Origin of the sequence: Streptomyces sp. NPDC091287 (assembly GCF_044768525.1) — a bacterium.
Classification (GTDB): Bacteria; Actinomycetota; Actinomycetes; order Streptomycetales; family Streptomycetaceae; genus Streptomyces.
This window is the reverse complement of the sequence record NZ_JBIVUV010000014.1, coordinates 115344-169772: the sequence shown is the minus strand read 5'-3', so window position 1 is coordinate 169772 and position 54429 is coordinate 115344. Positions and strand designations below refer to the sequence as shown.

Genomic DNA, 54429 nt, shown 5'->3' with positions numbered 1-54429 from the left:
ACCCACAGGAGCCGTCCGTGGGCGTCGCAGACGGCCAGCAGGTGTTCCCCGTCCGTCGCGTACGCACCCATCAGCTCACGGATCACGGGCATCGCACGGGCCAGGGGATGCGCCGCCCGGTAGGGGCCCAGCTCGTCCGGGCCGAGCTCCACCGCGGGGGCGTCGTCCGGGCAGACCCGGGCCCGCGCCGAGCGTCGCCAGGACGCGCCGACCACCGCACGGACCGGCCGCTCCAGGCGTCCCGCCGAGGTGAACACGTCATGGGCGCGGCGCAGTGCGCCGCTCCGTTCGCCGGGATCGGCGTCCGCCGCCAGGGCCACCCAGGGATCCGTCAACTCACCCTCCCGTCCAAGGGCCTTCGTGCCCTCCCATCGTCGTCGCCGCCGGACTCCGCGACAAGCTCGGTGCGGAGAGTCATCACCACGGGGGCCGGGGGAGGTCGCTCAGGCGGTGTCGACGACGAGCCGGAGATAGCGTTCCCAGTCCCAGTGGACGCCCGGGTCGGTGTGGTCGCTGCCCGGCACCTCGTGATGGCCGACGATGTGCTCCCGGTCCTTGGGGATGCCGTGGCGATCGCAGATGTCCGCGGTGAGCCTGGCGGACCGGAGATACATGACCTCCGTGAAGAACTCCGGGCGGTCCACCCACCCTTCGTGCTCGATGCCGATGCTCCGGGTGTTCCAGCTCCAGTTGCCCGCGTGCCAGGCGATGTCCTTCTCGCGTACGCACTGGGCGACATGGCCGTCGCCGGAGCGCACCACGTAGTGGGCCGACACCTGCTTGGAGGGGTTGCGGAAGATGCCCGCGGTCGGCGTGAACAGCTGTTGGGCGACATGGATGACGACGCGGTCGATCCAGCGCTCCGAAGGGCGGGAGGGGACGGTGTAGTTGGCGGCGGCTGCCGGAGCCCAGAGTGCCGTCGCGTAGTCGGTGGGGCCCTCCGGTGCCGCCACGGCCCTCGCGGAGGCGGGCAGGACGGCCGCCGCCATCGTCGCGGCGGCGCACTGAATGATCCTTCTGCGGTGCAACGGCACTCCTGAGGCCGGGGCCAGGGGCCGAGGCATGGGCGGAACGGGGCGGGACAGGGCGGCAGGGACAGGGGCAGGGACAAGGCAAGGGCAAGGGCAGAGACGGGCGCAGGGCAAGGACGGGGACCGGAACGTACGGAGCTGAGCCGGGGCAGTCTCCCGGCTCGTGAATCGCCCCCGCCGATGCAGATGACGAACCCGCCGTACAGCCGGTTCCCCGCAGCCGCTGTCCGGACACGCTTGGACCCGCGCGCGTGCGCCTCCTACGCGTGCGCCTCCTTCGCGTGCGGCCGCCGCGCCTGCGGCTCCCGCGCCGGAGACACCTTTTCCCGCGAGCGGCGGATTCGCCCAGCGTCCGGCCTCCGCCTCCGGCACTCCGGCCCCCCCGCTTCCGGCGCGCGGTCCCCGGCCAGAGGCTCCCCAGTCCCAGGCCCCCCGCCCCCCGGCCGGACGGTTCAGACAGCCGTGTCCGCCGCCCCACCGTCGGCCCCCGCCAGCGCGCCCGCCGGGTCGTCGTCCGCCGGTCCGGCAGGCACCCAACGACCGCGCTCCTTGCGGTAGGGCCACCACCGCCCGTTCCGGTCCAACCGGAGCTGGAGGTCGGCGCCCGCGACGGTCCAGCGGGCCCGGCCGCCTGCCCGCAGGGCCGGCCGCTCGCCCGCCTCCCACGCCTCGCCGAGCCGGGCGCGGCCCCGCGCCAGGTCCTCCGGGTCCGGCGTCCACTCCTCGTCCAGCACCGTGAGTGCCGCGACCCCGCCGTACCGCCAGGCGCGGACCGCCGCGTCCAGGTCCGCGGCCGGGCGGCCGGATCCCGCGGCCAGCCGGGCCCCGATGCGCGGCTCGGGCCGGGTGTCCGCGGCCAGCCGTACCGCGTCCTGCCGCGGAGTCAGCTCGACCGGGAGCGGCTGTCCCTCGTGCCCCGGAGCCAGCGCGTCCAGCAGCATCCGGTGCGCCCGCACCGCGCTGTCGGCCGCCAGTACCTTCAGCGCCGCCGGGTCGACCCCGGGCGCCGGGGCGGTCTCCGTGTCCAGCGCAGGCCCGAGCCCCGGTTCATCGGGGGCCGGTGGGGGAGTGGGGAGCGGCGGCAGGATCCCGGCCGCCGCGAACGCCTCGTCGGCCGGGACACCGTGAACCTCCCGCTCCGCGTCGTCGGCCGCCTCCCGCGCCCCGTCGCCGCCCGCCCGGACCGCCCGGGCGGCGCTGCGCACCTGGAGTTCGTCCAGCAGCCGCCGCTCCTCGCGCCCCCGCATCAGCAGCAGGACGAACGGGTCCTCGTCCAGCAGGCGCGCCACCTGGTAGCAGAGGGCACCCGAGTGCGGGCAGTGGTCCCAGGTCCCACAGGTGCACTCAGGCTCCAGGTCCCCGATGCCGGGCAGCAGCTCGACACCGGCGCCCGCCGCGTCCTCCACCAGATGCGGCGGCATCTCCCGGTCCAGCAGCGCCGCGATGTGCCCGGCCCGGTCCACGGCCATGTCCAGGAACCGGTCCCAGGCGCCCGCGCCGAGCTGCTGGAGCAGGACGTCGCTGCGGTAGGCCGTGCCGTCGCGGTCCCGGACCACGGCTGTGATCCGACCCGGCCGTACGGAGACCGCCCCGACCCTGCCCTCCCGGGCCAGTCGCCGGCCCTGCTTGAGCTGTTGTCCGTCCAGCGCGGTGTCCTCCAGGGCCTTGAGCCACGCCAGCCCCCACCAGGACGTCGCGAAACCCCGGCCCTGCGCAGGGGGAAACGCCGCGAACACACGCTCCGCCCCGCGCCGGCCACCCCGCGACGCCCCGTCTCCGCCCACGTCGGAGGCGTCCGCGTCGCCCGTCCCGTACTCCGCCCCGTACGCGTAGTCGTCCTCGTCCTCGTAGTCATCGCTCATCGTGCGCCCCCTCGCAGCTCGACCAGGTCGGCCAGTTCCGCATCGGTCAGTTCGGTCAGTGCCGCCTCGCCCGAGCCGAGCACCGCGTCCGCGAGCCCTTGCTTGCGGGCGAGCATCTCGGCGATCCGGTCCTCGATCGTGCCCTCGGCGATCAGCCGGTGCACCTGCACCGGCTGCGTCTGGCCGATGCGGTACGCCCGGTCCGTCGCCTGCGCCTCGACCGCCGGGTTCCACCAGCGGTCGAAGTGCACGACATGACCGGCCTGGGTGAGGTTGAGTCCGGTGCCCGCCGCCTTGAGGGACAGCAGGAACACCGGGGCCTCGCCCGCCTGGAAGCGGTTCACCATCTCCTCGCGCCGGGCCACGGGCGTACCGCCGTGCAGGAACTGCGTGTCCACCCCGCGCGCGGCCAGGTGTTCCTCCAGCAGCCGGGCCATCTGTACGTACTGCGTGAAGACCAGCACCGAACCCTGCTCGGCCAGGATCGTGTCCAGGAGTTCGTCCAGCAGCTCGACCTTCCCCGATCGGTCCGCGATCCGCGGCTGTTCCTCCTTGAGGTACTGCGCCGGATGGTTGCAGATCTGCTTCAGCGCCGTCAGCAGCTTCATCACGAGACCCCGTCGCTCGAAGCCGTCGGCGGCGGAGATCTCCGCCAGGGTCTCGCGGACCACCGCCTCGTACAGGCCGGTCTGTTCCGGCGTCAGCGACACGGCCCGGTCGGTCTCGGTCTTCGGCGGCAGCTCCGGAGCGATCCCCGGATCGGACTTCCGGCGGCGCAGCAGGAACGGCCGCACCAGCGCCGCGAGCCGCTCGGCCGCACCCAGGTCGCTGCCGCTCTCGACCGCTGCCGCGTACCGCGTACGGAAGGCGCCGAGCCGGCCGAGCAGACCGGGCGTCGTCCAGTCCAGGATCGCCCACAGCTCGGAGAGGTTGTTCTCGACGGGGGTACCGGTGAGCGCGACCCGGGCCCGGGCCCCGATGGTCCGCAACTGCTTGGCCGTCGCCGAGTGCGGGTTCTTGACGTGCTGCGCCTCGTCGATGACGACCATGCCCCAGGACGCGACGGCGAGCCGGGGCGCGTCGAGGCGCATCGTGCCGTACGTCGTCAGGACGAACTCGCCGTCCACCAGGCCTTCCAGGGAACGCGACGCGCCGTGGAAACGGCGTACGGGGGTGCCCGGCGCGAACCTCTCGATCTCCCGCTGCCAGTTGCCCATCAACGAGGTCGGGCACACCACCAGCGTCGGACCGGCCGCGTCGCGGTCGCTCTGCCGGTGCAGATGCAGGGCGATGAGCGTGATCGTCTTGCCGAGGCCCATGTCGTCGGCCAGGCAGCCGCCGAGGCCGAGCGAGGTCATCGTGTTCAGCCAGTTCAGGCCGCGCAGCTGGTAGTCGCGCAGGGTCGCGGTGAGCGTCTCGGGCTGTCCGATCGACTGCTGGGCGGCGGACTCCGGGTCGGCCAGCCGGTCCCGCAACCGCTGGAGCCAGCCGGTCGCCGCCACCTCGACGCGACGACCGTCCACCTCCGTCGAACCGGTCAGCACCGCGCCGAGAGCGTCGATCGGGGTGACCTTGCGGTCCTGGGTGTCCCGGGCCCGGCGGGCCTCCTCGGGGTCGATGAGCACCCACTGGTCACGCAGCCGCACGATGGGCCTGGTGGACTCGGCCAGCCGGTCCAGCTCCTCGCGGGTCAGCTTCTGGTCGCCGAGGGCGAACCGCCAGTCGAACGACAGCAGTGCGTCGGCGGAGAGGAACGAGGGCACGTCCGCGGCGATGCGTCCCCGCGTCCCGGCCTCCTGTCCGACCCCTTCCCGGTCCGTGGAGTCCCGGTCCGTGGAGTCCCGGTCGTCCGGGCCGATCACGGCGCGCGCGGTGAGCTTCCTGGCCAGTTCCTTGGGCCAGTGCACCTGCACTCCGGCGGCGGCCAGGGCACGCGAGGCGGACCCCAGCAGCTCGGCGATCTCCTCGTCGGCCGGTTCCACCGAGTCCGGCACCGCGGCGGAGAGCAACGGCGCCAGCGGCGGCCAGGCGCGGGCGGCCCGGCGCAGGGTGAGGAGGGCGTCGATCCGGGCCCGGGGCCCGAACGCGGCGGCGGTCCGCGAGTCGCCCGCCCACACCTCGGCCGCGTCGGCGACGAGGGTGGGATCGCTGACACTGTGGATCTGCAGCACGGCACGGAACGACGGCGTGGCCAGGTCCGGACCGGTCCCCGGCCCCGGCCCCGTTGCTTCCGGGGTGGCCTCGGGGCCCGCCTCCGCACCGCTCCGCTGTGAGGTCACACCCGCGACCTCGATACGCAACGAGAGCCGCACGCCCGCGTCGTGACCGGCCGCCACATCGGCCGCCCAGGCCCGCCCCTCGGGCAGGTGCTGCGGCTGCTGGGAGGTGAACGCGGGGCCTGCGGCGGCGAACCCCGCGCCCGGCGTACGGGGCATCGCGTCGGCCACGGCATCAAGGAACGCGCGCAGCAGGCGCTCCGGTTCGGGCAGCAACGTTTCGCCGACGGCGCCGCTCGTCGTGTTCCGCGCCGCTTCCCGCTCCCCAGCTCCGCCCGACTGCCCGTCGCCCCCGACCAGAACGGGGGTCGCGTGGGCGGTCGGCGGCATCGATGCCGCCAGTTCCCGGATGCGTTCGAGGTCGTCGGCGTTCAACGGCCCGATCCGCCAGGCGTCGTGGTCGGTACGGCTCAGCCCTGGCAACAGGAGGCCGCGGGCGACGAACTGGAGAGCGAGAAGCGCGGCGGCGCCCCAGAAGGCGGTGGCGGGTGAGGCACCCGCGACGGCGCGTGCCCGGGTCAGGATTGGCAGAGCGTCCCGCACGGGGAGGTACCGCGCGGTCACCGTACGGGGTCGCAGGTCGGTTTCGACGACGGTCAGCTCCGACGAAGGCCCGGGAGTGCCGGAAGGGGTGCTACCGTCCGGATTCCAGAACGCGATCCTGCCGGTACGGGCTGGATCCGCGGGGACGAAGACCGCGGGGCAGCGAGCCAGTTCGGCGATCTCGGAGGGCGTTGCCGCAGGGTGCCTGTGCACAGCGATGTCAGATTCCTCAAATTTGACTAGTGGGCGGAATCGCCGAGGGTACTCCATTCCGAGCGGCGACAGGCCGTAGAGCTATGTGGTGTGCGTCACTTCTTCCCCTTTCCTGGTCCCGATGGTGCAGCCAGCCCCACCATCGGGCCCGGGGGTCTGCCCCAGGGGAACCAGGGTGGTGGCGCCATGGCCCGCACTCGCCCCCGGTCCGTACGTTCTATGAGGTCAGCGCATATGTTCCAGAGACCGGAGACGTCATGCCCCAGGCGACAGCCACTGTTGCGGATTCCGCCGACGAAAGCAGCCCGGACCGCCCGGCCGACGTTCGCGGGACGGCAGCCGGGAGCGACTTCGCGCCGCTGCTGCGCGCCGTGCGGGACCAGGGACTGCTGGAGCGCCGCACGGACCGGTATGTGCTCGGCATCGCCGCCAATCTGGCGGCCCTGGGCGCGGTGATCACCGGATTCGTTCTGCTGGGCGACACCTGGTGGAGCCTGCTCCTCACCCTGCCGCTGGCGGTCTTCTGGACCCGTACGGCTTTCGTCGGCCATGACGCGGGGCACGCCCAGATATCCGGCGACCGCAGGACGAGCAGGCTGATCGGTCTCGTCCACGCCAATCTGCTCCTCGGTATGAACGAGGCGTGGTGGAACGACAAGCACGTACGCCACCACGCCAATCCGAACCACATCGACAAGGACCCCGATGTCGGCGTCGGTGCCCTGGTCTGGACCCAGAAGCAGGCGGCGCAGCGTGAGGGGTTCGCGCGCTGGCTCACCAGGAACCAGGCCCGCCTGTTCTTCCCGATGCTCCTGCTCGAAGGCATCGCCCTGAAGATCTACGGATTCCAGTTCCTGCGCCGCCAGCCCCTCCGGGAGCGGGCCGTCTCGGGGCTGCTGCTGACCGCGCACTGCGCCCTCTACGCGACCCTGCTGCTCAGCACGCTGTCCCCCGGCAAGGCGATCGTCTTCGGACTGGTGCTGCACGCGCTGTTCGGCCTCCACCTGGGCATGGCCTTCGCCCCGAACCACAAGGGGATGGAGATGCCCGACCCCGACGGCGAGCGCTGGGGCCACCTTCAGCGACAGGTCCTGACCTCGCGCAACGTACGCGGCGCCGTCCTGACCGACTGGTTCCTCGGCGGGCTGAACTACCAGATCGAGCACCACCTCTTCCCGAGCATGCCCCGCCCCAACCTGCGCCTCGCCCAGCCCCTGGTCAAGGCGCACTGCTCCGGCATCGGCATGCCGTACGCGGAGACCGGCCTGATCGAGTCCTACCGGCAGGCGCTGTCGCACATGCACGAGGTCGGCGAACCGCTGCGATAGCGCGGCCGACGGGGAACGTAAGGGCGCGTGGACGCGTTCACACAAACAGGAGCGGCGCCGGCCGCGAAGGAGGCGTGGACCATGTCGAATGGTGCGAAGGTCGCTATCGGGGGAGTGCTCGCGGCGGCCATCCTGTGGCCCCTGATCGGATTCTGGTGGGCGCTGCTGATCGTGATCGGCGTTCCCGTGGCGGGCTATCTGCTGCTGGACCCGTCCCAGCGGCGCAGGCTCCGCAGGATCAACCGCAAGCAGATCGGCCGCTGAGCCCGGGTCGCCCCAGGTGACCGACGAGGATGTCACGCGGGGCGAGCGGCCAACCCGTCGAGGGCCGCGAGCAGTCCGGGCAGCGCGGCTCCACGCCTGACAGGAATGACCGTGCCGGGCTCCTCGTCCAGCAGGAACAGGGCGATGTCGTCGGTCCGGGCCACCATCGACCACCCCGGGCCGTCGACGCGCAGGGTGCGTGCGTCGGCCGAGGCGTACGAGGAGCGAATCCGCCCGGGCGGCGGCGGGGCCGTCGTATAGGCGGCCGCCTCCGACAGGGCCCTGCGGAGACCGGGGTGCCGGGGGGACGTGGAGGACTCGCCGTCCTGCTCACCCTCGGTGCCGCTGCGTTGCTCACCAGCGTCGCTCTCCGGCTCTTCCTCGGTGCCCGGCCGCGAGAGCCCCGCCTCGTCGAGCTGCTCGCGCCACACCGACCACTGCGCGGCGATCTCGTCCGCCCCGAGCCGCCGCTGCGCCGGGCCCCAGGCATCCATGTCGGGAGGGGCCAGCGGTGCCGGGCCCTCCCCGTCCATCTCCGGATCGTGCGGATCCGGCACACCGGGCGCGGAGACGGCCAGGTCCATCGGCCAGCCCGGCAGAGCGCACACCATGGAGCGCTCGTCGGGGGAGAGGTCGTGCTCCATACCGCAGTCCCAGGCGGCGATGGCGACGGCCACCTGGGAGGCGTCCTCGACGACCACGGTCCACCGGGCTCCGTCGCCGTCCTGCCCGAGGACGAGCCCGTAGCCCTCCTCGTACGGTTCGAGCGCGAGCACGCCGCACGCTGCCACGTAGTCGTCCCCCAGCACGCTGGGAAACCGGGCGGGCGTCAGCATCATCGCGGTCAGCACCAGCAGCGCGTCGTCGGCGACCGCATCGTCCGCACCGGCCACGGTGTCCTCCCCCTCGCTCATCGCCCGCCTCCTCTTCGCTCGGTCCGGCGTTCCTTGGTCCGTCGGCGCACCCTAACTACTCGGTAACCCCCTCGTCGAGGCCCCGACGGACAGGAGCGAACCGGAGCCGCGCCCATCCCGTTCGAGTGCGGGGAGGTCGAAGGCCGGGGCGCGGGGAGGCCTCCGCGTAAGGTTGGACGTCCGGCCGAACGAGGGGGACAGCGTGGTGAAGCGGTACGACCGGCTGAAAGAGATTCAGCGACTCGACCCGGAGCGGGACTTCCTGGAGATCTACCGTCTCACCGTCACCCACGAGTTCCCCTGGGACATCGCCCGCGCCCTCGAACTGGCCCTGTACCGCACCTATGCCGTGCCCAGCATCGGCCGACTCCTCGATGAGACGGCGGAGTTGACGGAGCGCTCCCAGAAGCGTTACGACGACACCGCCCTGCTGCTCGATACGGTGGTGGAGCACGGCTTCGACACCGAAGACGGCCGCACCGCCGTCCGCCGGATCAACCGCATGCACCGCAGCTACGACATCAGCAACGACGACCTGCGCTACGTCCTGTGCACGTTCGTCGTCACCCCGAAGCGCTGGCTGGACAGCTTCGGCTGGCGACGTCTGTGCTGCCACGAGCGGGGCGCCTTCGCCGCCTACTACCGCACGCTCGGTGCTCATATGGGGATCAAGGACGCTCCCGAGACCTACGAGGACTTCGAGCGCACCCTCGACGCCTATGAGCACGAGCATTTCGGCTGGGACGAAGGAGCCCGCCGGGTAGCCGACGCCACCCTGGCGCTGATGGCGTCCTGGTACCCGGCGCCCCTCGCCCCGCTGGCGCGCGGCGCCAGCCTCGCGCTCCTGGACGACTCGTTGCTCGGGGCGTTCCGCTACCGCCGCCCGGGGCCGGTGGCCCGCGGAGTGACCAGGGGTGCGCTCCGGCTCCGCGCTGGTGCAGTCCGGCTCCTGCCGCCCCGGAGGACGCCCCACTACGCGCGCCAGAACCCCGAGATCAAGGGATACCCGAACGGGTACGAGATCGCGGAGCTCGGTACGTTCCCCACGCCGGGGGTCCGCGGCTGCCCGGTACCCGGCCGCAGACCGTCGCAGTCACCCGCCGAGTGACGCGACGTGCCCCGACCGGATCGTGCGCGGGGCGGCCACGTCAGCGCCTGGCTCGGACGTTTTCCGTGCGGCGGTGGGCCCGGCCGTGCCTACGGCCTCAGGGCTGCCTGACGGCGAGGGCGAGAAAGCGGTCGTCCTCGTCCGTGTAGGACTCCAGCCGCCACCCCGCGCCGGCCAGCAGCACGCGCAGCCTCGGCTCGGCCCGCAGGTCGTCGTCGGTGACGGTCCGTCCCTGGCGTGCGGCGAGGGCGGCCCTGCCGATCGGGTGGAACAGAGCGAGGACCCCGCCGGGCCGGACCACGCGGGCGAGTTCCGCCGCATCGGCCTCGGGGTGGGCCAGATGAGAGATCAGCCCCGCTCCGAAGACCGCGTCCAGGACTCCGTCACGCAGCGGCAGCCGCGCGACGTCGGCACGGACGAGTGTTCCGCTGTCCCCTCGTCCCGCCCGCGCCGCGGCCTCCAGCATGGCCGGGGTCAGGTCGGCGCCCAGCACCGTGCCCTCCGGCCCGACCGCGGCCCGCAGCGCGGGCAGCGCGCGCCCCGTCCCGCAGCCCGCGTCGAGCACGGCATCTCCGGGACGGAGCCCGAGCAGTCCGGCCGCGGTGGCGTAGGCGGGGCCGTCGTCGGGGAACCGGCTGTCCCAGCCGGCCGCACGCGGAGTGAAGAAGTCCAGGACGTGATGGGTGTGGTCGTCGGCCATGGAGACATGATCGCGCAACCGGCGTGGGGCGTGCCATCACCGGAGCCCGATCTGTCCGGTCAGACGTTGACGCCGTAGTCCGAGGCGATGCCCGCCAGGCCGGAGGCGTAACCCTGGCCGACGGCCCGGAACTTCCACTCGGTGCCGTGCCGGTACAGCTCGCCGAAGACCATCGCGGTCTCGGTGGAGGCGTCCTCGCTCAGGTCGTAGCGGGCGAGCTCGACGCCGTTGGCCCGGTTCACCACGCGGATGAACGCGTTGCGCACCTGACCGAAGCTCTGGCCCCGGCTCTGGGCGTCGTGGATCGAGACGGGGAACACGATCTTCGCGATCTCGGCGGGGACCGACGACAGGTCGACCTCGACCGACTCGTCGTCTCCCTCGCCCTCACCCGTCAGGTTGTCACCGGTGTGGCGGACGGAACCGTCGGGGCTGTTGAGGTTGTTGTAGAAGATGAAGTGGCCGTCGGAGAGGACCTTGCCCGCCTCGGAGCACAGCAGCGCGCTGGCGTCCAGGTCGTGATCGGCTCCGGTCGTGGTCCGTACGTCCCAGCCGAGCCCGACCGTAACGGCGGTCAGGCCGGGGGCCTCCTTCGACAGGGAGACATTGCCGCCCTTGGCCAGGGTCACACCCATGAATTTCCTCCAGTGTTCCGTCGGTCCGCACGTGCGATCCGGGCCCCCGCGGCTTCACCGCGTGCGGTCCGGTGATCGGTGCTGTTCTGCTGTCACTCCTGTGGCCGCTACCTGTACAAACGCTCTGCGCGACATCCAGGGTTCCCGGATTGCGCAAGCCCTGAAGTGAGCAGCGGCGGCGAGGGGCGGGCTGGCGCCCTGCCTCCGCAACGCGGTCAGTGGGCGTTCTCGTCCTTCATCGCCGTGGCCTCGCTCTTGAGGATGCGCATGGACTTCCCCAGTGCGCGGGCGGTGTCCGGCAGCTTCTTCGAGCCGAAGACGACGACCGCGATGACCGCCAGGATCAGCAGGTGCCAGGGTTCCAGTCCGTTGCGCAACATTCTGGTCCCGCCCCTCTCTCCGTTCACGCAGCAACAGTTGCCGCATTGCGCAACTGTACAACTATTGCCTCCGGCCGGAACGGGCGCCCCTCAAAGTCCGACGGGCTCTTCCTTCCCTTCCCGTACGTACTCGGCGTTCCCCTCCCCGGCACGGTGGGCATCGGGCTGACGGCGGCGCTCGTAGCGGCGACGGGCCGCCGTCAGGCCGACCGCGTACAGCCCCAGGACCGAGCCCAGCAACAGGTAGTAGAGGAGCGGCAGGGCGCTCATGCCCAGCAGCGGCCCCAGCGGGGTGAGCGGGAGGACGACGCCGACCGCGGCGAGACCCGCGGCGGCGGTGCGCAGAGGCCCGCCCGCCCTGCGTTCCGCGGCCGTTCGGCCGGTCCGCAGAAGGATCATGACGAGGGCCTGGGTGAGCAGGTTCTCCGTGAACCAACCAGCGTGGAACGCCGCCTCCCCGCCGTCCCCGGACGCGTTGTGGAGGGCTAGCGCGAGCACCCCGAAGGTGGCGAGGTCAGCTGCCGCGTTGAGCAGGCCGAAACCCGTGATGAAGCGCAGGAAGTCGCGTGGACGCAGCACGGTGGGGCGGCGGAGGACCGACGCCGCCGGGCGGTCGAACGCGAACGCCAGTTGCGCGGCGTCGAAGCAGAGATTCTGTACCAGCACCTGCGCGGGGAGCATCGGAAGGAAGGGCAGCATCAGCCCGGCCGTCAACATGGCGATGACGTTGCCGAGGTTCGACGAGAGGGTGATCCGCAGATAGGTGGCGATGTTCCCACTGCTGCGCCGCCCCGCCAGCACCGCACGGTCGATCGCGGTGAGGTCCTTCTCCGCCAGGACGACGTCCGCCGCCTCCCTGGCCACGTTCACGGCGTTACGGGGGCAGAGGCCCACATCGGCTGCGTGCAGGGCGGGCAGGTCGTTGACACCGTCGCCGAGGAAGCCGGTCGTGTGACCGCCGGCGCGCAGGGCCGAGACGATCCGGGCCTTGTGCTCGGGGGTGCAGCGCGCGAACACCGTGGCCCGGTCCGCCACCCGGACCAGCTCGGTGTCCGACAGGGTGTCCACCAGCTCGGCCGTCACCACGTCGTCGGGGCCGGCGCGTCCCTCCGGGCGTAGACCGAGCTCCGTGCACACCCGGGCGGCCGTGCCCGGATGGTCCCCGGTGAGCACCTTGACGCTCACCCCCCGCCGCGCGAGCACCCCCAGCGCGTCGGCGGCGCTCGGGGCCGGGACGTCCCGCAGCGCCACCAGGCCCAGGAAGGTCAGCCTCCGCTCGTCCGCAGGGGTGTACGCGCCCGCCCGGGCCGCCCGGTCGGCACGGGCCACGGCCACCAGACGCAGCCCCGTCTCCGCTTTCCGGTCCGCCAGGGCGAGCAGCCGGGCGCGTTCCTCCCGGTCCACGGCGCACCGGTCTAGCACGGCCTCGACGGCGCCCTTGGTGACCAGGGTGTGGACGCCGAGCCGGTCGGGCCGCCTGACCACGGCGGTCGCGACGCGACGCACCGGATCGAAGGGCAGTACAGCGACGCCCTCGTACGCCTCCGGATCCACCTCCCCGGACGTCGGCGGACCGCACTTCTCCGCGGCGTCCAGCACCGCTTCGTCGAGCGCGTCGGCCGCAGGCAGGTCCGCCAGCTGGAGCGTCCACAGCGCGCTGACGGCCGCCCACCGCAGTACGTCGGGGTCGGACCGGTCCGCACAGTCGGTCGCCCCCGCGACTACGGGCCGGTCCTCGGTCAGCGTGCCGGTCTTGTCCAGGCACAGCACATCGACCGCCCCCAGATCGTGCAGGGCGGGGAGCCGTTTGACGATCACGCCTCTCGTACGCGCCAGTCGAGCGGCTCCCCGAGCGAGTGTCGTCGTGACGATGACCGGCAGCATCTCCGGGGTGAGTCCCACGGCGACGGCCACGGCGAACGGCAGCGTCTCCAGGCCCCGGCCGCGCAGCGCCGCGTTGGCCATCAGCACCAGGGGCGGGGTCAGGAGCATGAAGCGGATGAGCGTCCAGGAGATCCCCTGGACCGACCGGTCGAAGGCGCTCGCGCCCCGATGCCCGGCCCGGCCGTCATGGGCGGCGGCGAACCGGGTCTCCCCACCGGTGGCCACGATCACCGCCGTGCCACTGCCGGAGGTGACGCTGCTGCCCTGGAAGCACCACTGCGGCTGTGCGAACGGTCCGGCCCCGGACAGCGCGGGGTCGGGGACGTCGAGGGCCTGCTTGGCCACCGGCGCCGACTCCCCGGTCAGGGCCGACTGATGCACGGTGAGGCCGTCGCCGCGCAGCAGCCGCACATCGGCGGGGACGAGATCGCCCGGCCGCAGCCGGATCACGTCCCCGGGCACCAGGTCGGCGACCGGCACCTCCCGTTCCCGGGGAGGTGCGTCGTCCGAGACGCGGCGCACCACAGTGGCTGTGGTCGCCACCAGTTCGCGCAGCGCCGCGGTCGACCGGTCGGCGCGGTGTTCCTCGGCCGACCGCAGCAGGCAGCTCAGTCCGATGAGGGCAAGGATGACGCACGCGGTGCCCACGCGGAGACCAGCGCCGACACAAGGCCGAGACAGAGCAGTACGGAGGTGAAGGGGTCCCGGAGACTGCGCACGAAGCGGCGGAGCCAGGGCACGGGCCGCCGGGCGGGCAGGACGTTCTCGCCCGTCCGGCCGAGCCGGGTCTCCGCCTCCGTCTCCAGCAGTCCGCGCGGCCCGCTGTCGAGAGCACGCAGCGTCTGCAGGGCAGTGGGACCGGCGCCGGACGCTGAAGCGGTGCTCGTACGGTCTCCACCGGGCGCAGCCGTGGCGGACATGCCGGTGCCGGGAAACGGCGTCACGGTGGCCGGCGGTGCACCGGCGTCGATGTGTCGTCCGGGGCCCGCGGCCGAACCGCTCTCAGGCACCGAGCTCACGCAGGCGGACCGGCTTCCGGGCGGAAGGTCCGGAGTGCTCGGCGCGCTCGGCCAACTGTCCGACCATGAGCCGGACGACCGTCACCACATCGGGATCGTCGACCAGATAGACCTGCCGACGGCCTTCACGGCGCGATCGGACGAGACCGGCCAGCTTCAGCTTCGTCAGATGCTGGCTGACCGAGGGAAGCGTCCCGCCCACGCGCTCGGCGAGCCCCGTCACATCGCTCTCGCCCTGGGCCAGTGCCCACACGATGTGCAGCCGTGCCGGTGTCGCCAGGAGCCCGAACGCCGCCGCGGCCTCCGCCAGCACCTCCGCGGGCGGATCCTGGAAACCGCCGCCGGAACCTGTCGACACGCTCGTATCTCCTCGTCCCCGGGCCGTCCACGCGGACGGCCCGACACCGCCGCCCGTTCGGGCAGCCGAAAACAACCAGTGTAGGGGCCGTGCCGGAGGGGGCCGAGGTGCCCGAGGGGTGTCCGGCCCGACCAAAAGAGGCGCAATGAGGTCGGGATACGGCAAGGAGTGACCGTGGCGGAGTCGCATCGGCCAAGAACGATCAACCCACTCGAACGAACTCGACCGGTTGCCATGCTGTCGGCCCTTGGCGATTCCTGAGGAGAGTAGGGACGCATGCCCTCCGAGCACATCGATGGAGACGAGATCCCCCGCACCACCCATCGCACCCCCGAGAGCGTGGGCAGGAACATGATCGGGGAGGACATCGCGCTCACCCTGAAGATCGTGGTCGCGGGCGGCTTCGGGGCCGGGAAGACAACCCTGGTCGGCTCGGTCAGCGAGATCCGCCCGCTGTACTCGGAGGAGACGCTGAACGGGAGTGGGCGGACCCAGGACGGCGCCGACGAGGTGGAGCGGAAGGCCACCACGACCGTAGCGATGGATTTCGGCCGTATCACCGTCCACTCCGGCCTGACGCTTCACCTGTTCGGCACGCCGGGACAGGACCGCTTCCGGTTCCTCTGGGACGAGCTGTGCGAGGGCGCCCTCGCGGCGATCGTGCTCGCGGACACCCGGCGTCTCGGGGACTGCTTCCCCGCCGTCGACTACTTCGAGCGCGGGCGGATTCCGTTCGTCGTCGCGGTCAACCGGTTCCCCGACGCGCCTGACCACACGGAGCACGACGTCGCGCGGGCGCTCGACCTCGACCCGGGCACTCCGGTCGTGCTGTGCGACGCCCGCGACCGGGCATCCGGAAAAGAAGTCCTGATCCGTACGGTCGAGTACGCCGGGCGCATGCACACCGCCCGGCTCCTCGCCTCCGTCGGCTGACGGCCCGGCGTCGCGGCCCGTCCGTCAGCCGACCATGTCGGCCATCGCGACCACCTTGTCGATCCGCACCCGTACGACCAGTTCGCCGGGCACGCCGTTGCGCCGGCCGAACTCCTCGGCGGCGTCGGCCTCCACGTAACGGTGGGCGATCAGCGTCGCCCACCGCAGCAGTTCCCCGGGGTCCGTGCTCAGCTCGGCATGGCCCTGCACCACCGCGAACGCGTAGGGAGGCCGGTCGTCGTCGACGCAGAGGGAGACCCGTCCGTCGCGTGCGAGGTTGCGCCCCTTCACGCTCTCCTCACCGGTGTTGAAGACGACCGAGTCGCCGTCGAGAAGGAACCAGACGGGTGCGATGTGCGGACTGCCGTCGGCCCGCACCGTCGAAACCTTCGCCGTGCGCGTGCCCTTCGCGAGGAAGGCCCGCCATTCTTCTTCGGTCATGTGGTGTGCCATGGGCCCATCCTGGGCCCGATCCCCGCATGGCGCGAAGCGGCGCCCCCGGAGGGGAGGGGCGCTTGCCCCCGCGGGGCCGTTGCGCGAGGCTTACGCGCGTAGCGGGGAACGAGGGTACGGGGAGGACGAGCACATGCCGCTTGACCGGGGACTTGACTGGCTCCTTGACGATCTCACCAGCAGGGTGCAATTCATACGGCACGCCTTGGTGCTGTCGAACGACGGACTGGTCACCGGAGCCAGCACCGGGCTCGCCCGCGAGGACGCGGAACACCTGGCGGCGGTCTCCTCCGGTCTGCAAAGTCTGGCGCGCGGCTCGGGGCGCCACTTCCGGGCGGGCCGGGCGCGTCAGACCATGGTCGAGTTCGACGAGGCCCTGCTCTTCGTGACGGCCGCCGGCGACGGCAGCTGTCTGTGCGTGCTGACCGCGGCCGAAGCCGATGTCGGCCAGGTCGCCTACGAGATGACCCTCCTCGTCAACCGCGTCGGCGAACACCTCGGAGTCTCCGTTCGTCAGGGCGGACCCGAAGACATCGAACCCTTCTGACCTGCACTTACCGTCACCGATGAAGAGTTATCCACAGGGGTGACGGGCGATGACTCCCTCGGGCTACCGTAATCACGGAGAGTAACCGAGCCGACGGGGGAGGACAGTCATGACGGTCAAGGAAGTGTTCCGAGCACACGCCGGGACCCAGGTCGCGGACACCAGGGTCCAGGCCGCGCGGGCCAGGACCCGGGGCACACGGGCCAACAGCCCGAGCGCACAGGGCGATGCCCGTGTCGGGGACGTCAGCACGGAAGTGGAGGACGAGGGCGGGCGAACCGCCTCCGCCGCCCCGGCGGCGACGGTCGCGGCCGGACGCGCGGCCCAGGAGCTGGGCATCCGGCGTGCGGAGTTCGAGCTCGCGGTGCACCTGGGGCTGATCGCCGTCGTCGGCGCACCGGGCGGTGGGCGGCCACGGGTGCACGAGGAGGAGATCGCGCGCCTGCGGGAGCAGCCGGGCTTTCCCGATGGCCTGGCGGAGCGGGTCCGCACCGTCGGAACAGCGGAGGGAGCGGCCCTGTTGGGCATCGCCCCGGCGCGGTTCACCCGGCTTGCCCGGGCAGGATGCGTCTCACCGGTCACCTTCTATCTGAACCGGTATCGCGCGGTGGTCTGGCTCTACCTCGCGGACGAGCTTGCCGCTTTCGCGGCCCGGGAACCCGACCTGCTGGCCGGACGGACGCCGTTGGGGATGCGCTCGATGCTCGAGTCGGGCGCCGACTGGCGGCCGCGCAACTGGCGCTCGCAGCGTATCGACCGGCTGCTGAACCGCACGAGGGACCCCTGGGTGCGAACGGCGGTCCAGGCGTCGGCACTGGACCCCGTGCAACTGGCGGAAGTGGTGGACGACCCCTATGAACGCGCCTATCTCGTGCGGGTCCGGCCGGAGCCGGTCTTCGGACGCCCGAGCTCCATGGCGGCGAGGGAGGCCATGGGGGAGTTGATGCTGGCCGATGACCCCGACGAAATCCTCTGGCGGCGGGTCAACCTGACGCTGGAGCTGGACGGGGCACGCGAGGACCGGCCGGCCCCGAGCCCCGGGGAGGACGGTGCAACCCGAGCGGCGCCCGCCGTACGGACCGGCGCCGGCACCCGTACCGTGACCGCGCTCGCGGCACTCGCCGCCGAGCCGGCTCCGCCGCCCGCCGGCGCCGGGGCGTCAGACTCCGCCGCGGCGGGTGGGCCGACCGGAAAGGGGCTGCTCGCGAGGCTGGGATGGCGTGGGCGCGGAGCCGGATAGGTGTTCGCGCCGAGCGTTCGGATGGGCCATGCTGTCCGCATGTTGATCAGGGAAGCAACCTCCGAGGACTGGCCTGCCATCTGGCCGTTCTTCCATGCGATCGTCTCCGCGGGTGAAACGCTCACCTATCCACTCGATCTCGGTGAGGAGGACGCCGAGGGATGGTGGTTCGTCGCGGCGCCGAGCCGAGTGGTCGTCGCCGTGGACGATGCCGGGACCGTGCTCGGCACGGCGAAGATGAACCGCAACCACATGGGCAACGGAGCGCACATAGCCAGCGCCACGTTCATGGTCGACCCCGCTCACTCCGGCCGGGGAGTGGGTCGCGCGCTGTGCGAGTACTCGGTCGACTGGGCTCGCGCCGAGGGCTATCGGGCCATGCAGTTCAACGCGGTGGTCGAGACCAACACCCACGCCGTCAAGCTGTACCGCTCGATCGGCTTCGACGTGATCGGGACCCTTCCGGAGGGCTTCAACCACCCGAGCGAGGGCTATGTGGGGCTTCACATCATGCACAAGGCGCTGTGACGACAGAGCGTCTTCACAGCGCCACGCCCTCACCTGCGGGTGAGAGCGCGGCGATCAGTCGAAGGGGTGATCCGCTGTCCGTCCCAGCTCCGGGCCCGGCAGTGTACGACCCGCCGGGCCGGCGTCCGCCGCGCCGCTCGCGGTGACCCCCGGGACGACAGTCCCGGCCCAGGAGAGAGCCGTCCACCCCGAGTCCGGTGAGCCCTCGACCACCACCACGCCCGTGTTCTCCAGACTGTGTTCGGCGGCGAACCCGACCGTGACGTTCCGTGCGCGGGCGGCCGTCCACACCCGGATGGCGGCACCATGACTGACGAGCGCCACGGTCGCGCGCTCCCCCGCGCCCGCTGCCTCGGCCACCACGGCGTCGAAGCGAGCCAGCGCCTCCGTCCCGCTCTCGCCCCCGGGCATCCGGCGGGCGATGTCCCCGGCGGACCAGGCGAAGACGGTCGTCAGGTACTGCCGCACCGCGTCCTCGTCGGCCCGCATCCCCAGGTCACCGGCCGACAGTTCGCGGATTCCGTCACGGATCCGGACCTCGATGCCGCGCTCCGCGGCGAGGGGCGCGGCCGTGAGTTGCGTACGGGTCAGGGTGGAGGCGTACAAGGAGGCGATGTCCTCCCCGGCGAGTGCCCCGGGGAGGGCGGCTGCCTGCCGCAGCCCCAGGTCGGTGAGGCCGGGACCGGGCCGGGTGGTGTCCAGGAAGTGGCCGACATTGGACGGTGTCTGGCCGTGACGGATCAGCAGCAATCGCATAGAACGGGTCATGCTCCAGGCTCAGGCGCGCGGATGGCGGCAGATAGATGCACAGTCCACCCTCTCATTCGGCCGGACCGGAGGACAGCCCGACGTGAGGCCCGTCGACCTTGCCGGAAGTAGTGCGGCTGTGCCCGGAGTTGGTGCGAAGGGTTACGCATGGGGCGGCTGCGCCGTTCCTGGACGATGGCAGTACTGTGCGCCCCACCGCCATTCGGGCGATGAGACGTATCTGGAGGAAGAATCCATGACCATACCCAGGAGATCGTGGCGTGGCGCGGGAGCACTCGTGGCCGCTGCGGTCGTCGGTCTGACCGGAGGCGTCATCTCCGCCGGTCCGGCCGCGGCTCACACCCCCACCTGGGCCGTGACCTGCTCCGAGGTGACTGTTGACCTCACCAACTACACGAGCGACGTCCCCAACACGGTGACCGTCACGGTGGACGGCCAGGGCCTGCTGCCCACCGAGACGTTCGGCCGTGAGTTCCACAAGAAGCTGACCCTTCCCGAGCACGACGAGCCGGTGACCGTCCGACTGGTCGTCAAGGACGCCGACGGCGAAGGCAAGCACTCCATCGACGAGACGAAGACGGCGGAGGTGTGCGACGAGGAGCCCAGCCCCACGCCGACCCCGACCCCGACCGAGTCGGTCCCGGGCGAGCCGACCCCGGCGGAGACGCCGTCCACCGGGACGCCCGAGCCGAGTGCCACCCCCAGTGAGCAGCCTTCGGAGTCCGCGCCCGCCGCGCCCGCCCCGAGCCCGAGCTCGCCGGACCTGGCGGAGACCGGCTCGTCGTCGTCGACTCCGGTCATCGGTGGCGCCGCCGTCGCGGTGCTGCTGGCCGGTGGCGGTATCCTGTGGGCCGTCCGTAAGCGGCGTACCGCCCAGAACTGACGCTCCGCGGTCGAGGGGTGTGCCGCGTCATCGCGGTGATGCGGCACACCTCTTTCCGTCCGTCACCGTTCCGCGACCGTCGGGGGCGGTGAGGTGGCCGGCGGGGGAGCGGGGCCGATCTCGCACCAGACGGCCTTGCCCTCGCCCCTCGGTTCGATGCCCCAGCGCGTGGCGACCGCGTCGAGCAGGAGCAGCCCCCGGCCGGAGGTGGACGTCTCGCCCGGCGTACGCCGACGGGGCCAGGCGCTGGAACGGTCCTGGACCGACAGCCGGATCCGCCGCACCGGTTCGGGCAGCACCTCCAGCGTCAGGACGGCCCCGCCCTCGGTGTGCAGGAGCACGTTCACCAACAACTCGCCCGTGATGAGCTCGGCATCGTTGGCGAACTCGGCCATGTCCCAGTCGGCGAGGGCCTGGCGCACGATCGCGCGGGCATCCGAGAGCCCTTCCGGGTCCGCCTGGTGAATGTACTGGTGCAGCCGCGGTGCGTGCGACGACCCCACGTCGGGGCTTCGGCGCAGGACGAGGAGTGCCACATCGTCCCCCGACCCCCACCGTTCCCACAGCCGTTCCGACAGGTGATCGGCCAGTGCCTCGGCCCCGGCGGGCCCGGCGCTCACCTCGTTGCGCAGCGCGTCGATCCCGGTGTCGAGGTCGGCTCCGGGCTCCTCCACCAGCCCGTCCGTGTACAGGACGAACGTCTCACCGGGCACCAGGTCCAGCCGGGTCTCCGGATACTCCTCGTCCTGGAGGTCCGTTGAGGTGCCCAGCGGCAGCCCGCCGCGCACCTGAGGGCTGCCGACCCGCCCGTCGAGGTGGCGGATCAACGGGCCGAGGTGCCCGGCCCGTACCACCTGCACCGCTCCGGACGCCAGGTCGACCTGGGCGTACGTGCAGGTGGCGAAGCGGTCGGTGTCCAGTTCGGCGAGGAAGCGGGAGGCCCGTGCCAGCACGGTGGCCGGCGGGTGCCCCTCGGCGGCGTACGCGCGCAGGGCGATGCGCAACTGGCCCATGATCGCGGCCGCGTGGGTGTCGTGTCCTTGTACGTCCCCCACGACCAGTCCGTAACGGTTCTTCGGCAGGGTGATCACGTCGTACCAGTCGCCACCGACCTGCCGGCCGCTCCACGCAGCGTGGTACCGGACCGCGATCTCGCCGCCCTCGACGTCCTGTATCCGGGGCGGGAGCATCGCGGACTGGAGTTGAGTGGCGAACTCCCGCTCCTCGTCGAAGAGCATCGCCCGTTGCAGGGACTGGGCCACGATGGCGGCGAGGCCCAGGCACAGAATGCGCTCGTCCGCGTTGAAGACCGTGCGCTCGCGGTAGAAGAGGGCCAGCCCCCCGAGCGACCGGGCCTGGGCCACCAGCGGAAGATACGCCGCCGCCCTGAACCTCAGCTTCCCGAGATGCGGCTCCAGTTCCGGGTAACGACGGGCCAGCGCGGAGAGGGAGGTGATGAACCGGGGGCGTCCGCTGCGGATGGTGTCCGCAAGGGGGAGGTTGCGGTCGAGATCACCGGAGCCGAGTCCGTCGAGCACCTCGAGCGACTCGCCGCTCAGCGCGACGATGTTCAGCGCGGAATTCTCCACGAGCCCCAGGGCGAGGCCGTCGGCGCCGAGACGGGCCAGCCCGCCGGGTCCGGTGAGGGCTGCCGTCACGTCGTCCACGGTCACCGCACGGGACATGGCACTCGTTGTTCGTTCAACGATATTTGTCTGGCGCTGCCGCCGCTTTTCCAGATCGAGAACGAAGGCCGAATGGGTGACCTCCGCCGTCGCGTCCCGGACGACGCCCACGATCCGGTGCGCCAATCCGTCCTTCGATCGCAGAATGCGGGCCTGGACATGGGTCCACTGCGTGGTCCCGTCGTCCAGCGGCACACGGAAGTGGACGCTGTAGGAATTACTGCCGCCGGTGATGGCCTCGTCGATCGTGACATCGAGCCGGGCCCGTTCCGCCGGTTCCAGGTGCTCCAGCAGGGCGCCCGGGCGTGCGTCGAACGTCGCAGGATCCACGCCGAACACCATCAGCCCGGCCTCGTCGATGTCCAGGGTCCGGGTGTCCAGGTCCCAGTCGAAGCTGCCGGTCCGATTCATGGCGAGGCGTTCCGTCGGCCGGATCTCACCGTTGGTCTTCCGGTCGATCCGGCGGAGCGGAGAGGCCTCGGCGTCCTGCCGCCGTTCGTCGTCGGTCATGCCAGCTCCGGAGGTCGTCCGGCGGGGCCGCACGTCGGCGGACCCCGTAGGCCTCAATTGTCGAGCCGCATCCATGGGAGTGCCACAGCGGCTCGCCCGCGAACCCTTACGCCCGCGCCCCACGCGCCCGCATACCCGCATCCAGCCCGGTCCGGGGGGCGCGGGGCGGCAGCCGAAGGCCGTCAGCGACCATGGAGGGCGTCCCACGTGTCCACGAGCTCAGCGAGCGGAGCGCACGCATGAACGACGACCGTCCCGTCCTGCTGGAGAAGAGGGGCACATGCCTGCACCTCACACTGAACCGCCCCCGGGCGCTCAACGCTCTCAGCCACACCATGGTGCGGCTGCTCGACGAGGCCCTGTCCCGCGCCGAGCAGGACGAATCGATCGCGTCGGTCCTGCTGTCCGGCGCCGGCGACCGGGGCCTGTGCGCCGGTGGCGACATTCGCGCCCTGCACGACGACGCACGGGCCTCGGGACGTGCGTCCCTGGAGTTCTGGCGTGACGAGTACCGCCTCAATGCCCGCATCGCCCGATTCCCCAAACCGTACGTCGCACTGATGGACGGCATCGTGATGGGCGGAGGAGTCGGAGTGTCCGCACACTCCGGAATCCGTGTCGTCACCGAACGCTCACGCGTCGCCATGCCCGAGACCGCGATCGGCTTCGTGCCCGATGTCGGGGGCACCCGCCTGCTGGCCACCGCCCCCGGCGAACTGGGCACCCATCTGGCGCTCACCGGCCGATCCGTCGGGGCGGCCGACGCCGTTCTCTGCGGTCTGGCCGATCATCACATCCCTGCCCGCCTCCTGCCTGCCCTGACCGAGGCGCTGGGAGAGCCGGCCGGCCAGGACCCGTCGGTGGCGGGCATCGTGCAGCGGTTCGCCACGGAGCCGCCGGCCGGCGAGATCGCAGCGCAACGCGACTGGATCGACGGTTGTTACGCGGCGGACAGCGTGGAGGAGATCCTCCGCCGACTGCGTGAGAGCGGTGTTCCCGCGGCGGAGGCGGCGGCGGACGAATTTCTGACCAAGTCGCCGCTCGCGCTCAAGGTGACGCTCGCCGCAGTCCGCCGGGCAGCCCGGCTCGACAGCCTGGAGGCCGTTCTCGACCAGGAGTTCCGTGTCTCCAGCAGGGCGTTCGAACACCCTGATTTCGTGGAAGGGGTGCGAGCCCGAATCATCGACAAGGACAACGCACCGCAGTGGAAGCCGGGCTCCCTCGCCGAGGTCGACGACCAGGAGGTCGCCCGGTTCTTCGCACCGCTCGGCCCCGGCGAACAGGAGCTCGGACTCGCTCCGGGACCCACGCGCACCCCCGTCGACGGGGGACAGGCCGGATAGGACGGACCGGCGGGAGCCAGGCCTGCGCCGGCCCCTCCGCCTTGCCTATCTGTCGCTGCCGGAGAGGCTCGGCTGCAGTGCCCGTACGAGAGCGAACAGCCGGTCCTCGTTGCCCGTCAGCCCCGCGCTGCGCAGGGCATGGTCGGCCTCCCGCATCGGAGAGGTGAGCAGCGGCAGGTAGACCGGTGCGTCGTCGGGGTCCGCGAGTGCTGCCCGGGTGGCTTCCAGCAGCCGGACGTACGCCTGCGCCGCGGCGAGCTCGTCGTTGTCCATCTCAGCATCTCCTCCTCAGAGCTGTCGGACCGTCAAGCATCCCCCATGGGTCTGACAACGCCGTCTCAGGCCGGGCCGCGCCCGCCGGGCAACCCGCTCGGCGGTTCCACCTCCAGGTAACGCCGTCTGCGGGGCCCTCGGTAGAGCAGAACCGTCCAGCCCAGTTCCCGCAAGGCCGAAGCGCAGCCGGCCAGCGCCTCCTCCTCGTCATGAGCGGCGCCGCTGCCGGGCGGTCCGGTCCACTCGACCCGTACCGAACCTGGCGACTCTCCGTCGCTCACCCGGTATCCGGCCGACACACGGCGTCCCGACGGGTCAACGGCCGAAGGCGTGGCCCCCGACCTCTCCAGAACCAACGCGATCGCCCTGACCGGGCGGTTCACTTCCCACGGAGCCGGCGCGGCCACGGGGTCGGGCCGCCCGGCGCCGGTGAGCCGACGGATCTGCAGCAGCCCTTCGAACGCGGTCCGCACCGAAGCGGCCCGTGCCGCCCCGGGTTCGGCGGCCGGTGGGCCGTCGCCGGTCGCGGGCTCGAATCCGTTGCTCTCCTCGGTGCCCATGCGTCCCCCTCGCGATCCGTACCGTGCCCAGTCTGCACCGGCGGCGGCCGGCGGTATCCCTGGGGAGCCGCAGTTGCCGACGGGAGTGTCGCCTCCCGGCCCCTCGGTAGACTCGTGTGCTCTGCACCCGTTCTTTCCGCAGCACCATTCACGCGAGGACCCGCCGCCCGTGCCCGACAACGAACCGACCGCCGTGCCCGACAACGGACGGGAGGTCCTGCGTGCGGACTGCGCGAACTGTTTCGCCCTGTGCTGCGTCGCCCTCACGCTGACGGCCTCGGCGGACTTCGCCATCGACAAGGACGCCGGGCGGCCCTGTCCCAACCTTCAGGACGACTTCCGCTGTGGCATTCACACCCGGCTGCGGCCGAAGGGCTTCTCCGGCTGCACCGTGTATGACTGCTTCGGCGCCGGCCAGCAGGTCTCCCAGGTGACCTACGGTGGCCGTGACTGGCGTTCGTCCCCCGACCTCGCCGCGCAGATGTTCCAGGTGTTTCCGATCATGCGTCAGCTCCACGAACTGCTGTGGTATCTCACCGAGGCCCTCACTCTGCCGGACGCGCGTCCCCTGCACGGCGAGATCCGCCGGGCCCTCGAAGAGACGGAACGGCACACCACACGGCCGGCCGTCGACTTCGCGGAACTGGACATCGCCGGTCACCGCGATCGGGTCGCCGGGCTGCTTCTGCGCACCAGCGAACTCGTCCGTGCCGCCGCGCCCCGCCGCAAGAAGCGCAACCACCGCGGTGCCGACCTCATCGGGGCCCGTCTGCGCGGAGCCGACCTGCGCGCGGCGGACCTCCGTGGGGCCTATCTGATCGCCGCCGATCTCACCGGTGCCGACCTCCGCCTGGCCGACCTCATCGGTGCGGACTTCCGTGACGCCGACCTCTCGGGCGCCGACCTCACGGGAAGCCTGTTCCTCACCCAGGCCCAGCTCAACGCCGCCAAGGGCAACGCGAAGACAGCACTTCCCACATCCCTGAGCCGCCCTCCGCACTGGGCCGCCTGACCACCTGGCTCACCTGGCTCACCTGGTTCACCTGGTTCACCTGACCGTCTGGCATGCCTAGCTTCCGGTGCCCCGGACGTCCGCCTCCATGGCTGCCTTGAGACGCTTCAGCGTCGTACGGATGTTGCCGCCCTGGAACTGCGCGAAGGTCTTTCCGCCCGTCGCGACGCGGTCGAACGCGTTGGCGAGGAAGTCAGGCCAGCGACGCCGGTCGTCGGTCCAGGTCTCGGTGACCCGCGTCATGCCGTCCACTGCCTCGAAACGGTAGTCCCACGTGGCGATCGGCCCCGGGAGCAGTGGGCGCCGCAGACCGATCGCGTGCACCCGGAAGGCGAAGCGCTCGCCGGGGTCGGCCGCCGTCACTGTGCACCGTGTCGTCCAGCGCGCCGCACCGCGCTTGTTCCGGCCCTCGAAGACCATGCCGACGTACGCACCACGCCGCTCGCCGTGCACGGTCGCGCCACGGTTCTCCGGGCTCCAACGCCCCATCGCCGTGGGGTCGCTGAGCTGTTCATAGACCTGCGCCGGGCTGGCGTCGATGACGATGCTGTCTGCTACGGACATGGTGCGGGGCACGGTGAGACTCCTTGTCCACGGCCGTTGACGGGCCACCCCCGGGTGCCGTACGGGCCGTGGGCCGACATCCCGGAGCCCATACCTTACTCGTGAGTAGATTCTGTGGGGGTGCGGGTGGGAGCAGTTCCGGAGTGCAGCCACGCACAGCCGTGGGCGGCGGCCGGACCACCGTGGCGCGACCCGGCACACGGGCCGCGGCGGTTCAACGCGTCCGGCGCTCCCGGCGGTTCGCGACCCGGACCCGTATGTCGGCCGACAGGCTCCGTACGCCGCCGCTGTCACGGGCGTCCGCGATGACCCTGCCCACGGACCGCACGACCTGTGCCGGCCGGGCCCCGGGCTCCACGACCACCGTCACCACCGCCCGCAGTGGCCGGCCCACCAGACGCACGCGGGCACGCGCCACGTCGTCGAACGCCGCCACCTGAGTGGTCATCGCCCGTTCCCACGCACGCCCGCGCAGTACCGGCCCGCTCCGTGGCAGCACCGACCAACGCGACCTGCACGACAGTGCCTGACGGGCCAACCACCACAGCAGCAGCGCCAGAACGAGGGCGAGCCCGGCGATCAGCGCAGGGCTCCACCAACTCTTCTCCCGGAGCCGTGCCGTCAATCCGCGGTCCAGCAACACCCCGTCCGGCGCGGGTGCCGGCCACCAGTGCGGGACGCGGTCCACCACCGGGACCCACGCCGAACCGTCGCCCACGGCCAGCCAGCCGCCGCAGACCACCAGCACCAGCCCGGCGACACCGAGCAGTGCCCGGTTGACCGCGCCACGCCTGATCACCGACATCCCTTCACACCTCTCTCTGTTCAGCCGGAGCCGGAGCCGGAGCGGGAGCGGGAGCCGCTGTTGTCGAAGCGGCTGCGGATTCTGTCGGCTCCTCGATGGACGGCGGCGGCCCGTGCGGGTCCCGCCGGACCCGGATCCCGACCCGCAGCGCGGGAGCCCGAGCCAGGCCCAGCTCCGGCAGGGCCGCTCCGACGACTCGGACCACTTCGGCCCGCACCTGCTCCGGGCCGCCGTAGCCCACCTCTGCCAGCACCTTTACGCGTCGCCGCCGCACACTCACCCGGACCCGAACAACTCCGGCTACGGCGGCGGTCCGGTCCTGGACGACCCGGGCGGCGGCCGAACGGTCGAGCGCCGCTCGCAGCCGCGGCGCGGGCGCGGCCATCGTCAGTCCGCGCCGGTGCCCCGGGAGCAGGGCGCACCCCAGCAGCCATGCGCCGGTCAGCGCGGCCAGCACCCCGCCGACCCTGACCGCCGTGTCCGCCGGGCCGTGCGTCGACGCCCAGTCGACCAGCCAGGTCCGCCAGGCGGCGGGCGTGCCGCCGAGCCGCACCGTGACGACGTCCACCAGGAGCAGCGCACAGCCGGTGGCTCCGACGGCCGCCGTCAGCGCCGCGGGGATCCGGCGCTGGGCCCGGATCCGGCGGCCCGGGCCACCGCGCCGTACGGTGTGCTCCGCCCCCTGCGCCGCATCGTCTGCCCCGGAGGGCGCATCGTCCGAGGGATTCCGGTCGGGCGGCAGCGGAATCACCGAGAGCGCATCGATCCGGATGTCCGCGTGCGGTACGGACAGGCCCGTCAGGGCCGCCGTCCGGGTCCGTGCCCGCTCCCGGATCCGCTCGGCCGCCTCATCCGCCCGTATCGGATACGGCAGCCGGATGCCGACCGTGACTCGCGCGGACGCGCCGCGCACCGAAGCGGAACCGCGGGTCACCGCGCCGCCGTCGGGCAGCGCCTCGGCCGCCGCCCGCTCGGCGATCCGCCGGACGGCGCGGGGAGCCACCGTCGTCGTACCACGCCCGGCGGCGGGGACCGTCATGGCCGCCGCCCCGCCACCGTGTCCAGGAACTCGCGCAGGCTGGTGCCCCCGTCCACGAGGTGTCCGGCGAGCCAGCCCACCGCGCCGAGCGACGCGACCACGAGGAAGGCCCCGAACCCGCCGAACCAGCCCGCGAACCCCAGCGCCATGCCCGCCGCTGCCCCGTAAGTACCTCGGCCCGGCGCACCGCCCGCCGGGCCGGACGCGTCCATCTTCCGCGTCACGCCGTCACGCCACGCGCGTCTCGGACGAGGCGACCTCGTCGTCGTCCTCGGGCAGATGCACGTCGTTGACCGTCACATTGACCTCGACGACCTCCAGGCCCGTGGTGCGCTCCACCGCCGCGATGACGTTCTCGCGGACGTCGTGCGCCACATCGGTGATCGCGACCCCGTACTCGACGACAAGGTCCAGGTCGATGGCGGTCTGGCGCTCGCCCACCTCGACCTTGACGCCCCGCCCGACGTTCGGCCGGCCGCCCGGCACCCGGTCGCGGACCGCGCCCAGGGTGCGGGAGAGCCCGCCGCCCATGTCGTGGACGCCGGGGATTTCGCGGGCCGCCATCCCCGCGATCTTCACGACGACGGTGTCCGCGATGGAGGTGCGGCCTCGCGTTGCCGCCGGCTCGGCCGCCCCGGTGGCCCCGCTGCCGACCGTGGTGGTCCCGCCCGGGGAGCCGCTCTGCTTCGTCGTGCCCGTCCGCGAAGCGGCTCCCGCGGGGGGAACGGTGGTGGCTGCTGGCTGGATGGTGGTCATGGAAACTCCTCGCGTCTCGCTCGGCTCGTTCTGCCTGACATTTCGTTGGACACGCTGTGCGCTGATTCGTCACGCGGGTTCGCGGATATTTCCCGGAAGCAGGGGCGGCGGGGCGGCTGCACACCGTGCCGTGCAGACAAAGCTGCGTGAGTGCGTGACGTTCGGCCTCGCGGTGTGTCCAACGACGAGAAGCGGTCACGAGGGCACGTGGAGAGACACGTGCAGGGTCGTGGGCCGGACGCGTACAGAAGCAGGAGCAGGCGTCGTGGAAATGAGCGGGGAAGGAGTTGGTCCGTGCCCGGCGACGGGAATCAGCTGACGGAGCGCGCGCCGGACGCCGCACCGTCCGACGAGGCACTGCTGGTCGTGAGGGCGGGGGAGGGGGACGAGCAGGCCTTCGAGGTGCTCGTGCGCAGGCACGGCCCCGTGATGTTGCAACTGGCGACGCGGGTTCTCGGCGACCGGGCGGACGCGGAGGACGCCGTACAGGACGCCTTCGTGAGCGCCTGGCGAAAGCTCCCCGAGTTCCGCCGGGATGCCTCCTTCCACACATGGCTCTACCGCATCGTCACCAACCGCTGCCTCAACCGGCTCAGAGCCCGCAGACCGGCGGCGGACCTCGACTCGGTGCCCGAGCAGGCCGCCCCCGAGTACCAGGCGTCCCCCGCCCGTGCGGTGGAGTCGCGGGCGGCCGTCGACGCGCTGGCCGAGGCGATGGCGAGCCTCTCACCCGAACAGCGCGTGTGCTGGGTGCTGCGTGAGATGCAGGGACTGTCGTACGAGAGCATCGCGGGAACGGTCGGAATCAGTCTGCAGGCGGTCCGCGGCCGGGTCTTCCGGGCCCGCCGCTCCTTGACGGAGGCGATGAGCGCATGGCGATGAGCGCCAATCCGGACCGGCCGGAGGAGAGCCGGCACGAGGAGAGCCGATACGAGGAGGAGGATGAGCGGCTAGGTTGCGGGCGCCTGCTCACCGACGTCTGGGAGGCCTGGGACACCGGCCGCTCGGCGGAGGACCCCCACTTCGCCGAATGCCCCTTCTGCTCGGCCGCCCTGGCCGACCTCACAGGCCTTGACGACGCGGTACGCCGTACCTGTGAGCAGGAGCCCGGCACACCGGACACCACGGCCATAACGGCTCGTGTCATGGACCTCGTACGGCTCGAACTGCGCCCAGGACGCCCACTGCCGCTGGGAGAGCCGGGGGAGGACCACTGGATGGTCGAGTCCGCGGTCGCACGGATACTGCGGGCGGCGATCGACAGCCTGCCCGGGGTGCGGGCCGGGAGCTGCCGCATCGCCCCACTCGACCCGGCGGACCCCACCGGAGAGCTGCACATTCGGGTCGAGGTGGCGGCGAGCCTCGGCCTGCCCATGCGGGACCTGGCCGACGCCGTGCGCGCACGGGTCGCCGAGGTCGCCGACCGGGACATCGGTATCCGCCTCGCGACCACCGACGTTCTCGTTGTCGACATCCTCGACACGGTCGACACTCTCGACGTCTTCTACGAGGACGTCGGCCACCGTGTGTACAGCGACGCCGACGGAGACGGAGACGACGGTACGGTCATCGGCGGTCACGCGGACGGCCGGGCCGACGGACACGGGACGGGAGCAGCGCGATGACCGCGGACACACGCCGGGACCGGATGGCCGGGGCTGCCGCCGAGGCCGCTCGCGGGGTGCAGGGCGTCGCGTTCCTGCGCCCCGGCATGGCCGACCTGCTACGCACCCGGATCGCCGAGCGCACCCCGCGCCGCGCCCCACTGACCGGGAACAGGACACCGGGAGTGCGGGTCGGCCGGGACGAGGGCGACGGCTGGCACATCGACATCCGGTTCGTCCTGTGCCGCGGTCACCGGGCGCTCGACGTCACCAGGGCCGTACAGGCCGCGGTCGTCGCCGTGCTGCCGGAGGAGCCGGTGGTCTCGCTGCGGGTCACTGTGACGGGCGTCGTCTGAGGGAGGTCGGCACTCCGGCCGGGCGGGTACCCCCGCCCCCCGCCCGGCCGGAGTGGTCGCTCGGTCGTCCCACCGGCGTGACGCCCGGTATCAGGCGCGCCACTCCGCGGTGCGCTCCTGCGAGGCTTCCGAGAGGGCCTTCACGATGGCGTCGACGTCGCCCTGGCTGCCGTACACCGGCGTGCCGGGCTGCTGGCGCCAGGATTCGTCCAGGCCGCCGCTGTCGACCGTGTCGAAGCCCAACTCGTCGATGAGGTCGCGGACCGCCTGCTTGGCCTGCGGGTCGTCTCCGGCCACAGGGAGCGCCTGCCGGCCCGGAGCGCCCTGCGGGCGGCCCCGGTCCAGAATGTCCTGGGCGTACGTGCCGTTGAACGCCTTGATCACGGGGTGACCGATCTGCCGCTCCGTCCACCGGCTCTCGGTCAGCCCGTCCTCGATGGCGGCGATGCGGCCGTCGCGCTGCTGCGGGTAGTAGTTGCCCGTGTCGATGACCGCGGCGCCCTCCGCCGCACCGTCGAGGAATCCGGCGGGCAGGTCGGGCACGGCCTTCAGTGGCACGGTGACGACGACCACCTGGGCGCCCCGCGCGGCCTCCGACGCGGGCACCGGCTTCGCCCCGGTCTCTTCGGCGAGGGCGGTGAGCGTCTCGGGGCCGCGGGAGTTGGCGACCGCGACCTCATGCCCGAGGGCGGTGAGACGTCGCGTCAGGTTGCCGCCGATGTTGCCCGCGCCGATGATGCCGATCTTCATGGATCCGACCTTCCGAAGCTTGCCGAGTGGAGAAGAGTGGACAGGAGTGGGGAGGAGAGAAGTGCTGCTGTCGGTTCACCAACTCCGGTGCTGGAGAAGCTATTCCCTGCCCGCGAGGGAATATCCGATCGGCACCCGGACGTTGACGCCCGGTTTCGGTTGCGCCGGCCGAGAATGGAGCGTTCGCCCTAAGGCCTGCCCCGCAATTCCCGGCGGGCGCACGACGACAGCTACGGCACCTCGCCGCGTTGTCGGAACATCCCCATACATCCAGTACGCGGACGTCCCTCCGCCTTGCGATGCACCGCATCTGACGCCGCGTGCTGATCCACCAGGAATTGCGGGACAGCCCTTAGGCCATTTGAGTGTCCTTGTCGGCCGCTCGCCCCGGACGGGGAAGTATGTCCCACCGCACCGATCTCCGCGGGTCCATTCTGGTCGCCGAGTCCACACGGGCCGTCGACCGAAGGAGCGTCGTAGTGACGACGAGGGGCATCTCGCAACCGGTGGAGACCGATACCGCCGACCAGGACGAAATGCCGGTACGGCGCGGCGAACCGGGCAACGTGGTCATCAAGTGGATGACCACCACGGACCACAAGACGATCGGCACGCTCTACCTCGTCACCTCCTTCGCGTTCTTCTGCGTGGGAGGGCTCCTGGCGCTGGTGATGCGCGCCGAGCTGGCCCGGCCCGGTATCCAGCTGATCTCGAACGAGCAGTTCAACCAGGCGTTCACGATGCACGGCACGATCATGCTGCTGATGTTCGCGACGCCGCTGTTCGCCGGATTCGCGAACTGGATCATGCCGCTGCAGATCGGCGCGCCCGACGTGGCGTTTCCCCGGCTGAACATGTTCGCGTACTGGCTGTACCTCTTCGGCTCGCTCATCGCGGTGGCCGGCTTCCTCACCCCGCAGGGTGCGGCCGACTTCGGCTGGTTCGCCTACGCCCCACTCAACGACGCGGTCCGCTCTCCGGGTATCGGCGCCGACATGTGGATCATGGGTCTGGCCTTCTCCGGCTTCGGCACGATCCTCGGCTCGGTCAACTTCATCACCACGATCATCTGCATGCGCGCACCCGGCATGACGATGTTCCGTATGCCGATCTTCACCTGGAACGTCCTGCTGACCGGTGTTCTGGTCCTGTTGGCCTTCCCGGTCCTCGCCGCGGCCCTGCTGGCGCTGGAGGCCGACCGCAAGTTCGGTGCGCATGTCTTCGACGCGGCCAACGGCGGCGCCCTGCTGTGGCAGCACCTGTTCTGGTTCTTCGGCCACCCCGAGGTCTACATCATCGCCCTGCCGTTCTTCGGCATCGTCACGGAGATCTTCCCGGTCTTCAGCCGGAAGCCGGTCTTCGGCTATATCGGCCTGGTCGCGGCCACCATCGCCATCGCGGGCCTGTCCGCGACCGTGTGGGCACACCACATGTTCGTCACGGGCGGTGTGTTGCTGCCGTTCTTCTCCTTCATGACCTTCCTCATCGCCGTGCCGACAGGCGTGAAATTCTTCAACTGGATCGGCACCATGTGGAAGGGGTCGCTCTCCATGGAGACCCCGATGCTCTGGGCCGTCGGTTTCCTGGTCACCTTCCTGTTCGGCGGTCTGACCGGGATCATTCTCGCCTCACCGCCCCTGGACTTCCATGTCTCCGACTCGTACTTCGTCGTCGCCCACTTCCATTACGTGGTATTCGGCACCGTGGTGTTCGCGATGTTCGCCGGATTTCACTTCTGGTGGCCGAAGTTCACCGGGAAGATGCTGGACGAACGGCTCGGGAAGATGACGTTCTGGACACTCTTCGTCGGATTTCACGGAACGTTCCTCGTTCAGCACTGGCTCGGCGCCGAGGGAATGCCGCGTCGTTACGCGGACTACCTCGACGCCGACGGCTTCACCGCGCTGAACACGATCTCCACCATTTCCTCCTTCCTGCTGGGCCTGTCGATCCTGCCGTTCTTCTACAACATCTGGAAGACCGCCAAGTACGGCAGAAAGGTCGAGGTCGATGACCCGTGGGGCTACGGCCGTTCGCTGGAATGGGCCACCTCCTGCCCGCCGCCCCGGCACAACTTCGTCACCCTGCCGCGGATCCGTTCCGAATCCCCGGCGTTCGACCTGCACCACCCGGCGGTCCGCTCTCTGGAGGAAGCCACCAACCGCCCCCAGGACTCCACGATCGTCGCCCCGGGGGACCGGCACGAGTGAATGCGACCCACGCCCTTGACGAAGCGACGGAGTGGGAGAGGAGGGCGGGGTGAAACCCGACAAGGACTGCGCCCGGGGCCTGGCGCAACTGGAAGGCTTTCTGCTGTGGAACGCCGAGGTCGAGCGGGCGCGACGACAGGCGCGCCGCTTCACCGACCGGTTGCCCTGGTTGACCACAGCGCAGCGTGAGGACGTCGAGCAGGTGTTCATCGCCGAACGCGTCGCCGCTTCTCGGGAGTCGCTCACCCACATCCGGGACCGCGCCGGCGAACTGCGCGAGGAGTACACCGGGCGTTACGTCCGGCTCCGGGCCCGCTGCGTCGCCGTCTCGGCCGGCGCGGTGGGGGCTGCGATCTGCGTCGGCACGGCGCTGATGTTGACCTTGCGCTGAGCCGGCGAGCCCGGTGAGGTCCGGTGCGGCCGGTCGGCGGCCGCACCGGACGGGCCCGGGCGCGCGAGCGGTGCCGGAACGGTCAGTGCCGTACCAGGCAGAAGGGGTGCCCGGCGGGGTCGGCGTACACACGCCACCCGCGCGCCTCGTCCCCGGCGTCGAGCAGGGACCCCCCGCACGCCAGAACCACCTCGTGCGCCTGCTCCTGGTCGGTGACGCCGAAGTCCAGGTGGAACTGCTGGGGCGGGTCCTGGCCGGGCCAGCCGGGCGGCCGGTGGTCGGCCACCCGCTGAAAGGCGAGGACGAGTCCACCGGGCGTGTGCAGCGTGGACCAGTCCGCGTCGCACGCCCATCTCCGGTCGGTGCGGTCGACCTCGCCCCCGAGCAATGACGCGTAGAAGCCGGCCAGTTCCTTCGGGTCCGGGCAGTCCAGTGCCACGCACTCCAGTTGAGCGATCATGGCGGCATCCTAGGGGCGTCCAGCGGGCGGCCCCGACCACCTGTCCCTGCGGACTCAGCGGGCGCCGAACACCTGTGTCCACACCGGACCGCCGCCCGAATTCTGCTTACCGACGCCGATCTCCTTGAAGGAACAGTTGAGGATGTTCGCGCGGTGTCCCGGGCTGTCCATCCAGGACCGCATCACGTCGGCCGGGGTCTGCTGGCCCTTGGCGATGTTCTCGCCGTAGGTGGACCACCGATACCCCGCGGCGGTGATCCGGTCGCCTGGATCCCTGCCGTCCTGCGAGGTGTGCGAGAAGTAGTCCTTGGCCTCCATATCGGCGGAGTGCCGTTGCGCGGCTGTGTTGAGCTGATCGTTGACGGTCACCGGACCGCAGCCCTCCTTGGCCCGCTCGGCGTTGACCAGATCGGTGACCTGGCCGGCGGTCCCCGCCGGTGCGGGCGGCGCGGGCGCCGGCGGGTCCGGCTTCGGGGCCGGGGCGGCGGTGGTGGGCGCGGGCGGTGCCGGGGTGCTCTTCTTCGGCTTGGCCTTGGGCGTACGCGAGGGACTCGGCGTCGGGGAGGCGCTGGGCGACACGGACGCGGAGGCCGAGGGGGACGGGGACGACGCCGGTGAGGCCGAGGTGGGCGCCTGGGAGCGGGGGGCCGGAGCGTCGGCGGTGACGGTCGTCGCGTCCCGGTCGTCGCCGTCGGTGTAGAGGTGCACCGCCGCGCCGCCCGTGCCGAGCGCGGCGACCGCGACCACGGCGGCTATGGCTGAGTTACGACGGCGTCGTCGGGCCTGCACCCGTCTGCGCTCCGCGCGCCCCGCCCCGGCGCCGTGCGAGCCAGGACCGGGCACCTGGAGGTGTGCAGCAGTGGTGAGCAGCTCCGGAGCGGCCCTCCCTCCTGCCGCGGCCACCGGGACCAGTGCGAGACCCACCAACAGCCCTTCGGCGGGAACGAGCCCCGAGCGGTGCCCCGAGCACACGGTGCATTCGCGGGCGTGGCGGGCCAGCCGCTTGCGCCACAGGGCGGAGGGGACGCCGTCCCAGCCGGCGGCGATGTCCTCCAGCAGCACGCACGGCGGTTCGGCCGCCAGCGCGCCCACCACGACCCTCGCCGCCTCCAGCTGGGCCTTCATCCGCTGCACCCGTACGGCGGTGTGCTGCGGGGAGAGTTCGAGGGCTGCGGCGACCTCGGCACGGGACAGGTGCCCGGCGGTCTCCAGCCACCACAGCGACAGCAGGGCGCGGTCGTCCTCGTCCAGCCAGCGTGTCGCCTCCGCTACCTGGCGACGCTGGCCGGTAAGGCCCAGCTCCAGGATCGTCACCTCGACGAAGTCCGCCCGGGGATCCGGCAGGTCGTACGCGGCGTCCAGCCGGTCCGCCGGTATCGCACCGGACTGTCTGTCACGCCAGTGCGTGCGTATCTCGTTCATGGCTATCGCCACCAGCCAGGAACGGAAGCGCTCCGGGTCGCGCAGTTCGGGCAGGCCCCGGAGCATGCGCAGCACCGTCTCCTGCACCACGTCGTCCACGTCCGCATGACCGTCCAGCGCACGTCCGACGACGTTGTACAGCAGCGGCAGGTACGCCGAGACGAGCTGGTCCTTGGCCTGCTGGTCGCCGCTCCGCGCCGCCGCGATCAAGACCGTCGGGTGATCCTTGCCCATGCTGTGCTCACTCTTCCGGGGTCCGGTGCTGTCACTTCCCACACTCGGGAGATGGGGTGCGGGCGGGACGATAACAAGAATCCGGAGGGCAACCCCGGAAATCTTCGCCGCCGCCCCTCCGCCACGGGTCTCGTCGGCCCCCGTTGGCCAGTGCGCGCGGGGGCTCGACGTACTCCGCGCACCGGGCCGTGCCACGGAAAGCGATCCGTGGCACGGCCCGGTGCGCGGGACGGACGGCGGCCGTCGGACGGCGGCCGTCCGGTCACCGGCGGGGCGGCTCAGGTGCGGGGCGGCCCGTCCTGGTCGCGGTCCGTCCCGAACTGCTGCTTGAGCCTGTCCTGACCGGTGTCGACGTGACCCTTGTACTTGCCCTTCGTACGGTCGTCGACCATGTCGCCGGCCTTGTCGATGCCCTTGCCGACATGCTCCTCGTGGCCCTTGAGCATCTTCTTGATCTTGTCCAGTGCGGACATGCGTCCTCCTCGTCGACTCTGCGCCCCCATCTCAAGGGTCACCGCACCGGGCACCGCCCGCATCCGCGCCGAGGGACGACGAGGATGCCGACAGGTGGGACGGGGCGGCCGGGAAGTGTGAAGCCGCGCCGACTGGGCACATACCGGTTGACCAGGAGGAGGTGGTGGCAATGGGCCGCATCCGAGTTGTCGTCCGTCGTCCCCCGCCCCCTACGGGGCCGCCGCCGCTGGATCTGCGCACCCCGTCCGGCCGCCCCCTGCCGTACTGACCGTCGGCGCTCCCGCCCTTCGAGGCACTGGTGCGCAGTACGTGCTACCGGTGGTCCCGGTGGGGGCCGCCGTCGAGCGGGCCGTGCCGCCGTTCTCTGTCCTCGTACCGCGCCGCGGCCGGCCCCGACAGCGGTGCCAACTGCTCCACCAGGGCCTCCAGCTCCTCGACGGCGTACTCCGTCTCGCGGCGGATGTTCTTGTGCTCCGCGACGACGGCCCCGAGCAGCAGCGTGGTGAGCGCGACGCTTCCGGTGAGCAGGGAGAGATTGGCCATGATCTCCATCAGGCTGTGCCCCGCGAACGGCCCCACTCCATCCGTACCGGCGATGATGGCGAGCACCGAGACGACCAGGGCGCACGGAGCGCTGCCGGGCAGCTGGAAGCGCAGGGCCGCCCAGATGATCACCGGGAACACCAGATAGATCATCGACAGCGAGCTGCGCGTGGCGATCAGCGACGACACGACCACGACGACCGCGAGGACCGACGCCTCCAGCCACCGGTCGGACGGGCGGGGCCACCGCACCCCGCGCAGGACCAGCAGCACGGGGGTGACGACCAGGACCCCCATCACGTCCCCCGCCCACCAGGACGACCAGACCAGCCAGAATCGTCCCGGCGGGACCTTGCCGTCGAGCAGCAGCGTGAAACTCCCGATGGCGGCGCTGATCAGCATCCCCGCGAACGCACCGAGGAAGACCAGACAGACCCCGTCCCGCAGCCGGACCAGCTCGCTGCGGAAGCCGACCCTCCGCAACAGGGCGTACGAGGCGAGCGGGGCGACCGTGTTGCCGAACATGATGGCCAGACTGCTCACGGTGAACGCGCCGCCGGTCTCGAGGACTGTGAGCAGTGCGCCCAGCGCGATGCCCGGCCAGACACGGACGCCCAGGCACAGCAGTGCGGCCAGGGCGATGCCGGTGGGCGGCCACAGGGGCGTGACGACCGCGCCGTCCACGACGACCTGCCGCATCAGCCCGAGACGCCCCGACAGGTAGTAGGCGCCGGCCACGCCCAGGATCTGCGCCACGTACACGGCCCGACGTCTGGCTTCCTCGGTGCGGATCACACCACTCATCAGACACCGGCCGCGATGGGACTCGGCAGGTGACACGCGCGTACGGTCCGGCGTCACCGCGGCCCGCGGCGGGCGGCGGCATGCCGCAGGACCAGTACGGCGGCATCGTCCTCGTGCCCCGTCACCTCCGTCGCGCGCAGGACTTCGTCGGCCAGCTGCGCCGCGCTCGCCCCGACGTGCGCGGCGACCAGCTGCCGTACTCGCTCCAGGCCGTCCTCGATCAGCAGCGACGGTCCCTCGACGACCCCGTCGGTGAGCAGCACGATCGCCCCGTCGGAGTCGAGGGTGCGCCGGGTGACGGGATACCCCTCGCCCGGCTCGATACCCAACGGCAGGCCGCCCGGGTCCTCCGTGACGCCGGACCGCCCCTCCGTGGTCGCCCACACGCATGCCACGTGCCCGGCCCGCGCGCTGTGCAGCTCCCAGGTCGTCGGGTCCAAACGCATGAACGTACAGGTCGCGAAGAGGCCCGAGTCCACGGACACCAGCAGATCGTTCGTCCGGCCGAGGATCTCGCCAGGATCGGACGCCGTGCCCGCGATGGCCCGCATCGCGATACGGACCTGCCCCATGAAGGCGGCGGCCTCGACATCGTGCCCCTGTACGTCGCCGATGGCGAAGCCGAGGGCCCCGTCCGCAAGCGGGAAACCGTCGTACCAGTCGCCGCCGATGTCCAGACCGTGGCGGGCGGGCGCGTAGCGTGCCGCCGACTGGAGACCGGGGACCGTGGGCAGCGCCGCCGGAAGCATGTCGCGCTGGAGGGCCTGCGCCAGTTCCACCCTGGCCTGATGGAACTCCACCTCGCGCCGAGCGCGGGCAGTGAGGTTCTGCAAGGTGTTGAGCAGGTCCTCGGCGCTAACTGAGCGGGGAGTCCGACGCCGGTTCATGTGCCGCTCCGCGGTGCGTTATGTCCCTGAATCATATGGCGGGCGTCCTTGAGCGGCGACTGCGGACGCTTCCGCGTAGCCGCGAGCTCCCGGGGCGCCGCTCAGGGCCGCCGGGCGCGGTACAGATCGCGGAGCAGGGCGATCTCGGCACCGTGGTGCAGCACCTCCTGGTTGACCCACCAGACGATGTCGACGAAGGGATCCTCGGCGTCGCTGCCGTTCGGATACGTGCTGTACCCGACGGTGTCCAGGGCCACGTCGTCGGCGGTGAGCAGGGCTTCGCGCCAGGCGGCGGACGCGGTCTCGAAGGCGGCCACCGCCCCGGCGGCGTCCCCCGGAGTGCGGTAGCCGTCGCGCGTCAGCGTCCTGCTGCCACAGGTGTGGTCGGCACGGAGAGTGAGCATCTCGGTGAGATGGCTCAGACGCCACGCGATGGTGGTGAACGGCGGAGGGAACGGATGCGGGGAGTCCGCCGAGTCCCGCCCCCAGTCGCCGGCTCCCGTCAGAACGGTCGCCCGCGCCCCGGGGGCGTCGCCGCGACGGCGCACGGACCAGCAGTCGGGCACGGGTTCCCAGAGGTGTTCGTCGTCGCCGAGCTGGGTGACGCCGATGTCGACGCCGTTGCCGCTGTCCATGACGGGACCGGCCAAGCGGGCGAGGAGCCGCTCGCAGGCGAAGTCGAACTGTTCCAGCAGCGGGATCAGACGTGGTGGGAGGGTCATCGGTGGAGCGTGTCACGGCGACCGGGCGGGCGCACGCCCATTTCCGCCGGCCGCCGTCCCGCTCGCCCGGACCGGCGGAGTGCGGCGGCCACTGGCCGGATGGACCCTCGTACCGAGCCGTTGTCAGTGCCCGATGGGATGCTGCCCGCATGGACGAGCTGATGAGGCAGCGACGGGTGTACGGCACCGACCACGACGACCCCCGCCCCGGGCCGAGGCCGGGGCACGACTACCGGGAGCTGGTCGGCGGCCCGCTCGACGGGCTGCTGCTCGACGTCACGGGCTGGGGCGAGGCGGACCTGCGCGACGGCGTCGGGCTGGTCACCGAGATCGGCGCCTACGGGCCCGGAGGACGCGCCGAGTACGGACCGCGGTCGCCGGACAGCCACCAGTGGGACTGGCGCGGCGACGTGCGGTGAAAGGCCGGGTGATGATGGCAGGGGCGGCAGGAATCGAACCTGCGACATACGGTTTTGGAGACCGCCGCTCTGGCCGCTGAGCTACGCCCCTTGGTTACGGGTGAAGCTTGGCACGCGCGTGCCCCCACGCCAACAGATTTACGTGGGCGCGGCGTTGAGCCCCGTCGTGCGGAACGGCCCCACGGCCGGCCGGGGCTCCGGATGCGGCGCGGCGCCTCCTCCGGGATGCCGGGCAGGCCGGGGGAGGGGCTGCGGGCCGGTCCGGGCTGTCCGATAGGTTGGCCGGTCATGTGGGCTTTGAGCGCGGTCGGGCACCGTCGGCTGGGTGCGGCAGGATCTCTGGCGATCGTCGCCGGCGGCTGGTTCGCCGGGAAGCTGCCGGTCCATGACCCCTGGGGCCTGTGGACCGACCACGGGTCCGCCACGAAGGCGGCGGCGGCCGTCCTCGCCTACGTCGGACTGACCGTGCTCGTCGTGGCCTGGTGGCAGTACGGCAAGACCGCCTCCACCGTCCGCGAGACCCTCGTCACCCTCGCCTGGTGGACGGCCCCCTTCCTGCTCGCGCCCCCGCTCTACAGTGCCGACGTCTACAGCTACATCGCCCAGGGCTCGATGGTCGTCGAAGGGCACGACGTCTACACCGTCGGTCCCTCCGCCCTGGACCCCGGTGGAATCGGCGGCGACGCCGCCGCGAGCGTCGGCAACCACTGGCGCGACACCCCGGCCCCGTACGGACCGCTCTTCCTGTTGCTCTCGGCGGCCGTCGCCTGGATCACCGGCGGCACGATCGTCCCCGCCGTCCTGGCGATGCGGCTCGTCGCGCTCCTCTCCCTCGCCCTGATCGTCTGGTCCCTGCGCCGCCTGGCGCGCGAACACGGCCGCGGCGAGAGCCGCGCCCTGTGGCTGGGAGCGCTCAACCCGCTGCTGCTGATGCACGTGGTCGGTGGCGTGCACAACGACGGGCTGATGATCGGCCTGATGCTCGCCGGCCTGGTGCTCGCGCTGCGCGGCAGGTGGATCGCGGGCAGCGCCCTGGTCGGCCTCGCCATGATGGTGAAGTCCCCGGCGGCCGTGGCACTCCTGTTCATCGGAGTCCTCGTGCACGCGTCCGCGAGCGGCCCCCAGTGGCGCCGCTGGGCCAAGGGACTGCTCGCACCCGGCCTGATCGCCTGCGCGGTGGCCGGAGGGGCCACGCTGATCAGCGGTACCGGATTCGGCTGGCTCCGGACCCAGGGCGTCGCCGCGAACATCCACACCGCGCTCTCCGTCACGAGTGACATCGGCCTCGGACTGGGAGAGCTGGCCCACCTGCTTCTGGGCGTCGACGCGGAACCCGTCAAGTCCGCCGTCCAGACGCTGGGCCTGGCGGTGGCGCTCGGTGTGATCGTCGTGCTGGCCCGGCGTGCGATGCGGGGCGGTATGACGCCGACCCACGCCCTGGGCCTCTCGCTGCTCGTCCTGGTCGCCCTCTCGCCCATGGTCCAGCCCTGGTACCTGCTGTGGGGCATGGCCGTCGTCGCCGCGACCGAACAGTACGGCCGCCTCTCCGCCGTCCTGATCGTGCTCTCGGCGGCGCTGGTGTACGAGACCCACCCCATGGGCGCCACCCCGCCCTACGGATTCGTCCTGGCCGGCCTCGCCGCCGTCCTCGGCACCCTGGCCCTCCGGCGTACCCCCGTCGTGCCGCCCGGCGTCCGGCTGCCCGGCCGGCGGCGCCCCACGGGCCCGGCGGGCTCGGAGGAGAACCAGGACACCCCCGAGTCCACCGCCTCGCCCGCCCCGGCGCCGCAGAGCGCTCCCTGAACAAATCTCCTCGACGTCCGCCAAGAGCCTCGGTTATGCTGCGCGGGTCCTGTTGTCTCCGATAGAGGTGGACGTTGCGCATCTGAGGTCCGCGATCATCGCGCGGTACGGCCCTGGCCCGTACATGGTCACGACGCTGTCGGCATTTCTGCCGCCCGTGACTTCCGCGTGGATGCGACCTCGGTGCTGAGCCGTCCCTCACCTTCGCAGGACTGTTCTCCTCACCACCTTCCGGCCCCGGCCGGGTCGCCGCGTGCTGTTCGCATACGAAGCCCCCGTTCCTCCCCGCTTCCGACTGCGAGAACCACATGAGCCATCCCACCGCGCCCAGCGCCTCCGTGGCAGCCTCCAACCTCACCTTCCGGTGGCCCGACGGCACGAACCTCTTCGACGGGCTCTCCCTCACCGTCCCCCGGGGCCGCACCGGTCTTGCCGGAGCCAACGGCGCCGGCAAGTCGACCCTGCTGCGACTCTTCGCCGGACTGCTGCGTCCCTCGGAGGGGTCTGTCACGGTCGGCGGAAACCTTGCCTACCTGCCCCAGAACATCACCCTGGACACCTCCCTACGCGTCGACGCGGCCCTCGGCATCGGCGAGCGCCGGGCCGCCCTGCGCGCCATCGAGTCCGGAGACGTACGGGAGGAGCACTTCGAGACGGTCGGCGACGACTGGGACGTCGAGGAGCGCGCTCTGGCCACCCTCGGCTCCCTCGGGCTCGGCGCCGTCGAACTGGACCGCACCGTCGGGCAGTTGTCCGGTGGGGAGACCGTCCTGCTGCGCCTGGCCGCGCTGCTCCTGGAACGCCCGGACGTCCTCCTCCTCGACGAGCCGACCAACAACCTGGACCTGTTCGCCCGCCGCAGGCTCTACGACGCCGTCGACTCCTGGCGCACCGGCATCCTGATCGTCGTCAGCCACGACCGGGACCTGCTGGAGCGGGTCGACCGCATCGCCGAACTGCGATCGGGCTCGGTCAACTGGTACGGGGGCGGCTGGTCCGCCTACCAGGAGGCCCTGGCCACCCAACAGGAGGCCGCCGGGCGGATGCTGCGCGCCGCGGACGCCGACGTACGCCGTCAGCAGCGAGAACTGGAGGAGACCCGGATCAAGGTCGCCCGCCGTCAGCGCCACGACAAGAAGCTCGACGGCCAGCGGAAGGCCCCGCGCATCGTCGCCGGGGAACGCAAGCGCTCGGCCCAGGAGTCCGGGGACCGGCTGCGCGGGCTGCACGAGGACCGCCTCGACGAGGCCCGCGAGCGCAGGGAGGAAGCCGCCGAAGCCATCCGCCGGGACGCCGAGATCAAGGTCAGCCTGCCCCACACCGCCGTACCCGCGGGCCGCACCGTCCTGACCGTACGGGACCTGAGCCTCCCCTACGGGCGGCTGCGCGAAGGCAGCCTCCAGGTGAAGGGACCCGAACGCATCGCCCTGGTCGGCCGTAACGGGGCCGGCAAGACGACGCTGCTGCGGGCGCTCACCGGGGAGCTCGCGCCGAGCACCGGGGAGGCCACGGCGGCGGTGCCGCTGAAGTTCCTTCCGCAGCGGCTGGACGTCCTCGACGACGAGCTGAGCGTCGCCGACAACGTCGCCCGCACCGCCCCGGGCACCACCGACAACCAGATCCGCTCACAGCTCGCCCGGTTCCTCTTCAAGGGGGCCCGCGCGGAGCAGCCGGCGGGCACCCTCTCGGGCGGCGAACGCTTCCGGGCCGCCCTCGCGGCGACCATGCTCGCCGCCCCCGCCCCGCAGCTGCTTCTGCTGGACGAGCCGACGAACAACCTGGATCTGGCCAGCGTGCGGCAGCTGACGAGTGCCCTGGAGTCCTACGAGGGCGCGCTCGTCATCGCCAGCCACGACCTGCCCTTCCTGGAGTCCGTGGGCATCACCCGCTGGATCCTGCTGGACGACGCACTGCGCGAGACCGACGCCGAGGAGGTCCGCGAACTGTTCGGGAGCCCGCAGTCGACCCCGGCGGGCACGGCGTGACACCGACCGCACGATCGATGAAGGAGGAGATCCGGATGGGCGCTGACCTCGGCCCCTGTGTCGTACTGATCACCGGAGTGATGGCCGCGGGGAAGTCCACCGTCGCCCAGCTCCTGGCGGAGCGCCTGCCACGCGCGGTCCATGTGCGCGGAGACGTCTTCCGCCGCATGATCGTCTCCGGCCGGGCGGAGATGACACCCGACGAGGCGGAGGAGGCACGGAGCCAGCTCGACCTGCGCCAGCGGATCTCGGCACAGGTGGCCGACGCCTACGCGGACGACGGGTGGACGGCCGTCGTCCAAGACATCGTCCTCGGCGAGGACCTGCCCCGCTACGTCGACAGGGTCCGCACCCGCCCGCTCCACGTCGTCGTGCTCGCCCCCTCACCCGCGACCGTGCGCGAGAGGGAGGAAACGCGGGCAAAAACGGGGTACGGGGCGTGGACGGTCGAAGCGTTCGACGCGTATCTGCGGAGCGGGACGCCCCGTATCGGCCTGTGGCTGGACACATCCGGCCAGACGCCCGAGGAGACGGTTTCGGCCATCCTCGACGGGCTGCGCGGTGCGGAAGGTTCAGGTGATGAGGCCTCTCAGGCCGCCTCGTAGTGGTGGGCCCGCCCGCCCCGCCACTCCACCCAGACCGGATTGTCGAGGATCCGGTCCGCTTCTTCGAGGCCGGCCTCGTTCAGGAACACGATCACGTCGTGGTCGCTGTGGGCCAGCCCGAGTATCTCGTCCCGGCCTTCGTAGTGCACGGTCACCCGGCGGCCGCCCGAGGGGGTCGGCCGGTGGATGACGATCGGGGGATTCGCCATGGGTCCACCCTGCGACGCGCCCCGCACCCTCGCATCCCCGGCCCGCCCCCTCCGACGGCGGGCAGAAGCCGCTCCTGAAAAGGCTCCCGCGCCCTCCCCGGCGGCCGAGGAGGGCCTCAGCGCTCGGCGGTCGAGAGTTCCACCGTTGTGGTGACGCGCACCAGGGAGGGCCTGCGCGGGGCGGAGCCGAACCCGAAGGCGACGGGCGGATCGAGCGGGGCGAGCCGCCCCAGGCCCGCCCCGTCCAGCACGGCGTCGGCGGCCACGACCGGCCGCAGCCCCCGCGCCCCGTACCACTCCCGCCGCCCCGGACCCGCGCGGCCCAGGGTGCGTACGCCGGGCATCAGCAGCCGGGCCGGCACATCGCACAGCGCTGCCCAGAGCGGGCTGCGGGCGAGCGGGGCCGGTACGGCGGACAGCAGCAGGCCGAGGGCGGAGTGGCGTCCCGTCCGCAGCCGCAGACGCAGCAGTCCCGCCTCGACGAGCCAGGTGTCGCCGGTGACGGTGACGGTCACGGGCACCACCTCGATCTGGTCGAAGCGGTACGTGGCTGCGACGAAGTCCGCGATCCGCCGGGACGGGGCCAGCAGGACCCGTACGCCGTCGGGATGCTCGACCATGACGTCGCTGAACGCCCCGAACGGCGAACGCGGCCAGTGGCCGACCACCAGCCGGGTGCCCGAGGCGGTCCCCACACCGGCGATCCAGCCGTCGAACCGCAGTCGCTCACCTGTCACGCCCGCCAGTCTCCCCCGTCAGGGGCGACGGGGGAGGACCGGCGACCGGCGCGGCGGGCCGCCGTACGGGCTACTCGAAGCGGGACGTGTCCCCGGCTCCGCGGCGTACGATCTCGGGCTCGTCGCCGGAGAAGTCGATGACCGTGGTCGGCTCGGTGCCGCAGTCGCCCGAGTCGATGACGGCGTCCACCTCGTGGTCGAGCCGCTCCTTGATCTCCCAGCCCTGCGTCAGAGGCTCCTCCTCGTCGGGCAGCAGCAGGGTGCTGGAGAGCAACGGCTCGCCGAGCTCGGCGACCAGGGCCTGGGTCACGACGTGGTCGGGGATGCGCACACCGACCGTCTTCTTCTTCGGGTGCAGCAACTGGCGGGGAACCTCCTTCGTCGCCGGAAGGATGAAGGTGTAGCTGCCGGGCGTCGCCGCCTTGACCGCCCGGAACACGTCGTTGTCCACACGCACGAACTGCGACAGCTGCGCGAAGTCGTGGCACACCAGCGTGAAGTGGTGCTTGTCGTCGAGGTTCCGGATCGACCGGATCCGGCCGAGGGCGTCACGGTTGCCCAACTGGCAGCCCAGTGCGTAGCACGAGTCGGTCGGGTACGCGACGAGCGCACCGGACCGGATGCTGTCGACCACCGTGCTGATGGTGCGGGGCTGGGGATTTGCGGGGTGCACGTCGAAGTACTTGGCCATTCGCCGAGCTTACGCGCTCGGGCCGGACCGGTAGAGCCCTCCGCCGGGAAGAGTGCGAGGCGGCCCGTCGTACGACGGGCCGCCTCTTCTTCCGCTTCGCGCGGTGGAGTTCACCGCCGGGCCGGTCAGACCGCGGCGGCCCCCACCAGCTCGTCCAGTACGTCCTCCATGGTCACGAAGCCGATGACCGTGCCCTTGTCCCCGGCGACCGCCGCGAGATGCGTACCGGCGGCGCGCATCGCGGTGAGGGTGTCGTCGAGCGGGGTGTCGATCTCGACCCGGATGACGGGGTGGAGGGCGCTCGTGGGCAGCGCCTTGGTGCGCTCCGCGACGCCGAGGGCGTCCTTGATGTGGAAGTAGCCCAGCAGCCCGTCGTCGGGCCCGGTGACCGGCAGCCGGGAGAAGCCCGAGGCGACGGCGGCCCGCTCCAGACCCTGCGGGGTGATGCCCAGGTCGACGGTGACGGTCCGGTTCAGCGGGACCAGCACCTCGCCGACCGGCCGGGTTCCGAGCTCCAGCGCGTCCCGCAGACGCTCCCCGTCGGCCGGGGCCAGCAGCCCGGCGTCGCTGGAGTCCTTGACCAGCCGTACGAGCTCGTCGTCGGTGAACACCGAGGCGACCTCGTCCTTGGGGTCGACCTTGAGCAGCCGCAGCAGCATGTTGGCGAAGGCGTTGATGCCGAAGATGACCGGGCGCAGCGCCCGGGTCAGGCCGACCAGGGGCGGCCCCAAGGCCAGCGCGGTGGCGACGGGGGCGGCGAGCGCGATGTTCTTCGGGATCATCTCGCCGATGAGCATGTGCAGATACGTCGCCAGCGTCAGCGCGATCACGAAGGCGATCGGGTGGACCAGCGCCTCCGGCACGCCGACCGCGTCGAACGGCGGCTCCAGCAGATGGGCGATGGCCGGTTCCGCGACGGCGCCGAGCACCAGGGAGGAGATGGTGATGCCGAGCTGCGCGGTGGCCATGGCGGCCGACAGGTGTTCGAGGCCCCACAGGGCGCTCTTCGCGCGTCGGCTGCCCCGCATGGCCTGCGGTTCGATCTGACTGCGGCGGACCGAGATGAGGGCGAACTCCGCGCCCACGAAGAACGCGTTGGTGAGGAGAGTGAGCGCGCCGATGGCGAGCTGGATGGCGGTCATCGGGCGTCCTCCTCCACGAGGGCCGGCGCCGGTGCGGGCGCGCTGATCCGGACCCGGTCGGCCCGGTGGTGCTCGATGTCGAGCACGTCGAACTGCCAGCCGTCGACCTCCACCCGGTCCGTACGGACCGGGATGCGGGCCAGCTGGTTGGCGAGGAGACCGGCGAGCGTCTCGTAGGGGCCTTCCGGCGCGCCGAAGCCGATCCGGTCGAGCTGGTCCAGCCTGATGCTTCCCTCCGCCTCCCAGACCGGGCGCCCGTCGCCGAGCGGCTCGGCCGGTGCGAGGTCGGGGCGCTCATGGGGGTCGTGCTCGTCGCGGACCTCGCCAACGACCTCTTCGACGATGTCCTCGACGGTGGCGACCCCCGCCGTACCGCCGTACTCGTCGATCACCACCGCCATCGTCCGGTGCTTGCGCAACTGCGCGAGCAGCCGGTCGACGGGCAGGGAGTCGGGTACGAGGAGCGGCTCCGTCGCCAGGGCCGTGACCGGGGTCCGGCCCCGCTCGGACTCGTCCAGGGCGAGCACATCGCGGATGTGGACCGTGCCGATGACCTCGTCCAGGCTGTCCCGGTAGACCGGGAAGCGGGACAGGCCGGTGGCCAGCGTCAGGTTGGCGGCGTCGGCGGCGGTGGCGTGCGCCTCCAGCGCCCGGACGTCGACGCGCGGCGTCATGACGTTCTCGGCGGACAGCTCCGCCAGGTGCAGGGTGCGGACGAACAGCTCGGCCGAGTCCTGCTCGATGGCGCCCTCGCGGGCGGAGTGCTGAGCGAGCGCGATCAGTTCCTGCGGCGTACGGGCGGAGGCCAGCTCCTCGGCCGGCTCCAGGCCCAGGCGGCGCACGAAACGGTTCGCGGTGTTGTTGAGGTGCCGGATCAGCGGAGCGAAACAGGCCGTGAAGGCCCGCTGCGGGGTCGAGACGACCTTGGCCACCGTGAGCGGGCTGGAGATCGCCCAGTTCTTCGGGACCAGCTCACCGATGACCATGAGGACCACCGTGGAGACGGCCACACCGAGGAGGGTGGCGACCGTGGACACGGCGCCGGCCGGCAGTCCGACGCCCTCCAGCGGGCCGCGCAGCAGCACCGCGAGGGACGGCTCGGCCAGCATGCCGATGACCAGGGAGGTCACGGTGATGCCGAGCTGGGCGCCGGAGAGCTGGAAGGTGAGCCGCTTGGCTGCCTTGAGGGCGCTCTCGGCACCACGCTCCCCGGCCTTCACGGCGCGTTCGAGCTCGCTGCGCTCGATGGTCGTGAGCGAGAACTCGGCCGCGACGAACACCGCGCAGGCCAGTGTCAGCGCGAGGGCGAGGAGAAGAAGGGCCACTTCGCTCACCGTGTCACCTCCGTCCCCTGGTGCGTGGGATCAGGGATGACACGGTTCGTACTGGGAGGCTCACCCATTGCGGTGCGCAGCTCCTTCTCTGTTCGGGTCGTCGGGATCGACGGTGGAATGCGGGTGTGAACCCGCCCCATAGATAGTAAAGGGAACGCAAAGCAATGGGGAGTGGCGGGTGTCACACGGAGTGCCGCCCCGGGCGGCCACGGCATCCGCGATCTTGATGGCGAAGTTGCTCGGAGCCCTCGGGGTCGGCGGACCCTCGGGCGACACCGTTCTGGAGCCCGGCCCCGCATTGCCCGGAGGCCTCCTCACCGGGGAGGTCCGCCTGCGGGGCGGCGGATCGGACGTGACGGTCGACCGGATGTCGCTTCTCCTCGTCGCCCGGGTCGAAATGGAGAACCAGGACGAGGAGCACGAGGGCACGGTCGTCCTCGAACGGTTCACCGTCGGCGGTGGGTTCCGGCTGGCCAAGGAGGCCGAGCACACGGTGCCGTCCACCGTCACCCTGCCGTGGGAGACGCCGATCACCGAGCTCCACGGCCAGCACCTCGGCCCCGTGCTCGGCATCCGGACAGAGCTGGAGGTCGCGGGAGCGCGGGACAAGGGCGTCCGGCTCGCGGCGGGCTTGGCCGTCGATCATCGCCGTCTCGGAGACGGCTGCCTCAGCCGGACGACCGGCGAGCCCCGTTCGGGGCCAGGCGGTCGGCGAGAGCGTCCAGATCCGGCACGAACCAGATGTCCCGGCCCCGATTGGCCTCGCGGACGAGGTCGGGGAGGGCCGAACTGGCCGACAGATGATGGCCGATGTCCCCGAGGACGACGAGGCGCAGCCGGTAGTTCGCGAACTTCTGCAGGATGGCTCCGGCGAGGCCGGTGCTCAGGTCGAAGAAGCGGTCGTCCAGCCGTGCGGACGGCACCGCGACCACCTCCGCACAAGCGAACGCGGCCCCGATCAGATGGTCGAGGGCGTCCTGAACGTCGGCGATGGTGACTCCGGCGGCGTCGCACACCAGGACCGGAACACCGTGGTACGCAACGACGTCAGGCACGGTCCGCCCCCTGTGTGGACGTGGAGGCTGAGGTGAACAGGCCGCTGTCCGGGCCCAGCAGGCCGTCGATCATGTGCAGCAGATCGGCGGTGGCGGCGGCGCCGCCGAGAATGACGATCTTCATCCGGGTTCGCTCCTCGTCGTAGACCGTCTGGATGCGCAGAGGGTCCGACACGTCCCGCCCGGACTGCGCGCCCGCCGTGACGAACGTGCTCAGCCGGTGCGCGGCGTCCGGACCGAGCGCGTCGATCTGCACGATGCTGGACACCTCCACATGCCCCGGCGCGGATGTCGGTTGCGGGGTCGTGTCGTCGGTCGGGCGACCGGCCAGGGCGGCCAGATCCTCCTTGTGGACCCGGTACTGCTTGCCGATCCGGACAGCTTTGAGCCGGCCGTCGCGTACGTAGTTCCGGACGGTCCGCACATGCAGCCCCAGCAGCTCGGCCACCTCGCCGACCGAGTAGAGCTCCTGCTCGTCATTCCTCATAATTCCGTATCCTACGTTAAACGGCTCTCTGCGGACTCTCATGCGCGAGAATAGCGTCGTTTAGGGAATATCGCGGCTCGTGGTCACCCGCCCCGGACGTACTCGGCGGGTGCGACGAGGCCCGGAGTAGGACAGTGGGAAAGCCCCGGTAGCGAGGCGGGAAACGAACGGCCGGCCACGGACACGGCCGCCCACGGACAAGGAATCCCATGAACCCCGAACACCGGCCGCCCGATCCGCAGCACCAGCGACCCGAAGGCGTGACCGACAGGACTGTCGAGGCCCTCGGGGCACTCTCGAAGGCGCTGGAGACCGTCGAGCGTGCCCGCGGCGCCCTCTACGACTTCCATCAGCTCACCGGGAGCGCCGACCTCGCGCTCGACGACGCCGTACGACTGCTCCGCGCCGCGGGGCAGGGAGAACACGCCGAGCGGGTCGAACGGGAGATCCTCGGCCGCAACGTGATCCCCGGGCACTGGACCTTCCAGATCGTCGAGGAGTACAACACCACTTACTACGACGTGTTCCGGACGATCGAACGTGAGATCAGGCAGGCGCTCGCCGAGGGCCGCGACCACCTCTACGAGGCCGAGATGAAGGCGACCAGGCGGACCGAGGGGCATCCGGACCACACCGCCGAGTGACGGGCGGTCGCCGTCCTCCGGAACCCGCCCTCCTGCCGTCACCGAACGTAGCCGCACGAGATGCGGACCGGACGGACTCCGGTGACGCTGGGGCTCCGGTCGCGCACGCAACGTTGGTTGCCGACGGAGGACCGAAGACGGAGGACACGCCATGAACCTGTACGACACCCCGATGGAGCGAGCCCGCCGCAACCGTGAACGGGCCGAGGAGCTGGGCCGTGCCGCAGACCGGGCCACCGACCCCGAGCACCGGCAGCGGCTGCGGGAGAAGGCGCTGCGGCTGCTGCGCGAGGAGCCGACGGCCGAGTCCCGCCCTTCCTGAAGGCCTGTCGCAGTGGTCGCGTTCGAACGCGACCACCTCCTAATCCCTGACTTTGAGGAAGCGCATCCGGGTCGCGCCATTGCTGTCGGTGCCGCCGGCCTCGGCGTCGGAGATCTTGCCGCCGGTGAGGACGAACATCAGGTGCAGGCGGACCGTCCGGGGGCCGGAGGCGACCGTGTACTCGGTCATGATGTGTGTGGTTCCGCCCTGCTGCTCCTGCCTTGTCGCGTTGATCGCCGCGATCTGGGTGAAGCTCGTCAGGAGGGTGTCCGTGGTCTCGTCCCTGAGCCAGCCGATGATGTAGCCGCTGCCGCCGGTGGCGGAACCGAGCGCGTACCGTACGTCGCTGTCGATGTGGTAGACGCCGGCTTCCGGGAGCACGATGTCGGACTCGGGGATCGGCACGTCGGTACCGGCGCGGGCCAGAAGGTCGGCGTGCTGCCGCTCGGCGTTGAGGAACGCGCTCACCGGTGTGAGGCGGGCGCCGATCTCCCACTTCTCGGGGCAGCCGGGCGCTCCGGTGACATCGATGTCCACGGACCGTTCGATGCCGGTGTTGCCGCCGGGAGCGAGACCCGTCAGGTCGATCCGCGGCACGAGTAGTCCGCCGGTCGTGTTCCGTGCGGCATTGCACGGGGAGGGGTCCAGGGAAGGCGTGTCGGGTGCGTACAGACACCCGTCGCTGCCCCGGGTGATGGCGTTGTCCCGGTCGGTGGAGAGACACGGAGGGCGGGCGGTGGCGCAGCCGTCCTGGCAGGAGGCGACGGGGATGACCGGCGGGACCGGGGCGTAGGGGGTCGAGCCGTCGAGGGTGTCGGTCGTGCAGGTGACCGCACCGTCGCAGTTGCGGCAGGTCGTACGGAGGAACGGTCTGCCGCAGCCAGGGGCGGACGCCTGGACCGTGAGGACGAAGCTGTCGACGGTCCACTGTTTGGGGCCGACTCGGCAGGCTTCGTCGTTACCTGTCTCCAGGTTGAGCTCGACGACGATCCTTCCCGCGAGGACGTCAGCCAGGGGCACGGTGGTCGGTGGGATGACGCCGTTGTCGTCTCCACCCGCCGGCAGATCGGGTGGGCCCAAAAGTTCGGTGCGGACCGGGGTCGTGCCGTTCCACAGAGCGAAGCGGCCGTAGAGCCGGCAGGCCGGGTTCCTGCCGTCGTTGTGGACATGGACCGAGGCGCTGATCGTGACGCCGGTGGGGTTGCCGCGCAGTGACGCGGGGTCGATGTGCACGACGCCGGCGAGCCAGGTGTGCTGGCCGTTGTGCGTCCCGTCGTCGGCCGGGAACACTCCCGTGCCACTGTTCAGGATGGTCTGGGCGACGACAGGGTCCAGTGCTGCATGGGTGTTGGCGATGGTGTAGTACGGCGTCGGGTCGGTGGTGCTCGCGGTCGCTGTGACCCGGTACGGCGCGGAATCGCGCAGTGGGGTCGTCTCGCAGTGCTCGCACGGCTTGGAGCCGGGGCAAGTCACGGGAGGGCAGGGCGGATTGGAGGGCCGACAGTCGCCGATGGCGATCGGTGACTGCCCACAGCCGCATGCGCTCATGGGTCAACTCCATGGAAGGGAAGGGTTGTTGGTGGCTTCGCTGAGCTCCGTGCAGCCGATGAGTGGAAGAAGGCCTTCCGGCGGCCCGTTGGCCGCGGGTGTGTCCCGACATGACGCCGACCGTCATCCGGCTGCGTGTTCCCGCAGCTGGTCATGGCCTGGGGTGGGCAAGGGGAATGGCCATGTCGGCCCACTTCTGCGATTCACTACTGGGTAAACCGCTCCGGGCGCTTGGACATTGACCTACCTGAGGCTCGGTCAGTTGTCTTCTTCGTTGCCATCTCCAAGGTACTGTCCCGTGATCTGTCAGGCATTACCCCGTAAGAGTGGATGATTCCCCTTCGAGGCGGCGGAGCGCTCGTGCTTCTGCCGGTGTCTCGCCGGTGTGCGGGAAATGTCGATTGCCCGGGCGGTCGTCGCCCGGGTAGCGTCACGCGCCGTGACCCCGACCCTGCGCACCGAGAGGCTCCTGCTGGAGCCGTACGCCCCCGAGGACGAAGAGGACTTCGTCGCCCTGTTCCAGGACACCGAGGTGTCCCGATGGTTGGGTGACGGCCCTTCCACCGAGGCGGAGGACCGGGCCCTGTTCGGGCGGGTCTTCACCAAGGTCTACGCCCAGGACCTGTTCGCCGTCTGGGCTGTGCGCCGCGACGGGATCCTCGTCGGGCACGCCGAGATCAAGCGGACCGACGCCGTCGACGGCCACGAGATCATCTATGCCCTGGCCCCCACCGCATGGGGATCCGGCCTGGGAACCGAGCTGGCACAGGCCGTGGTCGCCCACGGTTTCGACACCCTCGGACTGACCGAGGTCCACGCCACGGTCGCCGCCGCGAACGAGGCCTCGCTGACCCTGCTGCGCAGAATCGGCTTCGAGCACAGGAGGGACATCGAGGAGGACGACGGCAGTACCACCCGTGTTCTGACTCGTCACTGCTGAGGCGAAGAACGCGCCCTTCACCCGGGCGGGCCCGCGGAGCCGCCCGATGCCCGCCCCGTCCAGTTCGACGTCGGCATCCCCATCGCCACGCCCTCAACCGGCGTCTGACCGGAGAAGGTTCAGCCCGCGGGCGCCACGATCGCGCCCTCCACGCCATGACGCTTCAGGGCGTCGGCGACGAAACCGACCGCCTTCATCTCCTCCACGAACGACGCCAGCAGCTCCTGCGCCGCAGCCCCTCGCCCGGCCGGCACCCCCATGGCCTGCCGGATCACCATGAACCGCCCCGGCAGTACCCGTACGCCCCCGGCCCGTGCGGCCTCGGCCTCCAGCAACTGCCGGATACCGGCGGCCACCTCGACCTCACCCGCCCGCAGGGCCGCGAGCGCGCGAGGGGCGCCTTCCAGCCGGACGATCTCGGCCCGGCGGATCTCGCGGGTGAGGAAGAGGTCGTACGCGGACCTGGCCCCGACCGAGATCCGGGTGTCCTCGCGGTCCACCTGGCCGTTCTCGGAGATCGGGGACGCCTCCGGCACCAGATACGCACCCTCGATGAGGACGTACGGGGCGGTGAACCGCAGACCCTCGCCCCGGGCGGGATCGACAGCGAAGAATCCGATGTCCGCCTGCTCGGCCCGCACGGCGTCGACCGACAGTGCGGCCCTCTCGAAGGCCACCAGCTCGACGGGCACCCCGAGCCGCCGCCCGAACTCCCTCGCGAGGTCGACGGAGACCCCGGCCGGCTCGCCGCTCGCCGGATCCCGGTGGGCCAGGATCGGATTGCCGAGGTTGATCGAGGCACGCAGGGCGCCGCCGGGCGCAAACGTGGAGGTGAGGGCGGGAGACGCGGGCTGCTGAGTCATGGCGTCGAGTCTACGAGTGAGCCCACCGGGGTCGAGGGGGCGTACGGAACGACCCGCGGGGGGCACGGGACGGCTGCCCCTTTGCCCGCCGCGGTCGCAGGACGCGGGTTCGGCCACCGTCCGGGGCCTCAGGCCCCCACCTGGCCGTCCACCCCTTCCCTCAGCAGGTCCGCGTGACCGTTGTGGCGGCCGTACTCCAGCAGGACGTGCACCATGACCATGCGCAGCGAGACCTCCTTCTGCCAGCGCGGCTGACGCCCCACCAGATCCAGTGAGGCGGCCTCCCGTTCGATACGGCGCGAGGTCTCCACCTCAGCCTCCCAGGCGGCGAACGCCTCGGCCCGGGTCGAGGCGCTCGCGTCGTACGCCGCCTG

The 54429-nt window shown here is 71.5% G+C and carries 57 protein-coding genes, 1 tRNA gene and 3 pseudogenes (2 of these 61 running past the window's edge); 23 read left to right on the top strand and 38 right to left on the bottom strand.

Translation table 11 applies throughout. The features are described from left to right. The 4 genes from ACIQRW_RS24255 to ACIQRW_RS24240 all read right to left on the bottom strand — a co-directional run. On the bottom strand, positions 1–335 hold the 5' portion of the coding sequence (locus ACIQRW_RS24255) for a GAF domain-containing protein (protein WP_403763932.1). Its footprint begins 925 nt before the window's first position; the window shows 335 of its 1260 coding nt (coding positions 1–335); its start codon is at positions 333–335; its stop codon lies off the left edge, out of view. 108 nt (positions 336–443) lie between these two features. Beyond that, positions 444–1028: an N-acetylmuramoyl-L-alanine amidase gene (locus tag ACIQRW_RS24250; RefSeq protein WP_403763930.1), complete on the bottom strand. Its 585-nt coding sequence runs from the start codon at positions 1026–1028 to the stop codon at positions 444–446. Between the two features lie 455 nt (positions 1029–1483). Further along, positions 1484–2893, bottom strand: coding sequence for an SWF or SNF family helicase (locus ACIQRW_RS24245; protein WP_403763928.1), 1410 nt, complete (start codon positions 2891–2893; stop codon positions 1484–1486). Further along, a complete protein-coding gene (locus ACIQRW_RS24240) occupies positions 2890–5925 on the bottom strand; it encodes a DEAD/DEAH box helicase (RefSeq protein WP_403763926.1) in 3036 nt (1011 codons plus the stop codon). The genes ACIQRW_RS24245 and ACIQRW_RS24240 overlap by 4 nt, the downstream gene beginning before the upstream one ends. Positions 5926–6182: 257 nt before the next feature. On the opposite strand from ACIQRW_RS24240, the gene ACIQRW_RS24235 reads away from it, so the two are divergent. Together ACIQRW_RS24235 and ACIQRW_RS24230 are read left to right on the top strand one after the other, a co-directional pair. After that, entirely contained in the window at positions 6183–7253 is a 1071-nt protein-coding gene (locus tag ACIQRW_RS24235; RefSeq protein WP_403763924.1) for a fatty acid desaturase family protein, read from the top strand. Positions 7254–7334: 81 nt separating this feature from the next. Then, positions 7335–7517: a hypothetical protein gene (locus ACIQRW_RS24230; protein ID WP_026291218.1), complete on the top strand. Its 183-nt coding sequence runs from the start codon at positions 7335–7337 to the stop codon at positions 7515–7517. 32 nt (positions 7518–7549) lie between these two features. Here ACIQRW_RS24230 and ACIQRW_RS24225 read toward each other — a convergent pair whose 3' ends face one another. After that, a complete protein-coding gene (locus tag ACIQRW_RS24225) occupies positions 7550–8431 on the bottom strand; it encodes a hypothetical protein (protein ID WP_403763922.1) in 882 nt (293 codons plus the stop codon). Between the two features lie 202 nt (positions 8432–8633). Between ACIQRW_RS24225 and ACIQRW_RS24220 the strand changes: the two genes are divergently transcribed. Continuing rightward, positions 8634–9539, top strand: a complete 906-nt coding sequence (locus tag ACIQRW_RS24220) for an oxygenase MpaB family protein (protein WP_403763920.1) — start codon at positions 8634–8636, stop codon at positions 9537–9539. 97 nt (positions 9540–9636) lie between these two features. Here the strand turns inward: ACIQRW_RS24220 and ACIQRW_RS24215 are convergent, their stop codons facing one another. The 5 genes and pseudogenes from ACIQRW_RS24215 to ACIQRW_RS24195 form a co-directional block, all read right to left on the bottom strand. Continuing rightward, a complete protein-coding gene (locus ACIQRW_RS24215) occupies positions 9637–10239 on the bottom strand; it encodes a methyltransferase domain-containing protein (RefSeq protein ID WP_403763918.1) in 603 nt (200 codons plus the stop codon). A gap of 59 nt (positions 10240–10298) precedes the next feature. Next, positions 10299–10874, bottom strand: a complete 576-nt coding sequence (locus ACIQRW_RS24210; RefSeq protein WP_403763916.1) for a TerD family protein — start codon at positions 10872–10874, stop codon at positions 10299–10301. A 215-nt stretch (positions 10875–11089) separates the two neighbouring features. Next, positions 11090–11254: a Sec-independent protein translocase subunit TatA gene (tatA, locus tag ACIQRW_RS24205; RefSeq protein ID WP_403763914.1), complete on the bottom strand. Its 165-nt coding sequence runs from the start codon at positions 11252–11254 to the stop codon at positions 11090–11092. Between the two features lie 90 nt (positions 11255–11344). Continuing rightward, positions 11345–14157, bottom strand: a pseudogene (mgtA, locus tag ACIQRW_RS24200) (magnesium-translocating P-type ATPase). Next, positions 14141–14515 (bottom strand): ArsR/SmtB family transcription factor, encoded by a 375-nt coding sequence (locus ACIQRW_RS24195; protein ID WP_403763912.1) that lies wholly within the window; start codon positions 14513–14515, stop codon positions 14141–14143. The pseudogene mgtA and the gene ACIQRW_RS24195 overlap by 17 nt, the downstream one beginning before the upstream one ends. A gap of 276 nt (positions 14516–14791) precedes the next feature. Between ACIQRW_RS24195 and ACIQRW_RS24190 the strand changes: the two genes are divergently transcribed. Continuing rightward, positions 14792–15448 carry a GTP-binding protein gene (locus ACIQRW_RS24190; protein ID WP_403763910.1) on the top strand — a complete coding sequence of 219 codons (657 nt, stop codon included), beginning with the start codon at positions 14792–14794 and terminating at the stop codon, positions 15446–15448. Between the two features lie 24 nt (positions 15449–15472). Here ACIQRW_RS24190 and ACIQRW_RS24185 read toward each other — a convergent pair whose 3' ends face one another. Beyond that, the gene (locus tag ACIQRW_RS24185; protein ID WP_403763908.1) at positions 15473–15901 is read right to left on the bottom strand and encodes a PPOX class F420-dependent oxidoreductase; all 429 of its coding nucleotides are present in this window, start codon (positions 15899–15901) and stop codon (positions 15473–15475) included. A gap of 133 nt (positions 15902–16034) precedes the next feature. Here ACIQRW_RS24185 and ACIQRW_RS24180 point away from each other — a divergent pair, with 133 nt between their 5' ends. From ACIQRW_RS24180 to ACIQRW_RS24170, 3 genes are all read left to right on the top strand, one after another. Further along, complete coding sequence (locus ACIQRW_RS24180; RefSeq protein WP_047180336.1) at positions 16035–16448, top strand: roadblock/LC7 domain-containing protein; 414 nt, start codon at positions 16035–16037, stop codon at positions 16446–16448. A 109-nt stretch (positions 16449–16557) separates the two neighbouring features. Beyond that, positions 16558–17688, top strand: a complete 1131-nt coding sequence (locus ACIQRW_RS24175; RefSeq protein ID WP_403763906.1) for a DUF6397 family protein — start codon at positions 16558–16560, stop codon at positions 17686–17688. 39 nt (positions 17689–17727) lie between these two features. Next, the gene (locus tag ACIQRW_RS24170; RefSeq protein ID WP_403763904.1) at positions 17728–18216 is read left to right on the top strand and encodes a GNAT family N-acetyltransferase; all 489 of its coding nucleotides are present in this window, start codon (positions 17728–17730) and stop codon (positions 18214–18216) included. A gap of 54 nt (positions 18217–18270) precedes the next feature. Here the strand turns inward: ACIQRW_RS24170 and ACIQRW_RS24165 are convergent, their stop codons facing one another. After that, positions 18271–18972: a histidine phosphatase family protein gene (locus tag ACIQRW_RS24165; protein WP_403763902.1), complete on the bottom strand. Its 702-nt coding sequence runs from the start codon at positions 18970–18972 to the stop codon at positions 18271–18273. A gap of 247 nt (positions 18973–19219) precedes the next feature. On the opposite strand from ACIQRW_RS24165, the gene ACIQRW_RS24160 reads away from it, so the two are divergent. Further along, positions 19220–19867, top strand: coding sequence for an LAETG motif-containing sortase-dependent surface protein (locus ACIQRW_RS24160; protein WP_403763900.1), 648 nt, complete (start codon positions 19220–19222; stop codon positions 19865–19867). A gap of 62 nt (positions 19868–19929) precedes the next feature. Here the strand turns inward: ACIQRW_RS24160 and ACIQRW_RS24155 are convergent, their stop codons facing one another. Continuing rightward, a complete protein-coding gene (locus ACIQRW_RS24155; protein ID WP_403763898.1) occupies positions 19930–22062 on the bottom strand; it encodes a SpoIIE family protein phosphatase in 2133 nt (710 codons plus the stop codon). 239 nt (positions 22063–22301) lie between these two features. On the opposite strand from ACIQRW_RS24155, the gene ACIQRW_RS24150 reads away from it, so the two are divergent. After that, positions 22302–23405, top strand: coding sequence for an enoyl-CoA hydratase/isomerase family protein (locus tag ACIQRW_RS24150; protein WP_403763896.1), 1104 nt, complete (start codon positions 22302–22304; stop codon positions 23403–23405). Between the two features lie 45 nt (positions 23406–23450). On the opposite strand, the gene ACIQRW_RS24145 is transcribed toward ACIQRW_RS24150, so the two are convergent. Further along, positions 23451–23678, bottom strand: coding sequence for a hypothetical protein (locus tag ACIQRW_RS24145; RefSeq protein ID WP_047180342.1), 228 nt, complete (start codon positions 23676–23678; stop codon positions 23451–23453). Between the two features lie 65 nt (positions 23679–23743). Continuing rightward, positions 23744–24238 carry a hypothetical protein gene (locus tag ACIQRW_RS24140; RefSeq protein WP_403763894.1) on the bottom strand — a complete coding sequence of 165 codons (495 nt, stop codon included), beginning with the start codon at positions 24236–24238 and terminating at the stop codon, positions 23744–23746. 169 nt (positions 24239–24407) lie between these two features. On the opposite strand from ACIQRW_RS24140, the gene ACIQRW_RS24135 reads away from it, so the two are divergent. Then, entirely contained in the window at positions 24408–25250 is an 843-nt protein-coding gene (locus tag ACIQRW_RS24135; protein ID WP_403763892.1) for a pentapeptide repeat-containing protein, read from the top strand. A gap of 57 nt (positions 25251–25307) precedes the next feature. Here the strand turns inward: ACIQRW_RS24135 and ACIQRW_RS24130 are convergent, their stop codons facing one another. The 5 genes from ACIQRW_RS24130 to ACIQRW_RS24110 all read right to left on the bottom strand — a co-directional run bounded on the left by ACIQRW_RS24130 (position 25308) and on the right by ACIQRW_RS24110 (position 28414). Beyond that, positions 25308–25826, bottom strand: a complete 519-nt coding sequence (locus tag ACIQRW_RS24130; RefSeq protein ID WP_403763890.1) for an SRPBCC family protein — start codon at positions 25824–25826, stop codon at positions 25308–25310. Positions 25827–26028: 202 nt separating this feature from the next. Further along, on the bottom strand, positions 26029–26619 hold the full coding sequence (locus tag ACIQRW_RS24125) for a hypothetical protein (RefSeq protein WP_403763888.1): 591 nt from the start codon (positions 26617–26619) through the stop codon (positions 26029–26031). Between the two features lie 4 nt (positions 26620–26623). Further along, positions 26624–27658, bottom strand: a complete 1035-nt coding sequence (locus ACIQRW_RS24120; protein WP_403763886.1) for a DUF6286 domain-containing protein — start codon at positions 27656–27658, stop codon at positions 26624–26626. Beyond that, a complete protein-coding gene (locus ACIQRW_RS24115) occupies positions 27655–27882 on the bottom strand; it encodes a hypothetical protein (RefSeq protein ID WP_403763884.1) in 228 nt (75 codons plus the stop codon). Before ACIQRW_RS24115 ends, ACIQRW_RS24120 begins: the two co-directional genes overlap by 4 nt. Before the next feature lie 4 nt (positions 27883–27886). After that, positions 27887–28414 carry an Asp23/Gls24 family envelope stress response protein gene (locus tag ACIQRW_RS24110; RefSeq protein ID WP_403763882.1) on the bottom strand — a complete coding sequence of 176 codons (528 nt, stop codon included), beginning with the start codon at positions 28412–28414 and terminating at the stop codon, positions 27887–27889. A 294-nt stretch (positions 28415–28708) separates the two neighbouring features. Between ACIQRW_RS24110 and ACIQRW_RS24105 the strand changes: the two genes are divergently transcribed. The 3 genes from ACIQRW_RS24105 to ACIQRW_RS24095 are packed head-to-tail and all read left to right on the top strand — an operon-like array spanning position 28709 to position 30374. Next, complete coding sequence (locus tag ACIQRW_RS24105) at positions 28709–29296, top strand: RNA polymerase sigma factor (protein WP_403763880.1); 588 nt, start codon at positions 28709–28711, stop codon at positions 29294–29296. Continuing rightward, positions 29287–30039 carry a hypothetical protein gene (locus ACIQRW_RS24100; RefSeq protein ID WP_403763878.1) on the top strand — a complete coding sequence of 251 codons (753 nt, stop codon included), beginning with the start codon at positions 29287–29289 and terminating at the stop codon, positions 30037–30039. The genes ACIQRW_RS24105 and ACIQRW_RS24100 overlap by 10 nt, the downstream gene beginning before the upstream one ends. Further along, entirely contained in the window at positions 30036–30374 is a 339-nt protein-coding gene (locus ACIQRW_RS24095; RefSeq protein WP_403763876.1) for an Asp23/Gls24 family envelope stress response protein, read from the top strand. The genes ACIQRW_RS24100 and ACIQRW_RS24095 overlap by 4 nt, the downstream gene beginning before the upstream one ends. Before the next feature lie 90 nt (positions 30375–30464). Here the strand turns inward: ACIQRW_RS24095 and ACIQRW_RS24090 are convergent. Next, positions 30465–31127: pseudogene (locus ACIQRW_RS24090) on the bottom strand (NADPH-dependent F420 reductase); the annotation flags it as partial. Positions 31128–31660: 533 nt separating this feature from the next. On the opposite strand from ACIQRW_RS24090, the gene ctaD reads away from it, so the two are divergent. Next, entirely contained in the window at positions 31661–33334 is a 1674-nt protein-coding gene (gene ctaD, locus ACIQRW_RS24085) for a cytochrome c oxidase subunit I (protein WP_403764083.1), read from the top strand. 49 nt (positions 33335–33383) lie between these two features. Continuing rightward, positions 33384–33725 (top strand): hypothetical protein, encoded by a 342-nt coding sequence (locus tag ACIQRW_RS24080; RefSeq protein WP_403763874.1) that lies wholly within the window; start codon positions 33384–33386, stop codon positions 33723–33725. Positions 33726–33807: 82 nt separating this feature from the next. Here the strand turns inward: ACIQRW_RS24080 and ACIQRW_RS24075 are convergent, their stop codons facing one another. From ACIQRW_RS24075 to ACIQRW_RS24050, 6 genes are all read right to left on the bottom strand, one after another. Next, positions 33808–34185, bottom strand: coding sequence for a VOC family protein (locus tag ACIQRW_RS24075; RefSeq protein ID WP_403763872.1), 378 nt, complete (start codon positions 34183–34185; stop codon positions 33808–33810). Positions 34186–34239: 54 nt separating this feature from the next. Beyond that, on the bottom strand, positions 34240–35841 hold the full coding sequence (locus ACIQRW_RS24070; protein ID WP_403763870.1) for a sigma-70 family RNA polymerase sigma factor: 1602 nt from the start codon (positions 35839–35841) through the stop codon (positions 34240–34242). A gap of 278 nt (positions 35842–36119) precedes the next feature. Next, a complete protein-coding gene (locus tag ACIQRW_RS24065) occupies positions 36120–36314 on the bottom strand; it encodes an antitoxin (protein ID WP_403763868.1) in 195 nt (64 codons plus the stop codon). A gap of 313 nt (positions 36315–36627) precedes the next feature. Then, on the bottom strand, positions 36628–37653 hold the full coding sequence (locus tag ACIQRW_RS24060; RefSeq protein WP_403764081.1) for an MASE1 domain-containing protein: 1026 nt from the start codon (positions 37651–37653) through the stop codon (positions 36628–36630). Positions 37654–37715: 62 nt separating this feature from the next. Beyond that, a complete protein-coding gene (locus tag ACIQRW_RS24055) occupies positions 37716–38549 on the bottom strand; it encodes a PP2C family protein-serine/threonine phosphatase (protein WP_403763866.1) in 834 nt (277 codons plus the stop codon). Between the two features lie 101 nt (positions 38550–38650). Further along, positions 38651–39271, bottom strand: a complete 621-nt coding sequence (locus tag ACIQRW_RS24050; protein WP_403763864.1) for a DinB family protein — start codon at positions 39269–39271, stop codon at positions 38651–38653. Positions 39272–39420: 149 nt separating this feature from the next. Here ACIQRW_RS24050 and ACIQRW_RS24045 point away from each other — a divergent pair, with 149 nt between their 5' ends. Continuing rightward, complete coding sequence (locus tag ACIQRW_RS24045; RefSeq protein WP_003964175.1) at positions 39421–39690, top strand: hypothetical protein; 270 nt, start codon at positions 39421–39423, stop codon at positions 39688–39690. Positions 39691–39705: 15 nt separating this feature from the next. On the opposite strand, the gene ACIQRW_RS24040 is transcribed toward ACIQRW_RS24045, so the two are convergent. Beyond that, positions 39706–39781 (bottom strand) — tRNA-Trp (locus ACIQRW_RS24040). A 197-nt stretch (positions 39782–39978) separates the two neighbouring features. Between ACIQRW_RS24040 and mptB the strand changes: the two genes are divergently transcribed. The 3 genes from mptB (at position 39979) to ACIQRW_RS24025 (ending at position 44083) form a co-directional block, all read left to right on the top strand. Beyond that, positions 39979–41493 (top strand): polyprenol phosphomannose-dependent alpha 1,6 mannosyltransferase MptB, encoded by a 1515-nt coding sequence (gene mptB / locus ACIQRW_RS24035; protein WP_403763862.1) that lies wholly within the window; start codon positions 39979–39981, stop codon positions 41491–41493. Positions 41494–41801: 308 nt separating this feature from the next. After that, positions 41802–43478: an ABC-F family ATP-binding cassette domain-containing protein gene (locus ACIQRW_RS24030; RefSeq protein ID WP_403763860.1), complete on the top strand. Its 1677-nt coding sequence runs from the start codon at positions 41802–41804 to the stop codon at positions 43476–43478. Positions 43479–43513: 35 nt separating this feature from the next. Beyond that, positions 43514–44083 carry an AAA family ATPase gene (locus ACIQRW_RS24025; protein WP_403763858.1) on the top strand — a complete coding sequence of 190 codons (570 nt, stop codon included), beginning with the start codon at positions 43514–43516 and terminating at the stop codon, positions 44081–44083. On the opposite strand, the gene ACIQRW_RS24020 is transcribed toward ACIQRW_RS24025, so the two are convergent. The 5 genes from ACIQRW_RS24020 to ACIQRW_RS24000 all read right to left on the bottom strand — a co-directional run bounded on the left by ACIQRW_RS24020 (position 44068) and on the right by ACIQRW_RS24000 (position 48196). Then, positions 44068–44292, bottom strand: a complete 225-nt coding sequence (locus ACIQRW_RS24020; RefSeq protein ID WP_003964170.1) for a hypothetical protein — start codon at positions 44290–44292, stop codon at positions 44068–44070. The genes ACIQRW_RS24025 and ACIQRW_RS24020 overlap by 16 nt on opposite strands. A 116-nt stretch (positions 44293–44408) precedes the next feature. Beyond that, a complete protein-coding gene (locus tag ACIQRW_RS24015; RefSeq protein ID WP_403763856.1) occupies positions 44409–45029 on the bottom strand; it encodes a hypothetical protein in 621 nt (206 codons plus the stop codon). A 70-nt stretch (positions 45030–45099) separates the two neighbouring features. Beyond that, positions 45100–45720 (bottom strand): L-threonylcarbamoyladenylate synthase, encoded by a 621-nt coding sequence (locus tag ACIQRW_RS24010; protein ID WP_403763854.1) that lies wholly within the window; start codon positions 45718–45720, stop codon positions 45100–45102. A gap of 125 nt (positions 45721–45845) precedes the next feature. Next, positions 45846–46862, bottom strand: a complete 1017-nt coding sequence (locus ACIQRW_RS24005; RefSeq protein WP_403763852.1) for a hemolysin family protein — start codon at positions 46860–46862, stop codon at positions 45846–45848. After that, on the bottom strand, positions 46859–48196 hold the full coding sequence (locus tag ACIQRW_RS24000; RefSeq protein ID WP_403763850.1) for a hemolysin family protein: 1338 nt from the start codon (positions 48194–48196) through the stop codon (positions 46859–46861). Before ACIQRW_RS24000 ends, ACIQRW_RS24005 begins: the two co-directional genes overlap by 4 nt. A 220-nt stretch (positions 48197–48416) precedes the next feature. Here ACIQRW_RS24000 and ACIQRW_RS23995 point away from each other — a divergent pair. Next, a pseudogene (locus ACIQRW_RS23995) lies at positions 48417–48809 on the top strand (sporulation protein); the annotation flags it as partial. 55 nt (positions 48810–48864) lie between these two features. Here the strand turns inward: ACIQRW_RS23995 and ACIQRW_RS23990 are convergent. Together ACIQRW_RS23990 and ACIQRW_RS23985 are read right to left on the bottom strand one after the other, a co-directional pair. Continuing rightward, the gene (locus tag ACIQRW_RS23990; RefSeq protein ID WP_403763848.1) at positions 48865–49251 is read right to left on the bottom strand and encodes a DUF4180 domain-containing protein; all 387 of its coding nucleotides are present in this window, start codon (positions 49249–49251) and stop codon (positions 48865–48867) included. Then, positions 49244–49738 carry a helix-turn-helix domain-containing protein gene (locus ACIQRW_RS23985; RefSeq protein WP_403763846.1) on the bottom strand — a complete coding sequence of 165 codons (495 nt, stop codon included), beginning with the start codon at positions 49736–49738 and terminating at the stop codon, positions 49244–49246. The genes ACIQRW_RS23990 and ACIQRW_RS23985 overlap by 8 nt, the downstream gene beginning before the upstream one ends. A 209-nt stretch (positions 49739–49947) precedes the next feature. Here ACIQRW_RS23985 and ACIQRW_RS23980 point away from each other — a divergent pair, with 209 nt between their 5' ends. Both ACIQRW_RS23980 and ACIQRW_RS23975 read left to right on the top strand, forming a co-directional pair. Beyond that, complete coding sequence (locus tag ACIQRW_RS23980; protein ID WP_403763844.1) at positions 49948–50382, top strand: hypothetical protein; 435 nt, start codon at positions 49948–49950, stop codon at positions 50380–50382. A 151-nt stretch (positions 50383–50533) separates the two neighbouring features. Next, the gene (locus ACIQRW_RS23975; protein ID WP_265597540.1) at positions 50534–50704 is read left to right on the top strand and encodes a DUF6381 family protein; all 171 of its coding nucleotides are present in this window, start codon (positions 50534–50536) and stop codon (positions 50702–50704) included. Positions 50705–50743: 39 nt separating this feature from the next. Here ACIQRW_RS23975 and ACIQRW_RS23970 read toward each other — a convergent pair whose 3' ends face one another. After that, complete coding sequence (locus ACIQRW_RS23970) at positions 50744–52177, bottom strand: hypothetical protein (RefSeq protein WP_403763841.1); 1434 nt, start codon at positions 52175–52177, stop codon at positions 50744–50746. Positions 52178–52691: 514 nt separating this feature from the next. Between ACIQRW_RS23970 and ACIQRW_RS23965 the strand changes: the two genes are divergently transcribed. Further along, positions 52692–53192: a GNAT family N-acetyltransferase gene (locus ACIQRW_RS23965; protein ID WP_403763839.1), complete on the top strand. Its 501-nt coding sequence runs from the start codon at positions 52692–52694 to the stop codon at positions 53190–53192. A gap of 119 nt (positions 53193–53311) precedes the next feature. Here ACIQRW_RS23965 and ACIQRW_RS23960 read toward each other — a convergent pair whose 3' ends face one another. Next, positions 53312–54055: a transporter substrate-binding domain-containing protein gene (locus tag ACIQRW_RS23960; protein WP_403763837.1), complete on the bottom strand. Its 744-nt coding sequence runs from the start codon at positions 54053–54055 to the stop codon at positions 53312–53314. 128 nt (positions 54056–54183) lie between these two features. Next, a protein-coding gene (locus ACIQRW_RS23955; RefSeq protein WP_403763835.1) for a DinB family protein crosses the window boundary here: on the bottom strand, positions 54184–54429 show its end. 267 nt of this gene lie beyond the right edge of the window; only the last 246 of its 513 coding nucleotides appear in the window; its start codon lies off the right edge, out of view; the stop codon is at positions 54184–54186.

What these genes read in the sequence shown, in the direction of transcription:
- ACIQRW_RS24190 (WP_403763910.1), top strand. Translation starts at nt 14,792, where the DNA reads ATGCCCTCCGAGCACATCGATGGAGACGAGATCCCCCGCACCACCCAT.
- ACIQRW_RS24180 (WP_047180336.1), top strand. Translation starts at nt 16,035, where the DNA reads ATGCCGCTTGACCGGGGACTTGACTGGCTCCTTGACGATCTCACCAGC.
- ACIQRW_RS23975 (WP_265597540.1), top strand. Translation starts at nt 50,534, where the DNA reads ATGAACCTGTACGACACCCCGATGGAGCGAGCCCGCCGCAACCGTGAA.
- ACIQRW_RS24120 (WP_403763886.1), bottom strand. Translation starts at nt 27,658, where the DNA reads ATGACGGTCCCCGCCGCCGGGCGTGGTACGACGACGGTGGCTCCCCGC.
- ACIQRW_RS24245 (WP_403763928.1), bottom strand. Translation starts at nt 2,893, where the DNA reads ATGAGCGATGACTACGAGGACGAGGACGACTACGCGTACGGGGCGGAG.
- ACIQRW_RS23960 (WP_403763837.1), bottom strand. Translation starts at nt 54,055, where the DNA reads ATGACTCAGCAGCCCGCGTCTCCCGCCCTCACCTCCACGTTTGCGCCC.
- ACIQRW_RS24095 (WP_403763876.1), top strand. Translation starts at nt 30,036, where the DNA reads ATGACCGCGGACACACGCCGGGACCGGATGGCCGGGGCTGCCGCCGAG.
- ACIQRW_RS24100 (WP_403763878.1), top strand. Translation starts at nt 29,287, where the DNA reads ATGGCGATGAGCGCCAATCCGGACCGGCCGGAGGAGAGCCGGCACGAG.
- ctaD (WP_403764083.1), top strand. Translation starts at nt 31,661, where the DNA reads ATGCCGGTACGGCGCGGCGAACCGGGCAACGTGGTCATCAAGTGGATG.
- ACIQRW_RS24005 (WP_403763852.1), bottom strand. Translation starts at nt 46,862, where the DNA reads ATGACCGCCATCCAGCTCGCCATCGGCGCGCTCACTCTCCTCACCAAC.
- ACIQRW_RS24045 (WP_003964175.1), top strand. Translation starts at nt 39,421, where the DNA reads ATGGACGAGCTGATGAGGCAGCGACGGGTGTACGGCACCGACCACGAC.
- ACIQRW_RS24175 (WP_403763906.1), top strand. Translation starts at nt 16,558, where the DNA reads ATGACGGTCAAGGAAGTGTTCCGAGCACACGCCGGGACCCAGGTCGCG.
- ACIQRW_RS24145 (WP_047180342.1), bottom strand. Translation starts at nt 23,678, where the DNA reads ATGGACAACGACGAGCTCGCCGCGGCGCAGGCGTACGTCCGGCTGCTG.
- ACIQRW_RS24230 (WP_026291218.1), top strand. Translation starts at nt 7,335, where the DNA reads ATGTCGAATGGTGCGAAGGTCGCTATCGGGGGAGTGCTCGCGGCGGCC.
- ACIQRW_RS24165 (WP_403763902.1), bottom strand. Translation starts at nt 18,972, where the DNA reads ATGCGATTGCTGCTGATCCGTCACGGCCAGACACCGTCCAATGTCGGC.
- tatA (WP_403763914.1), bottom strand. Translation starts at nt 11,254, where the DNA reads ATGTTGCGCAACGGACTGGAACCCTGGCACCTGCTGATCCTGGCGGTC.
- ACIQRW_RS24065 (WP_403763868.1), bottom strand. Translation starts at nt 36,314, where the DNA reads ATGTCCGCACTGGACAAGATCAAGAAGATGCTCAAGGGCCACGAGGAG.
- ACIQRW_RS24150 (WP_403763896.1), top strand. Translation starts at nt 22,302, where the DNA reads ATGAACGACGACCGTCCCGTCCTGCTGGAGAAGAGGGGCACATGCCTG.
- ACIQRW_RS24210 (WP_403763916.1), bottom strand. Translation starts at nt 10,874, where the DNA reads ATGGGTGTGACCCTGGCCAAGGGCGGCAATGTCTCCCTGTCGAAGGAG.
- ACIQRW_RS24215 (WP_403763918.1), bottom strand. Translation starts at nt 10,239, where the DNA reads ATGGCCGACGACCACACCCATCACGTCCTGGACTTCTTCACTCCGCGT.
- ACIQRW_RS24055 (WP_403763866.1), bottom strand. Translation starts at nt 38,549, where the DNA reads ATGAACCGGCGTCGGACTCCCCGCTCAGTTAGCGCCGAGGACCTGCTC.
- ACIQRW_RS24140 (WP_403763894.1), bottom strand. Translation starts at nt 24,238, where the DNA reads ATGGGCACCGAGGAGAGCAACGGATTCGAGCCCGCGACCGGCGACGGC.
- ACIQRW_RS24125 (WP_403763888.1), bottom strand. Translation starts at nt 26,619, where the DNA reads ATGTCGGTGATCAGGCGTGGCGCGGTCAACCGGGCACTGCTCGGTGTC.
- ACIQRW_RS24185 (WP_403763908.1), bottom strand. Translation starts at nt 15,901, where the DNA reads ATGGCACACCACATGACCGAAGAAGAATGGCGGGCCTTCCTCGCGAAG.
- ACIQRW_RS24020 (WP_003964170.1), bottom strand. Translation starts at nt 44,292, where the DNA reads ATGGCGAATCCCCCGATCGTCATCCACCGGCCGACCCCCTCGGGCGGC.
- ACIQRW_RS23980 (WP_403763844.1), top strand. Translation starts at nt 49,948, where the DNA reads ATGAACCCCGAACACCGGCCGCCCGATCCGCAGCACCAGCGACCCGAA.
- ACIQRW_RS24070 (WP_403763870.1), bottom strand. Translation starts at nt 35,841, where the DNA reads ATGGGCAAGGATCACCCGACGGTCTTGATCGCGGCGGCGCGGAGCGGC.
- ACIQRW_RS24010 (WP_403763854.1), bottom strand. Translation starts at nt 45,720, where the DNA reads ATGGCCAAGTACTTCGACGTGCACCCCGCAAATCCCCAGCCCCGCACC.
- ACIQRW_RS24160 (WP_403763900.1), top strand. Translation starts at nt 19,220, where the DNA reads ATGACCATACCCAGGAGATCGTGGCGTGGCGCGGGAGCACTCGTGGCC.
- ACIQRW_RS24025 (WP_403763858.1), top strand. Translation starts at nt 43,514, where the DNA reads ATGGGCGCTGACCTCGGCCCCTGTGTCGTACTGATCACCGGAGTGATG.
- ACIQRW_RS24235 (WP_403763924.1), top strand. Translation starts at nt 6,183, where the DNA reads ATGCCCCAGGCGACAGCCACTGTTGCGGATTCCGCCGACGAAAGCAGC.
- mptB (WP_403763862.1), top strand. Translation starts at nt 39,979, where the DNA reads ATGTGGGCTTTGAGCGCGGTCGGGCACCGTCGGCTGGGTGCGGCAGGA.
- ACIQRW_RS24155 (WP_403763898.1), bottom strand. Translation starts at nt 22,062, where the DNA reads ATGACCGACGACGAACGGCGGCAGGACGCCGAGGCCTCTCCGCTCCGC.
- ACIQRW_RS24050 (WP_403763864.1), bottom strand. Translation starts at nt 39,271, where the DNA reads ATGACCCTCCCACCACGTCTGATCCCGCTGCTGGAACAGTTCGACTTC.
- ACIQRW_RS24110 (WP_403763882.1), bottom strand. Translation starts at nt 28,414, where the DNA reads ATGACCACCATCCAGCCAGCAGCCACCACCGTTCCCCCCGCGGGAGCC.
- ACIQRW_RS23985 (WP_403763846.1), bottom strand. Translation starts at nt 49,738, where the DNA reads ATGAGGAATGACGAGCAGGAGCTCTACTCGGTCGGCGAGGTGGCCGAG.
- ACIQRW_RS24075 (WP_403763872.1), bottom strand. Translation starts at nt 34,185, where the DNA reads ATGATCGCTCAACTGGAGTGCGTGGCACTGGACTGCCCGGACCCGAAG.
- ACIQRW_RS24225 (WP_403763922.1), bottom strand. Translation starts at nt 8,431, where the DNA reads ATGAGCGAGGGGGAGGACACCGTGGCCGGTGCGGACGATGCGGTCGCC.
- ACIQRW_RS24030 (WP_403763860.1), top strand. Translation starts at nt 41,802, where the DNA reads ATGAGCCATCCCACCGCGCCCAGCGCCTCCGTGGCAGCCTCCAACCTC.
- ACIQRW_RS24170 (WP_403763904.1), top strand. Translation starts at nt 17,728, where the DNA reads ATGTTGATCAGGGAAGCAACCTCCGAGGACTGGCCTGCCATCTGGCCG.